The organism is Caballeronia choica (assembly GCF_001544535.1).
Lineage (GTDB): Bacteria > Pseudomonadota > Gammaproteobacteria > Burkholderiales > Burkholderiaceae > Caballeronia > Caballeronia choica.
Genome location: NZ_FCON02000056.1, coordinates 1 through 49,458, shown reverse-complemented (window position 1 = coordinate 49,458; position 49,458 = coordinate 1). Strand labels below are relative to the sequence as shown.

The following is a 49,458-nucleotide window of genomic DNA, read 5'->3' as shown; positions in this document are numbered from 1 at the left end:
GAGCCGATATCACGCGGCGGCGCTTGCCGCCCGCTTCAGCATGTCGACCTGAGCGCGCCAGCGCGTCATCACGGTCTCACTGTCCTCCAGCTCGAATCCAATCCCGCCCGTCAGTCGCGCGTAGCCGACGCGCTGAAACTCGCCCGTTTCGATCGTCGCGACGAAACACGCGAGCGGCGCATCGTCGAGCGCTACCCGACGCGCTTCCAGTTGCACCTGAAAGAACGCTTCGTCGAAGACGAACGTGAGCGTGGCGCGCCCCGTCGACGCGGCCGCTAGTGCCGTGCGCGACTTCGGCCACAGTGCGAAGCAGAGCGTGCGCATATCCGGGGCGAACAGCTCGCCGAGGCTCAACAGCGAAGTCCGCACGCGCCCGGCCTCATCGACGGCAAGCAGCGACGCCGTAAAGCCGCCCTTCGTCTCGATCATCGAGCCGTCGAAGAGCGAACGGACTTCCGGCGGCCACTCATCGAAAGCGATCTGCTCGAGTGGGCGCGCGCCCGAGGAGGAAGATTCGGTCATGTCCGTTCTCGTCGGATGGTTGAGAAGCGAAAGGCCCAAGGCCCGCACCAGCGGGCCTCGGGCCTTTCGCACTGACGTCAGCCGTAGAAGCCTAGCGGAAGAACACGTGCTGCGCGATCTTCGCGAGCGGATAATGCACGCCCGGATGGATACGCGCAGGCAAATCGAGCGGCTTGAGCAGCATCTTCACGCACATGTCGGCGGACAAATTGCGCCGAACCAGCTTGTTCACACGCGCTGAAAGTTCGCGGTTATACGCGGAATCGCGCACCCGCTCCGGGTAGCGGATGGCGAATACATGTCGCAGCGCGATCTCGGAGTCTTCGTTCCTCAACTCCAGCACGCGACGCAACAGCGCGCCCAGCACGGCGATGCGCCCATTCCCTTCGATCTTGTTGTACTTCTTGAAGAAGCGGAAGAAGTGCTTGTAGTGGCGCACTTCGTCGGTACGGATATTGTCGGTGATCTGCTTGAGAACCGGTTCATCGGAACAATCGTTGATCGCGCGATACAGCGTGGCCGTCCCGGTCTCGACGACACAGCGCGCGACCATCTCCAGCGCCCGCTTCTTCTCGAAGTCCTCCATCGAACACGTCAGCGAATACTCGGCGAAGAAGTTCTTGAACGCCGTGTCCCAGTCGAACTCGGGCCACACGTGGTGAATGTAGGTCTTCAACGCCCGGCCGTGCTGCATTTCCTCCGGCTCCCACTCGTTGTTGAGCCACGCGGAAATTTCCGGGTCGTCGTTGAAATATCTGCTCAGGTTGCTCGTATAGAGGTCCGTGCCGCTCTCGATGAACGAGCAGGCGCACAACAACAGAAGAAGGTGCTCGTTCGATACCGCCTTGCGCCGGTCGATCCGGCTCAAGTCAATGTCCTCGATTCGCCAGGGCATCACATGGGTACTGTCAGGGTGCATTTATCGCGCTCCAAGCTGTACTGAACCCGTCGCCGGCCGACGGTGGCCGGGGTTCAGGTAAGCCGCCGACGGTTCAGTCGCAGCGTCGTCAAGGTGCTTCTGAAAAGGACTTGCCCAACGAAGTAACAACTTTACTTTTCCATCTTAGCCGTCCCGCCTTGAGTTTGCAGATTCCTCACAGACTCGCCAAATGCGGGCATAGTTCCTACGGTTGGCGCCTTATTGAGCAAAATTCGTTCCGCGTCCCCTCTTCCGACATCAACTTGGCACGATCAGATTAAGCCTATCGGAAATAAAAAAAGCGGTCCGAAGACCGCCCCTTTCGGGCGTTGCGCCCTGTTGATTTGCCGCGTTCCGCCGATCAGACGATTCGGCTCGCGTGCCGCATCCGCACCGCGACGACTACCAGCGATGCCCCCGAAAGCAGCGCCGCCAGCAGCACGTAGTAGCTCGGCGCGAGCTTGTCGCCCGTCAGATGGATGAAAGCTTCGACAATCGTCGGCGCGAAACCGCCGAAGATCGTCACGCCGAGCGCATAGCCGATGGAAAGTCCGGTCGAACGCACCCGCGTCGGGAAGATTTCGGACATCAGCGCGGGCATCGGTCCCGAGTACGCGGCCTTCAGAATGCCTGCGCCCGCTTGAAGCAGCATCAGGGAGGCAAGTGTCGGATGCGTTTGCAGCCAGGCGAACATCGGATAAATGGCGAGTCCCATGACGATCGAGGTCGTGAGCATGATGCGAATCCGGCCGATTCGATCGGAAAGCGCACCCATCACTGGCGACAGCAGGAACTGCAGCCCGCCGTTCAGCACGACAACGCCAAACGAACTGGCCGCCGACATGTGCAACTGCTTGACCGCGTACATCGGCATGTAGAGCTGGAGGACGTAGACGCCGACCGTCGACTGCGCCACGATGCCGACGGCGAGCAGCAGGTTCAGCCACTGGTTCGAGAACGAGGCATCGGCGTGCTGTGCGGTGCCGGAAGCCTTGTTCGCGCGCTGCGTGGCGAGGAATTCCGGCGTCTCGCCGAGATGCGAGCGGATGTAATAGCCGACCGGTCCGACGAGCAACCCGAACACGAATGGAATGCGCCAGCCCCAGCTATTGAGGTCCGCGGGCGGCATCCACGCCGTGAGCAGCGAGCCGAACGCTGCGGCGGTGATGGCGGCGAGACCCTGGCTCGCGAACTGCCAGCTCGCGTAGTAGCCGCGACGCGACGCGCTGTGTTCGACCATGAACGCGGTCGCGCTGCCGAACTCCCCGCCAACCGCGAAGCCCTGGATCAGGCGGGCGAGCAGCACCAGCAACGGCGCCAGGATGCCGATGTGGTCATACGAGGGCATGACGGCCATCGTCAGCGTGCCGACCATCATCAGCAAAATGGCGAGCGTGAGCGCGGCCTTGCGGCCCTTGCGGTCGCCGTAGATGCCGAGCACGACCGCGCCGAGCGGCCGCATCAGAAACGAGATGCCGAAGGTGCCGATGGCGAGCATCGTCGAGAGCCATTCGTCGTGCGTCGGGAAGAACTGTTTCGCGATGATCGTCGCGAAGTAGCCATAGACGAGGAAGTCGAACCACTCGAGCGCATTGCCCACCGACGAGGAAAACACGATGCGCCGCACGGTCGCCTTGGTGAGCGGCGCGGCCGGTGAAGATGCTTGGGCCGATGCGGCCTGGTTACTCATGGTTGCTCCATTCTTTGTCGTACCGGCATGCGAATTCCTTACCCGCTCGCGGATGAGCACGATCGCATCTTCATGTCGAGCCGCCCGGCGCAAGCGCGGGCGGCGAATCAGAACCCGGCGGCCAGCCCGTCGCGCCGGCTGTCGCTTGCCGCGACGTAGCCGCGCTCCGGATCGTTGCAGTCCAGCTTCCAGATGTACTGGCCGGAGCCGAAGTCCATGTAGGGATCCTCGATGGACTGGATCGTGTGGCCCATGGCTTCGAGCGCGCGCGCTGTGTCGGCGGAAAGCGTCGCTTCCACGTCGATGGTGAAATCGCGGTTCACCTTCCAGCGCGGTGCGTCGCAGGCGGCCTGCGGTTGCTGGCCGTAGTCGAGCATCCGCACAATCGACTGCAGATGGCCTTGCGGCTGCATGTCGCCGCCCATGACGCCGAAGCTCATCACCGCCTCGCGCTTGCCGTCGACTTCCTGCGTGAGAAACGCCGGAATGATCGTGTGAAACGGCCGCTTGCCGCCTTCGACGACGTTCGCCGACTTCGGGTCCATCGAAAAACCGCAGCCACGGTTTTGCAGCGAAATGCCGGTATCCGGCACGACCACGCCCGAACCGAATCCCATGTAATTCGACTGGATGAAGCTCACCATCATGCCGCGCTCGTCGGCGACCGACATATAGATGGTGCCGCCCGCCTTCGGCATGCCGAAATCGAACTGGGTGGCCTTCTTCGGGTCGATCAGTTTTGCGCGCTCGGTCAGGTAGGCGTCGTCGAGCATCTGCTCGGGCGTGACTTCCATCGAGCGCGGGTCCGCGACATAGCGGTAGACGTCGGCGAACGCGAGCTTCATCGCTTCGATTTGCAGATGCTGCGACTCGATGCGGTCGACGGTGAGCGCGTTCACGTCGAACTTGTCGAGGATGCCGAGCGCGATCAATGCAGCAATGCCCTGTCCGTTCGGCGGGATCTCGTGCACCGTGTAGCCGCGATAGTCCTTGCTGATCGGCTCGACCCAGTCCGCCTTGTAGTCGCGCAGGTCGGCGGCCGTCATAGCCGCGCCGCCCTCGCGCGCGAACGCGGCGATGCGCTCGGCGATCTCGCCTTCGTAGAACGCGCGCGGGCCTTGCTCAGCCAGCTTGCGCAAGGTTCTGGCGTGCCCCGGGAAGCGCACGAGCTCGCTAATCTCCGGCGCGCGGCCGCGCGGCATGAAGACATCGGCGAAACCGGGATAATCCTTCAGTTCGGGCACGGCCGCCGCCCACTTGTACGCGACGATGCTCGCCACCGCATGGCCGCGCTCGGCGATCTCGATCGCCGGCTCCATCAGGTCGCCGAACGGCAATGAACCGAACTTGCCGTGCAGCGCCTCCCAGCCGGCGATCACGCCCGGCACCGTCACCGCGTCCCAGCCGCGCTTCGGCTGGATCGCCAGGCCGTTCTCCTCGCCGTACTTGCGCCTGAAGTAGTCGACGTTCCACGCCGCCGGCGAAACACCCGACGCGTTCAGCCCGTGCAGTTTCGCCCCGTCCCAGACGAGCGCGAACGCATCGCCGCCGAGGCCGCACGACACGGGTTCGACGACGGTGATCGCCGCAGCGGCGGCAATCGCCGCGTCGACGGCGTTGCCGCCCTTCCACAGCATGCGCAGTCCCGCTTGCGCGGCGAGCGGGTGCGAAGTCGAGACGATGTTGCGCGCGAAAACGGGCAGGCGCGGCGTCGGATAAGGGTTTTGCCAGTTGAAGCGGGTCATTGGGTTCCAGTCCAGGTGCGGCCCCGCGCTGCCAGAACAACGGCGGCAGGCTCAAGCGGTTTCAGAAGCGGCTTCAGAAGCGATGAAAGCCGGACATTGCATCGCGAACGTCGGTAAAAAACAAATTCATTTATTGTATGAATTAATGATGTACTGACATCAATCGTTGCCGGCACTGTATCGCGGGTTGTCGTTCGTTCGAACATTTCCAACTTACAATACGGCTAACAAAACGATGCGCATTGCTCGCAAAAGAACATCGCCATGACACGAGACCCCCGCCTCACCTTGAACGCACGACAGCAGGAATTGCTCGACTGGGTGCAGCGCGACGGCTTCGTGACGGTCGACGATCTCGCTGCCCACTTCGACGTCACGCCCCAAACCATCCGGCGCGACGTGAACTGGCTCTCCGACATGAACCTGCTGCGCCGCTATCACGGCGGCGCGAGCCTGCCGACAAGTTCGGAGAACGTGTCGTACACCGCGCGCCAGCGCATGTTCCACGACGAAAAGCGGCGTATCGCGGCGCTCGTCGCCACGCATATTCCCGACCAGGCCTCGCTCTTCATCAACCTCGGCACGACGACCGAGGAGGTGGCGCGCGCCCTCAACCGGCATCGCGGGCTGAGCGTCATCACCAACAACCTGAATGTCGCCAGCATGATGGGCGGCTACCCGGACTGCGAGGTGCTGGTGACGGGCGGCATCGTGCGTCCGTGGGACAAAGGCATTGTCGGCGAACTGGCGATCGATTTCATCCGCCAGTTCAAGGTGGACTTCGCGATCATCGGCACGTCGAGCATCGAGGAAGACGGCACGCTGCGCGACTTCGACACGCGCGAAGTGCGTGTCGCCGAAGCGATCATCCAGCACGCGCGCACCGTATTCCTCGCCGCCGACCATTCCAAGTTCGGCCGCCCGGCGCTCGTGCGGCTCGGCCACCTGAACCAGATCCACGCGCTCTTCACGGACGCGCCGACCCCGCCCGAAATGGCCGACGCGCTCGCCGCCGCGAATACGCAGGTCTATATCGCGGATTGAGCAGCCGTCCCGGAGACCCGCTTCGTTGTGTGCACTGCGGCACGAAGCTCAAGTAAATTCTCCGAACCGGCGCGCCGACTGAACCGCTTTCGCATCTCAAAAATGTCAAACCGAATATTTTTCGCAACCGTTTGGCACTCGTCTGACACTTGCATACAATCCAGATTCCCGGCACCCGCAAGCAAAAGAACAAAGCGTCTGCCCGGCAAATGCAGTTCCCCCACGCAACGTTTCGAGCACTAAGCGCCGGTTCGCGCCGGTTACTTATGCCGTACAGTCGTCATGGAGAACACGAGATGCTGAGTCCGCACGAATTCGCCACGCTGCTACTGGTTCAGGAAGCCCCTAATCAAGTCGACATGGAGCGCGAAGAACTCGACGCGCTGCTCGAACGTCAACTCGTACAACTCGAAAATCTTGCTTCCGGACGCCAGCAATGGCGTCTCACCGCGTCGGGTGACTCCACGGTGAAGGCGTTCAAGCGTTTCTCGTAGCGCTCATGTGTGAAGGCCCGCACGCGGCCTGCCGGCCGCGCATGGCGGCCTTGCTCAACCCGCCCGCAACGTCGGATCGACGGCCGCACGCCAGCTGAGCGCTTGCGCGCGCTGATCGAGCAAAAAGTTCGCCCACGCGCTTTGCGTCTGCGGGCCGGGGTTGGTCGCGTACGCCGTATGGCGCTGCGCAATCGCCGCCTGGAACCCGCAGAAACGCTCCTTAGAAAGCCCGTTGCGCTTCAACGCGACATAGGCGTCGAAAAACGTCGAATAGACCGCCAGCGCGTCCGGGCCGTAATCGACGGGCGACCCGCACATTTCCTGTAACGCACCGAATGACGGCGCGCCCCTCGAGCCGTCCAGACTCGTTGGCGTTCCCACACACCCGGCCAGCATCAGCGCACCCGCCGCGCCGGCACATAACAGCTTTCGCATCGCGTTCACCCCTTCGTTTTCGATCCACGCCCAAAGTATCGGCTTGGGCGAGCGTTCGCGCCACTCGGCCGAATGGCATAGGCCAAAATCACTTCTATCCCGCTACGTCGGCGAAAACACCTATCCCATCCGGCCGACTTTACTTTTTCGTTTGTGTTCGTTAGATTTCGAATTCGAACATTAAAGTTTCGTCATATTTTCTTTTCGACGAGCGGGAGAGCGCAAAGTGACGCAGGGCGGACTGTACGACTTGCTCGTCGTGGGCGGCGGCATCAACGGAGCGGGCATTGCGCGCGATGCCGCCGGGCGCGGCCTGTCGGTGCTGCTGTGCGAAAAGGACGACCTCGCGTCGCATACCTCGTCGTCGAGTACGAAGCTGATCCACGGCGGCCTGCGCTATCTGGAATATGGCGAGTTCAAGCTGGTGCGCAAGGCGCTTCAGGAGCGCGAGGTGCTGCTGCACGCCGCGCCGCACATCATGTGGCCGCTGCGTTTCGTGATGCCGCACATGCCGAACCTGCGCCCGGCGTGGATGATTCGCGCCGGCCTGTTCCTTTACGACCACCTCGCGCGCCGCGAATTGCTGCCGGGCTCGCGAGGCATCGACATGCGCCGGCATCCGGCGGGGGCGCCGCTCGTCGATTCGATCAGGCGCGGCTTCGTGTATTCCGACGGCTGGGTCGACGACGCGCGCCTCGTCGCCCTGAACGCGCTCGATGCGCACGAACACGGCGCGACGATCATGACGCGCACACGGCTCGTCAGCGCCGAGCGCACCGGCGGCGAATGGCTCGCGACGCTTGCGCCGCCAGGTGGCGACGCCATCGAAGTGCGCGCAAGGTCGATCGCCAACGCGGCAGGCCCGTGGGTCGGCGAACTGCTGAAAGGCGCGCTCGGCAGCACGCGCACGCGTCACAGCGTGCGGCTCGTCAAGGGCAGCCATATCGTCACGAAACGCCTCTTTGAGCACGACCACGCGTATATCTTCCAGAATCCCGACAAGCGGATCATCTTCGCGATCCCGTACGAGGGCGACTACACGCTGATCGGCACGACCGATATCGAATATGGCGGCGACGCGTCGAAGGTCGAGATCAGCGCCGGCGAGATCCAGTATCTCTGCGATTCGATCAACCGCTATTTCAAGCAGCACATCGCGCCGCATGACGTCTGCTGGACCTATTCCGGCGTGCGGCCGCTGCTGGAGGACGAGACCGCCGAGAACGCGTCGGCGGTGACGCGCGACTATCTGCTCGAACTCGATGCGCCCGCCAACGCCGCAGCGCTTCTGTCGGTATTCGGCGGCAAGATCACGACGTTCCGGAAGCTCGCGGAAGAAGCCGTCGACAAGCTGGCCGAAGCGCTCGGCAGCCCCGCCCGGACCTGGACCGAAGGCGTGCCGCTGCCCGGTGGCGATTTCGCCGATGCGGATTTCGAGCGCTTTCTCGGCGAGTTCAGGCGGCAAGCCCCATGGCTTCCCGCGGATCTCGCGCATCGCTATGCGCGGGCCTACGGCACGCGTGCCGCGAGAGTGATCGGCGCGGCGCGGTCGGTAACGGAACTCGGCGCGGAATTCGCGCCGGGCCTCTACGAAGCCGAACTCCGGTATCTGCGCGACACCGAATGGGCGACCCGCGCCGAAGACGTGCTGTGGCGGCGCTCGAAGCTCGGCCTGCATATCGGAGGCGCTTCGCTCGACGATGTGAGCCGCCGCATCGACCGCTGGCTGGCGAGCGCGGCGTCGACCGTGCCTCCAACACGCGCCGCCGCGCGGCTACACTCGCCATAGCGCAATCTCGCAATCGCCGCAGCCCCAGGCGCGCAACAAGAAACCCGTGGAGAAGACCATGCAGGATCAGTACGTCCTCGCGCTCGACCAGGGCACGACCAGTTCCCGCGCCATGCTGTTCGATCACGATGGCAACGTCGTGTCGATGGCGCAGAAGGAATTCCAGCAGATCTATCCGCAGCCCGGCTGGGTCGAGCACGATCCGCAGGAAATCTGGTCGACGCAGGCGGGTGTCGCCGCCGAAGCCGTCACGCGTGCCGGGATGAACGGCACGTCGATTGCCGCGATCGGCATCACGAACCAGCGCGAAACCACCATCGTGTGGGATCGCGAGACGGGGCATCCGGTCTACAACGCGATCGTCTGGCAGGACCGGCGCACCGCCGAATTCTGCGATCAGCTGAAGGCTCAGGGACTCGAAGAAAAGGTCCGCGCGAAAACCGGCCTGCCGATCGATTCGTATTTCTCCGCGACCAAGATCCGCTGGATTCTCGATAACGTGGATGGCGCGCGCGAGAAGGCGAGGCAGGGACGGCTCGCGTTCGGCACGGTCGACAGCTGGCTGGTATGGAATTTCACGCGGCACGAGCTGCATATCACCGACGTGACCAACGCGTCGCGCACGATGCTCTTCAACATCCACACGCTGCAATGGGACGACGAATTGCTCGACGCGCTCGACATTTCGCGCAGCATGCTGCCGGAAGTGCGTCCGTCGTCGGAGGTCTACGGGCCGACGAAGACGACAGTCTTCGCCTCGAAGATTCCGCTTTCCGGCATCGCCGGCGACCAGCACGCTGCCCTCTTCGGCCAGATGTGCACGGAGGCCGGCATGGTGAAGAACACCTACGGCACCGGCTGCTTCCTCGTGATGAACACCGGCGACACGCCGATCGAATCGCGCAACAACCTCGTCACCACGATCGCCTGGCAGATCGGCAGCGAAATCAACTACGCGCTCGAAGGCAGCATCTTCATCGCGGGCGCGGTCGTCCAGTGGCTGCGCGACGGCCTCGGCATCATCCGGAGCGCGGCTGAAATCGAGTCGCTGGCGCGCGGCGTGCCGCATTCCGACGGCGTCTATCTCGTGCCCGCGTTCGCGGGGCTCGGCGCGCCACACTGGAACGCGCGGGCGCGCGGCACCTTGTTCGGCGTCACGCGCGGCACGAACTCGAGCCATATCGCGCGCGCCGCGCTCGATTCGATCGCGTACCAGTCGCTCGACGTGCTCAAGGCGATGGAGGCGGATTCGGGTATCAGGATCGCGGAGTTGCGCGTCGACGGCGGCGCGTGTGCGAACAACCTGCTGATGCAGTTCCAGGCCGACATTCTCGGCGTCGATGTCGTGCGTCCCCAGGTCGCGGAAACGACGGCGCTCGGCGCGGCTTATCTCGCGGGGCTGGCGGTCGGCTATTGGAAGGACGTCGGCGAATTGAAGCAGCAGTGGAAGCTCGAACGGCGCTTCACGCATGGGATGCGGCAGGAGGAGGTTGAGACGTGCATCGCCGGCTGGCAGCGCGCGATCAACGCGGCGAAGGCGTGGGCGAATGCGTGAAGGCAAGGCGGCAGCCTCGCCAACACCGGAACGCACGCCACAACACCCGCTTTGACCGCTTTACTCAGAAAATCCCGCGTCATAACAGTGTGACGATAACTTGGTTTGCGCCCTTCCGACCCGATGCTAGTCTCGCCTCCTGAAGTCCGGTGATCGTGCGCCGGACGTCGTCGGCAGCAACTTCGTTGCATGGGGCGAGAGTAAGCGCTAAACCGCCAACTCTGGCCGACCGCTGTGCATGGGACCAGAGTAAGGCGCTAAACCGCCAACTCTGGCCGACCGCTGTGCATGGGATCAGAGTAAGGCGCTAAAGCGCCAACTCTGGTTCGACCGCTGTGCATGGGACCAGAGTAAGGCGCTAAAGCGCCAACTCTGGTCGACCGCTGTGCATGGGACCAGAGTAAGGCGCTAAAGCGCCAACTCTGGTCGACCGCTGTGCATGGGACCAGAGTAAGGCGCTAAAGCGCCAACTCTGGTCGACCGCTGTGCATGGGACCAGAGTAAGGCGCTAAAGCGCCAACTCTGGTCGACCGCTGTGCATGGGACCAGAGTAAGGCGCTAAAGCGCCAACTCTGGTCGACACAGGAGGCAGATCATGAATTTACCGTCGCTTGAACTCGTGCGCGAATCGTTCGAAGCGCGTGCGCCCGACGGCCGCGCTGACGCCAATATCGCCGAGCCATCACCCCCGGCCGATTCCCTCGACGCGCTCGAACAACTCGTCGGCGTGAACCTCGCGCGGCTGCGCGCCGAGCGGCAACTCTCGCTCGACGCCCTCGCCCGCGCGTCGGGCGTTTCGCGCGCGATGCTCGCGCAGATCGAATCGGCGCGCAGCGTGCCCTCGATCAAGGTGCTGTGCAAAATCGCGAGCGCGCTGAAGGTGTCGGTCGCGGCGTTCCTGCGAAGCCACGCCACGAACGGCATCGAGCACCTTCCCGCCGAGCGCGCCGTGCGCGTCGTGAGTTCGAACGGCCGCTTTTCCGCGCGAGCGCTTTATCCGCAAGCACAGCCCGTCACCGCCGAATTCCACGAATTGCGCGTCGCGCCGCTGCACACCGAGCAAGGCGTCGCACGCCCGCCGGGTACGACGGTGAATCTCGTCGTGAGCGAAGGCGCGCTCGAAATCGGCGTAAACGAAATAAAGCAGTTGCTCGCGACCGGCGACGCCATCGTCTTCGATGCCGACCAGCCGCACACGCTGCGCAATCCCGGCAACACGGAAGCGCGCGCGTTCAGCGTCACCGTGAGCGCGGAAACGCCGCCGCGCTGGCAATTCCCGGCCGATACGCGACGCCACGACCTGCCGCGCTGAATGTCGTTTCCGGACAAATCCCCCCCGCCGCGGAGGGCTGCAATTTCTGCGCGGCTGTTGTATCCTGAAAATAATCCGCAAGTTGCTTAATTCGCGGTAATCAGTGCGTCTTCAGGGCGGGGCGAAATTCCCCACCGGCGGTATGTGCGGCGGCCGAAAGGTTGTCCACGAGCCCGCGAGCGCCCGTCGAGCAGGATCAAGGCAGGATCGACGGGGTCAGCAGATCTGGTGCGAAGCCAGAGCCGACGGTCATAGTCCGGATGGAAGAAGATGTGCAGATGGTCATGTCCGTTCCCGTCGGCGACGGTGCGCCTCCATGCGTGCCGGGCCAGGCGGCGTCGCTGAAAACGACGTTGCGCGGGTGTCGCTATGCCTTTCTGCAATGCCCTGAAACGTTTTTCGCCCATTCCTTAGCGAGAGCGTTTCACATGTCCGTATCTCTTCAAAACTTGTCATTTCCGGCACCTTCGGTCATCGCCGACGATGCGTTCGCCGATCTTTCCCAGCTCGATTCCGTCGAGGTTCCACCGCGCATCGCCGCTGCGCTCCAGGCGCTGCGCGAAGGCCGCGCCGTCGTGCTGCAGGACGACGACGATCGCGAGAACGAAGCCGACCTGATCGTTTCCGCCGAAAAACTCACCGACGCGACCATGGCGCTCCTGATCCGCGAATGCAGCGGCATCGTGTGCCTGTGCCTGCCTGATGAAAAAGTGCGCGCGCTGGAACTGCCGCCGATGGCCGCCGCCAACGGCAGCCGCTACGGCACGGCGTTCACGGTATCGATCGAAGCGCGCGACGGCGTGACGACGGGCGTCTCGGCGGCCGATCGCGTAACAACGATCCGCGCCGCGATCGCCGACGGCGCGAAGCCGGCGGACATCGTGCGTCCCGGCCATGTGTTCCCGTTGCGGGCGATGCCGGGCGGCGTGCTCGCGCGTCGCGGACACACGGAAGGCACCGTCGACCTGACGATTCTCGCGGGGTTGAAACCGGCCGGCGTGCTATGCGAACTGATGAACGCGGACGGCACGATGACGCGCGGCGCGGACGTCGAGCGTTTCGCGAAGCAACACGGCCTGCCGATGCTGACGATCGCCGAGTTGGCGGAATTCCGCGCGGCGTTGGCGGCGGCGCGGGAAATGGTGGAAGAAGCGGCCTGAGATCCTAAAACCGCACGTCGCCGAACTCACCCCGGATGCCCGCCTCGACGAGCGCGGGCAGATCGTCCATCGAATCGATGATGCGCGTGATGCCGTGCTCGCGGAGTACCTGCGCGTAACCCGCCGGAATATGGCTCGCGCCGACGAACGCGATCGTCATCATGCCGGCGGCGCGCGCCGCCGTCAGTCCGGCGACGCTGTCCTCGACCACGAGACACCGCTCGGGCGCCACGCCGAGCGTTTGCGCGGCAAAGAGGTAGACATCGGGATACGGCTTCGGCCGCACGACCTGCTCGGCGCTGAACACGCGCTCGCCGAAAATCGGGTCGAGTCCGGCGCGCCGCACCGACGAGCGCACGCGCTCCATCCTGCTATTCGATACCACCGCAACCGGCAGTCGCACGCGCTGCAATGCGCAGCGCACACCCGTGATCGGGCCGACCGACCTCGCCAGTGCCTCGCCGACGCGCACCTCGACCGTATCGACAAAGCCCGCGGGCAGCGAAATCCCGAACTTGGTTTCAAGGTTCGACAGGAAGCGCGAGGTCTGCTGGCCGAACGCCGTCTTCACGACCGGCTTGAAATCGATCCCTGGGAACGTTTCCGTCAGCGTTTCCAGCAGGACGCGATCGGCGATGATTTCACTGTCGACGAGCACACCGTCGCAGTCGCAGATGAGATGGTCGATCATGATGGCTCGGATTACGGTGAGCCAACATGATAAGCGTTCGTTAATCCGTCTTCATACGAAACGCCGGTCGCCCGGCGCCTGTCTTCATGCGTCGGCGGGCTTCGCGCTGGTGACCGTCGGCCGGGCGTCGAGGCGGCTCGCGTACCACGTTACCGCGAACGCCAGGATCGCCACTGCAGCCGCCACCCACGGCAGCGAGTCGAGCGCGTAGCCGTGTGTCAGCACCACGCCGCCGAGCCACGCGCCGCCCGCATTGCCGACGTTGAACGCGCCGATATTGAGCGTCGAGGCAAGATTCGGCGCGTGCTTCGCCTTCTCGACGACACGCGTTTGCAGCGGCGGCACGGTCGCGAAAGCGGCGATGCCCCAGACGAAGATCGTGACGATGGTGCCGGTCTGGCTGTGGCTCGTGGTCGCGAAGACGGCCATCACGATGGCGAGCGCGATCAGGATGCCCATCAGCGACGGCATCAGCGCGCGGTCCGCGAGCTTGCCGCCAATCGTGTTGCCGATCGTCAGGCCGACGCCGAACAGCACGAGCACGAGTGTCACGCCGTGCGGCGAGAAACCGCCAACCTGCTCCAGGATCGGCGCGATATAGGTGAACACGACGAACACGCCGCCGAACCCGAGCACCGTCATTGCGAGCGCGAGCCAGACTTGCGGCTCTTTGAGCACGCGCACTTCGCGCCCGAGGTTGCTCGGGCCGGCGTCGTGCCGGTTCGGGACGAGCGCGGTCACGCCGAGCGCCGACAACACGCCAAGCACCGCGACAATCCAGAACGTCGCGCGCCAGCCGAATTCCTGGCCGATGAACGTGCCGAACGGCACGCCGAGCACGTTGGCGAGCGTGAGCCCGGTGAACATCAGCGCGATCGCGCTTGCACGCTTCTCGGCCGGCACGAGCGACGCCGCGACCACCGCGCCGATGCCGAAGAACGAGCCGTGCGCGAACGACGTCACGACCCGCGCGAACATCAGCAAGCCGTAGTTCGGCGCGACGGCACACAGCACATTGCCGACGATGAACACGGCCATCAGCATTTGCAGCGCGAGCTTGCGCGGCATTTTGCTCGTCAGCACGGCGAGCAGCGGTGCACCGACGGCAACGCCGAGCGCGTAGCCGGTCACGAGCAGCCCCGCGGACGGAATCGACACCGCGAGATCGCGAGCGACGTTGGGCAGCAGGCCCATGATCACGAATTCGGTCGTGCCGATGGCGAAAGCGCTGATCGCCAGCGCGAGCAGTGGAATGGGCATGAAGATTCCCCGATGAAAGTGGCGAATGGAGCCGTAAGGTGAAACCCTGAGTCCGCATTCTGCGCGGCTTACCCCGTTTTGATAATTGGCGTAGCATTTGAATCATTGTCAAATCGAAATTGAGAATCGCGATGGATCGTCTCGGCGACATGCGACTGTTCGTGGAAGCGGCGGCGGCGGGTAGCCTGTCGGCGGCCGGGCGCAAGCTCGGGCTTTCGCCGGCGGCGGCGAGCGCGCGGCTCTTGAAGCTGGAGAAATCGCTGCACGCGCGGCTGTTCGAGCGCACGACGCGCCAGTTGCGCGTCACCGACGAAGGCCGTCTCTACCTGCAGCATTGCCGGATCGCGCTGCAGGCCATTGACGACGCGGAAGCCGCGCTGCAAGCCGGCCAGAACCTCGTGCGCGGCAAGGTGCGCATTTCCGCGACATCGGATTTCGGCCGCTATCTGCTGCGCGGCTGGCTCGACGAATTCCACGAGCGCTATCCCGACGTGAGCTTCGCGCTGACGCTGTCGGATTCGGTGTCGAATCTGTTGCTGGAGGAAATCGATCTTGCGATCCGCTTCGGCGCGCCGCCCGACAGCGGGCTCGCCGCGCGGCAACTCGCGCCGAACCGGCGCGTGCTGTGCGCCTCGCCGGACTATCTGGCGCGCAAAGGCACGCCGGCGACTCCCGCCGATCTCGACGGCCACGATTTCGTCGTGCTCGTGACGTCTGCCGGTCCCTTGAGCGAACTGGACTTCGTGCGCGGCGACGAGCGCGCGACCTTCACGATGCCGGTCGAGCAGTCGTGGGAATCGAACGACGGCGCGCTGACCCGCGCGTGGGCGCTGGCGGGCCACGGCATCGCGCACAAATCGATCTGGGACATCGCCGCCGACGTCCGCGCCGGCACGCTCAAAATGCTGTTGCCGGACTGGTGCACGCACGAGGCGGCGGTTCATGCGCTGTTTCACGCGAACCGCTACATGGCGCCGCGCGTGCGTGCGCTGCTCGATTTCCTGGTCGAGCGGTTCGCATCGGCAACCGACGAACTGCTCGGCGACCTCGCGTACCCGCCCGTCGCCGGCCGCCGGCGCCCGGCCAAAACGTAAGGAACGGGGACGGGCGCTATAATATTGGGCTGAATTACATCAACAAGAACGCAATAAAGCGTCTCCTTCAACCTCAAATACCGCGCCCCCAGGTTAACCACTGCGACCGGCGAAATTCATGACCAAGAAAGTTTATGTAAAGACCTTTGGCTGCCAGATGAACGAGTACGACTCCGACAAGATGGTCGACGTCCTCGGTGCAGCGGAAGGCCTCGTCAAGACGGACACGCCGGAAGACGCGGACGTCATTCTCTTCAATACCTGTTCGGTGCGCGAAAAAGCCCAGGAAAAGGTCTTCTCCGACCTCGGCCGCGTGCGCGAACTGAAGGAAGCGAACCCGAACCTGATCATCGGCGTTGGCGGGTGCGTCGCGAGCCAGGAAGGCGCGTCGATCATTTCGCGTGCGCCGTATGTCGATCTGGTGTTTGGCCCGCAGACCTTGCACCGCCTACCCGACATGATCGACAAGCGTCGTTCGAGCGGCCGCGCGCAGGTCGACATCTCGTTCCCCGAAATCGAGAAGTTCGACCATCTGCCGCCCGCGCGCGTCGAAGGCCCGAGCGCGTTCGTCTCGATCATGGAAGGCTGCAGCAAGTACTGCAGCTATTGCGTCGTGCCGTACACGCGCGGCGAGGAAGTGTCGCGCCCGCTCGACGACGTGCTGACCGAAATCGCCGGTCTCGCCGACCAGGGCGTGCGCGAAGTGACGCTGCTCGGCCAGAACGTAAACGCGTATCGCGGGCCGCTCACCCTCGGTTCGCCCGAAATCGCGGATTTCGCGACGCTGATCGAATACGTCGCCGAGGTGCCGGGCATCGAGCGGATTCGCTACACGACGTCGCATCCGAAGGAATTCACGCAGCGCCTGATCGACACCTACGCGAAAGTGCCGAAGCTCGTCTCCCATTTGCATCTGCCGGTGCAACACGGCTCCGACCGCATCCTGATGGCGATGAAGCGCGGCTACACCGTACTCGAATACAAGTCGGTAATCCGCAAGCTGCGCGCGATTCGCCCTGATTTGTCGCTATCGACGGACATGATCGTCGGCTTTCCGGGCGAAACCGAGGAAGATTTTGCGAAGATGATGAAGCTCATCGACGAAATGAGCTACGACACGAGCTTCTCGTTCATCTACAGCCCGCGCCCCGGCACGCCCGCCGCCAACCTGCACGACGACACGCCGCGCGAAGTCAAGCTCAAGCGCCTGCAACATTTGCAGGCGACCATCGAGGCGAACGTCACGAAAATCAGCAACTCGATGCTCGGCTCGGTGCAGCGTATTCTTGTGGAAGGCCTGTCGCGCAAGGACCCGAACGAACTCGCCGGCCGCACGCAGAACAACCGCGTGGTGAATTTCCCGGCGCCGGTCGAATCGCATGCGCGGCTGATCGGCCAGATGATCGACGTCGAGATCAACCACGCCTATCCGCACTCATTGCGCGGCGCGCTGATCCTGACGCCGGCCACGACACATTGAGCCCGCTCATTTGAGTAGCCCTTCGACTGGGAACACACTTTCGCCTTGAAGACCGCCAATCAGCAGCACCTGGAATTCACCGCTCCGCGCGACGACAACGCGCGGCTCGCCAACCTCTGCGGCCCGCTCGAAGAGAACCTGCGACAGATCGAGCAAGCGCTGGACGTCACGCTCTCGCGGCGCGGCCACAAGATCACGATTCGCGGACGCGGCGCCAAGGTGGCGCTCGCGGCGCTCGAAAACTTCTACAACCGGGCGCGCGACCCGATTTCCGTCGACGACATCCAGCTTGCGCTCGTCGAGGCGAGGCATGCGACGCACCGCAGCCGGGAGTCGAACGGCAACGGTCACGGCGAACCGCCGGTCGATCCACGTTTTCGCGGCGATCCGGACCATCCGTTCGACGAACCGAGCGCGACCATCGACCTCGACGACGCCGAGGACCACGGCCCGAAGCTCTACACCCGACGCGCCGACCTGCGCGGCCGCACGCCGGCGCAGCGGGAATATCTGCGCCAGATCATCGCGCACGATCTGACATTCGGCATCGGCCCGGCCGGCACCGGCAAGACCTATCTCGCGGTGGCGTGCGCGGTCGATGCGCTGGAGCGCGACCAGGTGAAGCGGATCGTGCTGACGCGCCCAGCCGTCGAAGCCGGCGAACGGCTCGGCTTCCTGCCGGGCGATCTTGCGCAAAAGGTCGATCCGTACCTTCGGCCGCTGTACGACGCGCTCTACGACCTGCTCGGCTTCGACAAGACGGCGAAGATGTTCGAGCGCCAGATGATCGAGATCGCGCCGCTCGCGTACATGCGCGGACGCACGCTGAACCACGCGTTCATCATCCTCGACGAAGCGCAGAACACGACGCCCGAGCAGATGAAGATGTTCCTCACGCGGATCGGCTTCGGCTCGAAGGCGGTCGTCACCGGCGACACGACGCAGGTCGACCTGCCGCGCGGCCACAAGAGCGGGCTGATCGAGGCGCAGCACGTGCTGTCGGAAGTGCGCGGCATCGCGCTCACGCATTTCACGTCTGCCGACGTGGTGCGGCATCCGCTGGTGGCGCGGATCGTCGAGGCTTACGACGCGCAGTCGCAGAAGGACGCGGCGCTCGCCGAAGCGGCGAAGGCCGCGCAACGGCCGGAATGAGCGCCTCGTTCCGACGATGACACGCGCGCACAAACTCACGCTGACGATGCAGTTCCCCGCCGCGAAGGCGTTCCCGGCGCACAAGGCGATCCTGCCGCGCGCGACGGTCGTGCGCTGGATCAAGGCCGCGCTGTTCGCGGACGCGGAACTGACCATCCGTTTCGTCGACGAGGACGAAGGTCGCGCGCTCAACCGCACGTATCGCCAGAAGGACTACGCGACGAACGTGCTGACGTTCGCCTACGCGGAATCTGAGGAAGATCCGGTGGCGGGCGACCTGATTCTCTGCTGCCCCGTCGTCGAAAAGGAAGCCGCCGAGCAGGGCAAGCCGCTCCCCGCGCACTATGCGCATCTGATCGTCCACGGCACGCTGCATGCTCAGGGGTACGATCACGCAGACGAGACCGAAGCCGAAGAAATGGAATCGATCGAGACCGAAGTCCTGCGCTCGCTCGGTTTTTCCGACCCCTACGTGCCGATTCCCTGAACCGCCGTGAAAGACGAGACGCCCGAATTTCAGCCGCTTGCGCCGTTATCGGCGCCCGTGTCGCCGGATTACCCGCCAAAACTCGTCGAATCGCCGCTTCTCACCGACGAGGAACTCGCGGCATCGCGTGAACGAACGCTCGTGAACTGGGACCGCCAGTCGGACTTGTGGCTCTTCGGCTACGGATCGCTGATCTGGAATCCTGGCCTGCCGACCGTCGAAGCCGTGCGCAGCAAGGTGCACGGCTATCATCGCGGACTTTACCTGTGGTCGCGCGTGAATCGCGGCACGCCCGAGCAGCCCGGCCTCGTGCTCGCGCTCGATCGCGGCGGCTCGTGCACCGGCATTGCGTTTCGCCTTGCCGCCGACGGTGCGCCGGAGCACCTCGAAGTGCTCTGGCGACGCGAAATGGCGATGGCGTCCTACCGGCCCGCGTGGCTGCCGTGCACGCTCGCCGACGGCCGGCGGGTCGTGGCGCTCGCGTTCGTCATGCGGCGCGAAGCGGCGTCCTACACCGGCAAGCTCGCCGATCCGGTCGTGCGCACCGTGCTCGGCTGCGCGAGCGGCCGCTACGGCACGACGCTCGACTACGTGAGCCGCACCGTCGAGGCGTTGCGGGAAAGCGGCATGCCGGATCGCGCGCTCGAGGCGCTCTTGACACGCTGCAAGGCGCAGGAATGACGCTATTGATATGACCTGAGCAAGGCCGCCTTGTCCGTTCGGCCAACGTGTTTTCCTCGACATACTTCTCGCATATTTATCAGTTAGCATGGTCGCAGATCCGATCCGTGCGCCTCGCCTTCCGGCCGGGCTTTTCCCTTCGTGTATGCTTAACTTTCCGCTATTTCGCGCCCCGAAGCTTTCGGGCGCCCCGCTATGAACGACGCCTATCCCAGTCGACGCCACACCGACAAACCGCAAGAAAAACGCTCCCTGCTCGAGCGTCTGACCGATTTCATCTCGCACGAGCCCGAGTCGCGCGACGAACTGCTCGAAGTGCTGCAGGACGCCCACGAACGCAACCTGCTCGACGCCGATTCGCTTTCGATGATCGAAGGCGTGTTCCAGGTCTCCGACCTCTGCGCCCGCGACATCATGGTGCCGCGTGCCCAGATGGACGCGATCAACATCGCCGAAACCCCCGCCGAATTCATCCCCTACGTGCTCGACAAGGCGCACTCGCGCTATCCGGTGTACGAGGGAAACCGCGACAACATCATCGGCGTGCTGCTCGCCAAGGACCTGCTGCGTTATTACGCGGAAGATGAATTCGATGTGCGCGGCATGCTGCGCCCCGCCGTGTTCATCCCGGAATCGAAGCGCCTGAACGTGCTGCTGCACGATTTCCGCGTGAACCGGAACCACATTGCGATCGTCGTCGACGAATACGGCGGCGTCGCGGGCCTGATCACCATCGAGGACGTGCTGGAGCAGATCGTCGGCGACATCGAGGACGAATACGACTTCGACGAGGAAGCCGGCAACATCATCTCGTCGCCGGACGGGAAGTATCGCGTGCGCGCGCTGACCGCCATCGAGCAGTTCAACGAGGAATTCGGCACCGATTATTCGGATGAGGAAGTCGACACGATCGGCGGGCTCGTCACGCACCGCTTCGGACGCGTGCCGCATCGCGGCGAGAAGGTGCGCATCGACGATTTCGTGTTCGAAATTCTGCGCGGCGACGCGCGGCAGATCCACGTTCTGCTCGTGCGGCGTGCGCCGAGCCTGAACCGCTTCGACCACCTTTCCCGCGACGGGGAAGAAGACGATCGCGGCTGATCGCGTCCTGGTCCGCGCGGCCACTTCTGTCCGAACGGCGCGGGCTTCCTCGCGCCACTTCCCCTTCCTGCCGACCCCGACCGTGTAATCAATGGCCGATTCTTCGTTTCGCATTCTGCGCCGGCGGCGCAGCAAGTCGTCCGCATCCAGCGACGCAAGCGCGCTCCCGTTCTGGCATTACCTCGCGGCCGCGGTCCTCGGCGCGCTCAACACGCTCTCGTTCGCACCGACGCCGCACGGCGGCTGGGTCGAACTCGTCGTCTTCACGCTGTTCTTCGCCTGGCTTTCGCGCACGAGCGGCTGGAAAAGCGCCGCGATGACCGGCTGGGCGTTCGGCTTCGGTAATTTCGTGACGGGCGTCTGGTGGCTCTACGTCAGCATGCATTTCTACGGCGGCATGGCCGCGCCGCTTGCGGCCGCGGCCGTCGCGCTGTTTTCGCTGTATCTCGCGATTTATCCGGCGGCGGCGGCGGTCGTGTGGTCGCTGGTGGCAGGCCGCGCGCGCTTCGACGACGAAAGCGGCACTGCCCTCGCCGATGCCTCCGCCGAACCGCGCTTCGTTCCGACCTGGCACGGCGCGTTCGCTTTCGCGAGCGCCTGGGCGCTCGGCGAATGGCTGCGCGGGCTCATCTTCACCGGCTTTCCGTGGCTCGCGAGCGGTTATGCGCAAGTCGACGGGCCGCTCGCGGGATATGGCGCGATCGCGGGCGTGTATGGCGTCGGCTGGGTGCTTGCGCTCGTGGCGGCGCTCGTCGTGCAGGCCATCTTCAACGCCCGAAGCACTCGCAACGCGCGAAGCTTCGCGCCTGCGGTGGTCGCGGTGGCGCTGATCGTCGGCGGCATGCTGCTGTCGCTCGTCCACTGGACGACGCCCGCCAATTCGCCGCTCTCCGTGCGCCTCCTGCAAGGCAACGTGAAGCAGGAAATGAAGTTCGAGCAGGAAGGCGTGAACGAGTCGCTCGCGCTGTATCGGCGGCTCATCACCGAGAAGCCCGCCGATCTCATCGTGACGCCCGAAACCGCGCTGCCAGTGCTCGCGGTTCAAGTGCCGCAAGACCTCGCGCTGGCCTTGCGCAATTTCGCCGACACGACGAAGTCGTCGATCCTGTTCGGCGCGATCGGCGTGACGATCACACCCGAAGGCCGCGCAACCGATTTCACGAATAGCCTGTTCGGCATCACGCCGGGCTCCTTCGACGTGTATCGCTACGACAAGCATCATCTCGTGCCGTTTGGCGAATTCGTGCCGCTCGGGTTCCACTGGTTCGTGAACCTGATGGGCATTCCGCTCGGCGATCTCGCGCGCGGCCCGTCGGTGCAGAGGGCGTTCTTCGTGCGCAATCAGCCGGTCGCCGTCGATGTCTGCTACGAGGACATTTTCGGCGAGGAGATCGCGAGAACCCTTCGCGAGCAGCCAGCACCGGCGGGCATTCTCGTCAATTCGACGAATCTCGCTTGGTTCGGCAATACCATCGCGCTCGACCAGCATCTGCAGATCGCACGGATGCGCTCGATCGAAACCGGCCGGCCGATGCTGCGCGCGACCAATACCGGCATGACCGCCGTGATCGCGGCGAACGGCGACGTCGTCGCGAAGCTGCCGCAGTACACCACCGGCAGCCTCGAAGCCACCGTGCAAGGAACGTCTGGAAGCACGCCCTACGTCACGAGCGGGAATCTGACCGTGATCGCCGTTTCCCTCCTGCTGCTCGCGTTTGGCTTTGCCTTTGCGCCTTCGCGAAGGAAGTGAGACCCGCGTGGCGGCGCTGTCCCGCCATCGCCGAAACGCTCGGAAAGTCGCACAAGACCCTCATACCCGCTAAAATTCAACGTTTTAGCACTTGGCCGGCCCGGGCGCTCGTCGTTGCGACGCGTGTCCCGGCCGGTCCGCCTCAAAGGCAATCATGCTCACTTTTCAGCAAATCATCCTGACGCTGCAATCCTATTGGGACAACAAGGGTTGCGCGCTTCTCCAGCCGATCGACATGGAAGTCGGCGCGGGCACGTCGCACGTTCACACGTTCCTGCGCGCGATCGGCCCGGAACCGTGGCGAGCCGCCTATGTGCAGCCGTCGCGCCGCCCGAAGGATGGCCGTTACGGCGACAACCCGAATCGTCTCCAGCACTATTACCAGTACCAGGTCGTGCTGAAGCCCGCGCCGGAAAACATCCTCGACCTGTATCTCGGGTCGCTCGAAGCGCTCGGCTTCGACCTGAAGCAGAACGACGTGCGCTTCGTCGAGGACGACTGGGAAAACCCGACGCTCGGCGCCTGGGGACTCGGCTGGGAAGTGTGGCTGAACGGCATGGAAGTGACGCAGTTCACGTACTTCCAGCAAGTCGGCGGGATCGATTGCAGGCCGGTGCTCGGCGAGATCACTTACGGGCTGGAACGGCTCGCGATGTATCTGCAAAAGGTCGAGAACGTCTACGACCTCGTCTGGACCGAATGGGAAGAAGACGGCCCGAACGGCAAGGAAACGCGGCGCCTCACCTATGGCGACGTGTATCACCAGAACGAGGTCGAGCAATCGACCTACAACTTCGAACACGCCAACGTCGACCTGCTCTTCACGTTCTTCAACAGCTACGAGGCTGAAGCGAAGAAGATGATCGACGCGAAGCTCGCGCTGCCCGCCTATGAACTCGTGCTGAAGGCCGGCCACACGTTCAACCTGCTCGACGCGCGCGGCGCGATCTCGGTCACGGAACGCGCGGCGTATATCGGCCGGATTCGCGCGCTGTCGCGGCTGGTTGCGCAGGCGTACTACGAGTCGCGCGAGGCGCTCGGCTTCCCGATGCTCGGCAATCCGGTCCATCCCGCAGCCGGCCTCACCACCGATGAACACGACGCCGCCATGCCCGCCTGGGCGCCGCCGTTGAAGGTCGAGCGCAACCTCGACCAGGTTTGACGAGACACGAAACAACAATGACGCAATCCAACCAAGCCTCCCTGCTCGTCGAACTGCTTACCGAAGAACTGCCGCCGAAAGCGCTCGCGCGCCTCGGGACCGCGTTTGCGGAAGGCATCGTGCAACGTCTCGCCGCACGCGATCTGATCGACGGCGAGCCTAGCTTCGAAAAATTCGCGACGCCGCGCCGCCTCGCCGTGCTCGTCAGGAACGTGCGCGAAGTCGCGCCGGAAAGACAGGTGCGCGAGAAGGTGCTGCCGGTTTCGGTCGCGCTCGACAAGGACGGCCAGCCCACCGCGCCGCTCGCCAAGAAACTCGCCGCGCTCGGCTTTCCCGACTTTCCCTTGAGCGACCTCGAACGCGCCCAGGACGGCAAGGCCGAAGCGTTCTTCCTGCGCTACGCGGCGCCGGGCGCGACGCTCGCCGACGGTTTGCAGTCGGCGCTCGATGAAACGCTCGCCAAGCTGCCGATTCCGAAGGTCATGACCTACCAGCGGCCCGACGGCACCAACGTGCAATTCGTGCGTCCGGTGCAGCGCCTCGTCGCCCTGCACGGCCGCGACGTCGTGCCCGCCACGGCGCTCGGCATCGATTCCGGCGATACGACCATCGGTCATCGCTTCATGTCGCATGGTTTCGTGCAGATCGCCCACGCCGACGACTACGCCGACACGCTGCGCTCGAAAGCGCATGTCGTCGCGAGCTTCGACGACCGCAAGGAATCGATCCGCACGCAATTGCAGGCGTTCGCCGGCAACGATCGCGTGGTGATGCCCGAAGCGCTGCTCGATGAAGTGAATGCGCTCGTCGAATGGCCGGTTGTGTATCAGTGTCACTTCGGCGAGGAATTCCTGCAGGTGCCGCAGGAGTGCCTGATCCTCACGATGCAGACCAACCAGAAATATTTCGCACTGACCGACGCGAACGGCCGCCTGCGCTCGCGCTTCCTGATCGTGTCGAATATCGACACGAAGACGCCCGCCGATATCGTCGAAGGCAACGAGCGGGTCGTGCGCCCGCGTCTCGCCGACGCGAAGTTCTTCTTCGAGCAGGACAAGAAGAAGCGCCTCGCCGATCGCGTGCCGTTGCTCGCGAACGTCGTCTATCACAACAAGCTCGGCTCGCAGTTGCAGCGCGTGCAGCGCGTCGAAGCGCTCGCGGGCGAGATCGCGCCGATGGTCGGCGTCGACGTCGCGTTGACGAAGCGCGCCGCGTTGCTCGCGAAGGCCGACTTGCTGACCGACATGGTCGGCGAGTTCCCCGAACTGCAGGGCACGATGGGCACCTACTACGCGCGCCACGACGGCGAGCCGGAAGAAGTCGCGCTCGCGTGCTCGGAGCATTACCAGCCGCGCTTCTCGGGCGACGAAACGCCGTCGACCGGCGTCGGCTGCGCGGTCGCGCTCGCCGACAAGCTGGAGACGATCGTCGGCATCTGGGGCATCGGCCTGCAACCGACGGGCGAAAAAGACCCGTTCGCGCTGCGTCGACATGCGCTCGGCGTGCTGCGCATCCTGCTTGAAAAGCGGCTCGCGATCGATCTGCTCGACCTGCTGCGCGCCGCGCAAAAGCAATTTGCGGATATGCCGCAAGTCGCCGAATCGACGGAAGCGATTCACGCGTTCTTTATCGACCGCCTGCGCGGCGTGCTGCGTGAACGCGGCTTCAACGCAAGCGAAATCGACGCGGTGCTGAGCCTGAACCCGACGCGTCTCGACGACATCGTCGCGCGCCTCGAAGCGGTGCGCGAATTCGCGACGCTGGCGGAAGCGTCGTCGCTCGCGGCGGCCAACAAGCGCATCTCGAACATCCTGAAGAAGTCGTCGGAGGACGTGCCGGCGAGCGTGAATCCCGAACTGCTCGTCGAAACCGCCGAGAAGGCGCTGTACGCGCAACTCGAGCAAGTCGCACCGCGCGTGCAGGCCCAGCTCGCCGAGCGCAACTACACGGAAGCGCTGTCCGCGCTCGCCGCGTTGCGCGATGCCGTCGACACCTTCTTCAACGACGTGATGGTGAACGCGGAAGACCCGGCGCTGCGAAGCAACCGGCTGGCACTGCTCGGCGCGCTGCATCAGCAGATGAACTGCGTCGCGGATATCTCCAAGCTCGCGGCCTAACGCAAACATCCAGCGCCCATGAATCCGAACAGAAAGCTGGTCATCCTCGATCGCGACGGCGTGATCAACGTCGATTCCGACGCCTTCATCAAGTCGCCCGACGAGTGGGTCGCGATTCCGGGCAGCCTCGATGCCATCGCGCGATTGAACCAGGCCGGCTGGCACGTCGCGATCGCGTCGAACCAGTCGGGCATCGGGCGCGGTCTCTTCGACATGGCGGCGCTGAACGCGATGCACCAGAAGATGAATCGCGCGGCGGCGGCGGTGGGCGGGCGAATCGACGCGGTCTTCTTCTGCCCGCACACGGCCGAGGATCAATGCGACTGCAGGAAGCCGAAGCCGGGCATGTTGCAGCAGATCATCGACCGCTTCGAGATCGACCCCGAAGACACGCCGGTGGTCGGCGATTCATTGCGCGATCTCGAAGCCGGCGCGCTGCTCGGCTTTCCGGTGCATCTGGTGCTGACCGGCAAGGGCGAGAAAACGCTGGCGGAGGGCAACCTGCCGCCGGGCACGAAGGTGCACAAGGACCTGCGCACCTTCGTCCTCGACTTCCTCGCCGAAGAACACGACTGACGCGCTGAGTCACTTCATTCGGCGCCCATTCAGCGGCGCACTATAAGAATCCACGCCAATGCGCTTCATCCGCTCGCTGCTGTTGATGGTCTACTTCATCGTGTACACGGTTCCGTACGCGATCGCCTGCTTCATTGCATTTCCGTTCCTGCGCGCCGACAAGCGCTACTGGATGGCGGCCGGCTGGTGCAAGTCGTCGATCGTCGTGCTGCGCTATCTGAACGGCATCCGCTACACGATCGAAGGCTACGAGAACCTGCCCGATGGTCCGGCCGTGCTGTTGTCGAAGCATCAGTCGGCGTGGGAGACGCTCGCGTTTCCCGCGCTGATGCCGCGTCCGCTGTGCTACGTGTTCAAGCGCGAACTGCTCTTCGTCCCGTTCTTCGGCTGGGCGCTCGGCATGCTGAAGATGGTTCACATCGACCGCAAGCAGGGCAAGGACGCATTCGTCTCCGTGACGCAGCAAGGCCGCGCTCGCATGGATGAAGGCGCGTGGGTCATCATGTTCCCCGAAGGCACGCGCACGCGCACCGGCAGCCAGGGCAAGTACAAGACGGGCGGCGCGCGCTTCGCGGTCGCGACGGGCGCGCCGGTCGTGCCGATCGCGCATAACGCCGGGCACGTCTGGCCGCGTCATTCCTTTCTCAAATATGCGGGTATAGTCACGGTGTCGATCGGCAAGCCGATCGACACGGCGGGTCTCACGCCGGAAGAAGTCAACCAGCGTGTGGAGGACTGGATCGAAACGGAAATGCGTCGTATCGATCCGGCCGCTTACAGTTCGACGGATGCAGGGTCGACGCCGGCGCAACATGCGTCCGCGGGCCGCTGAACCGACTGCACATAAGCCGAGCCGCGCATTGCCTTTTTCGTTCTTCTCGTCATTCCTGCGCCGCGAGCGCAAAGCTGAGCCGATGCAGAAGCCCCCATCGCGGCAGCGCCCCGCTGTCGCGCTAGACAACCTGCAACTCGATCTGCCGTTCGCAGACGCGCCTGCGAGCGCCGCACCTGCGTCGCTGGTCCCCGAGACACCCGCTCCCCTGCGCGGCGACCTTGCGCCGCCTCCGGGTGCACCCCAAGCGCCTCATCCGCCTCCTGCACCTCATGCGCCCGACGGCACGCGCCTGCGCCGGCTCGTCCTCGGCCCGCGAACGCTCGACTACCGTTTGAAGCGCTCGTCGCGCCGCACGATCGGCTTCACGATCGATGGCACCGGCCTCGCGATCACCGCACCGCGCTGGGTCACGCTCGCCGACATCGAGAGCGCGATCGTCGACAAGCAAAAGTGGATCTTCAAGAAGCTCGCCGAATGGCAGACGCGCGTCGAGCAGCGCGCGCTGCCACGCATCGACTGGAAAGACGGCGCGCAGTTTCCGTATCTCGGCAAGACGATCAGCGTGTCGCTCGGGTCGACGCGAAGCGCGCTGCATTTCGATCCCGCGAGCGGCGTGCTCTCGCTCGCCCTGCCCGCGCTCGCCGATCCGCAGCAGATCAAGGACCGCGTGCAAAGCTGGCTGCAGACCGAAGCCAGGCGGATTTTCGGCGAACGGCTGGTGGTGTATGCGCAAAAACTCGGTGTCGAATTTCGCGCGTATGCGTTGTCGTCGGCGGCGACGCGCTGGGGCAGTTGTTCCAGCGACGGCAAGATTCGCCTCAACTGGCGGCTGATTCACTTCCCGGTTTCGATCATCGATTACGTCGTCGCGCACGAACTCGCGCATCTTCGCGAGATGAACCACAGCCCGCGTTTCTGGGAAACAGTCGAATCGATCTTCCCCGAGTTCCGCGAAGCGCGGCACACACTGAAGCACCATCCGCCGGAACTGTTGCCGGCGCTCTGAGCGCGCCCTGCACGCACGGGCAGCGAGCAGTACAATTTTTGCGGCAATCGCAGCGTGCGAAAGCGCGGTGCGCTCCTGCCCCGAATCCAACAACAGGAACCCCACCATGCGACTTCTACACACGATGCTGCGCGTCGGCGACTTGCAGCGCTCGATCGATTTCTACACGCGCATTCTCGGCATGAAAGTGCTGCGCCAGAGCGAGAACACCGAATACAAGTACACGCTGGCCTTCGTCGGCTATGGCGACGAGAGCGAGGCCAGCGTGCTCGAACTCACCTATAACTGGGGCGTCGACAAATACGATCTCGGCTCCGCTTACGGCCACATCGCGCTCGAAGTCGACAACGCGGCCGGCGCCTGCGACCGCATCCGCGAAGCGGGCGGCAAGGTGACGCGCGAGGCGGGTCCGGTGAAGGGCGGCACGACGGTGATCGCATTCGTCGAGGACCCCGACGGCTACAAGATCGAGCTCATCGAAAAGCATTCTTGAGTTGCAACTGAGCGGCGGTGGTGCAATCGGAGCCGCCGCTCGACCTGTCTCGCGCCGCATCAGCGCACGACCCCACGCGCGACCCAGCCTTTCGCGCAAGTCCCCGATCGGTGGCAAAATCGACGCTCCAAAACAGTGCATGCGCCGGGGCGTTCTCGAACACGCTCGCAGGCTCGAACCGCAAAAACCAAGCCGATGAGCACACCTGCCCTTTCCCTGCGTCGCGCGCCGGACGCGACCGCCGTCATCGTCATGGTGGCGTTATGCGCCGCGTGGGGCTTCCAGCAGGTCGCCATCAAGGAAGCGAACGCGTCGTTCCCGCCGATGCTGCAAGCCGGCGTGCGCTCGGCCATCGCGACGCTGCTCGTCTGGCTCTGGACGCGCTCGCGCGGCGACGCGCTGTTCAAGCGCGACAGCACGCTCGGCGCCGGCCTCCTCGCCGGCATCCTGTTCGGCGGCGAGTTCGTCTGCATCTTCTTCGGCCTGACACTGACGACAGCCTCGCGCATGGCCGTCTTCCTCTATACCGCGCCGTGCTTCACGGCGCTCGGGCTGCACTGGTTCGTCGCGGGCGAGAAGATGCGCCGCGTGCAGTGGCTCGGCATCGTCGTGGCGTTTTGCGGCATCGCGCTCGCCTTCGCCGATGGCCTCCTGCACGCCGATACGAACGGAGCGCCGGCCTTGCGCGGCATCGCGGGCGATGCGCTCGCCGTGCTCGGCGGCTTGTTCTGGGCCGCGACGACGGTCGTCGTGCGGGCGAGTTCGCTCGCGCATGCGAGCGCGAGCAAGACGCTCTTCTATCAGTTGGCGGTGTCGGCGGTGCTGTTGCTGGCACTCGCGCTCGGCCTCGGCCAGACGCATGTGGATGTGGCATCGGTGACGCCGCTCGCGCTCGCGAGCCTCGCGTATCAGGCGATTGTGGTCGCTTTCATCAGCTATCTGACGTGGTTCTGGCTGCTGACGCGCTACATGGCGTCGCGTCTCTCGGTGTTTTCGTTCCTGACGCCGATCTTTGGCGTGACGTTCGGCGTGGTGCTGCTCGGCGACCACTTCACGTTACGCTTCATGATCGCGGCGGCGATGGTCCTGACGGGCATCGCGCTGGTGAACAAGCCGGCACGCAGCCGGTAGGAGTTCAGCCCTGCGCGACCACCTGCGCCAGCTTCACATACTCGGCGACGGACACTTCCTCGGCGCGCCGCGAAAGGTCGAACCCGAGCGCATCGAAATCGACCGTGTCGCGATAAGCGGCAAGCGTGTTGCGCATCATCTTGCGCCGCTGCGAGAACGCCGCCTGCACGACCTCGCCGAGCACGCGCTCATCGACGGCCGGCAGTTCGTGCGGCGCAAACGGAATCATCCGCACGATCGCGGAGTTGACCTTGGGCGGCGGCTGGAACGACTCGGGCGGCACGTCGATCAGCTTGTCGATCACATAGCGGTACTGAAGCATCACGGTGAGCCGCCCGAAGTCCTTGCCGCCGGGCTCGGCGATCATCCGGTCGACGACTTCGTCCTGAAGCATGAAATGCTGGTCGATGACCCTGGACGCGAACGCCGTCAGATGAAACAGCAGCGGACTGGAAATGTTGTACGGCAAATTCCCGACGATGCGCAGCGATGGCTTGTCGCCTTCCAGCGCGAGCGAACCGAAGTCGAAGGCAAGCGCATCGCCCGAATGCAGCACGAGCAGACCGGCGAAGCGCTTTTCGAGCCGCGCGATCAGGTCGCGGTCGAGCTCGACGGCATGCAGCGGCGATTCGGGCGTCGCGAGCCGCTCGATCAGCGGCGCGGTCAGCGCCGCGAGACCCGGCCCGATCTCGACCATGCGTTCGCCGCGCCTGGGCGCGATCGTATCGACGATCGAATCGATCACGCCCTGATCGACGAGGAAGTTTTGCCCGAAGCGCTTGCGCGCGAAATGGCCCTGGTGCTTGGTCGACATCGAAAGAACCGCTTTGAGACTGCGTGGGTGAAATGACTCAGTGAAGTGAATCAGCCCGTGCGCCGATGGCGCGCCATCGAAACGGCGGTGTCGATCGCCGCGATCATGCTGCCGGCGTCGGCGCGGCCGGTGCCCGCGAGATCGAGCGCGGTGCCGTGATCGACCGACGTGCGGATGATCGGCAGGCCGAGCGTGACATTGATGCCTTCGCCGAACGTCGCGAACTTCAGCACCGGCAGGCCCTGGTCGTGGAACATCGCGAGCACGCAATCGGCGTCTTTCAGATAGCGCGGCTGAAAGAGCGTGTCAGCGGGAAAAGGCCCCGGCGCGTCGATGCCGAGTGAGCGGGCGCGTTCGAGCGCCGGCGCGATCACGTCGATTTCCTCGCGGCCCAGATAGCCGTTCTCGCCCGCATGCGGATTGAGCCCGGTCACGAGGATGCGCGGCGCGGACAAGCCGAAATGCGCACGCAGATCGTGATCGATGATGCGCAGCGTGTCGGCGATGCCGTCGATCGTCAGCGCCGCCGATACGTCCTTGAGCGGCAAATGCGTCGTCGCGAGCGCGACGCGCAGCGGCCGCTCGCCGGTGCCCGCCAGCATCATCACGACGCGCGGCGTGTTGGTGCGCTCGGCGAGATATTCGGTGTGGCCGGTGAACGGAACGCCGGCGTCGTTGATCGTGCTCTTTTGCAGCGGCGCGGTGACGATGGCGTCGAACCGGCCGGCGAGCGCGCCATCGATCGCCGCGTCGAGCAGGCCGAGCACGTAGCGCCCGTTGGCCGCGTCGAGCCTGCCCGCTTGCGAAGGCGCGGCCAGCGCGTGATGCTCGATCTCGACTTGCTCGCCCGACAGGCCCGGCGCCGAACCCGCGCGTTCCTGCAATAGCGTGCGGTCGCCGAGCACGGTGAAGCGCGCCGACGGCCAACGCGCCGCCGCCTGACCGAGCGCCGCTGCCGTCAATTCGGGACCGACGCCGGCGGGCTCGCCGGTGGTGATCGCGATCGAGAGCGGCCGGGCGTCGGAGGCGGCGTGCATGTTACTGGTCCTGCTGGGCGGCGATGCCCTTGTATTGCACGTACGCCGTGTCGCGCAGTTCGCGCAGCCAGTCGGAATATGCCTGCTCGGCCTTGCGCTGGCCGATCGCCTGACGCGCGATGTCGAGCTGTTGCGTGCCCGAGCCTTCGGCTTCGCGGCGTCCGAGCACCTGGATCAGGTGATAGCCGTACTCGCTGCGCACCGGGTCGCTGACGTCGCCGTCCTTCAGGTTGTTCATCGCGCGCTCGAACTCGGGCACCGTCTCGCCCGGGCTGATCCAGCCGAGATCGCCGCCCTGCGACGCCGAGCCGTCCTGCGAATACGTCCGCGCGAAGTTGGCGAAGTCGCCGCCGCCGAGCACGTCGCGCTTGATGTCGAGAAGCTTCTGCCGCGCCGCCGATTCCGACATGCCGTCCGACACGCGCAGCAGGATGTGGCGCACGTGGGTCTGCACGAGTTTTGGCGCATCGGCCGCGGTGCCCTGGCCGGTACGGCGCTCGACGAGCTTGATGATCTCGAAGCCGCCGTCGGTGCGAATCAGTTGCGGCACGACCTGCCCCGGCCGCAGCGTCGCCACCGATGTCACGATTCCGGCAGGCAGCGAACCTTGCGTGCGAAAGCCAAGGTCACCGCCCTTCGCGGCATCGGTGTCCTGCGAGTACTGCTTGGCGAGCTTCGAGAAGTCCTCGCTGCCCTGCGCTTGCTTGAGCACGGCTTCGGCCTTCGCCTGGATCGCGGCGATATCGGCCGGCGATGCGTTCGCGGGCACCTTGAACATGATGTGCTGCAGATGCAGGTCGTTCGACTGCTTGGCGTTCGGCCCACGCTGGCTCGCGATGTAGTTCGCGACTTCCGCGTCCGACACCGTGATCTTGCTGTCCACTTCCTTCTCGCGCAGCTTCGAGAGCGTGAGTTCCGTGCGCGCATCGCGGGTGAACGTCGACCAGGGCACGCCTTGCGCCTCGATGCGCGCGCGGTAGACGTCGAGCGTCATCTGGTTCTGCTGCGCGAGCCGCTCGAGCGTGCGGTTCACGGTGGCGTCGTCGACGGCGATGCCGTCTTCCTTCGCCTTTTGCAACTGGATGCGTTCGAGCACCATCTGGTCGAGGACCTGGCGCTGCAACTGCGCGGCGGGCGGCAGCGGCGCGTTTTGCTGTTGCAGGCGGCGCGTGATGAGCCCCGTGCGGTCTACGAGTTCGCGTTGCGTGATCACGTCGCTGTTGACGACCGCGACGACCGAATCGGCAACTTGCGCGTTGCCGCTGCCCTTCGACAAGGCCTGTGCACCGGCCGGTGAACTCAGAAAAAGCGCCGCGGCGAATGCGCCCGCTGCCAGCGTTGTCGATCGAAACATGTTCATATGTGCCACGGATACTCCATCAAATACGGGTCTTGCCCGCTCGTGTGCTGCTTGTCCTGCGGATATTCGCGCGCTGCGTCGCTTCTCGGTCGACGATATCCGTCACTCGTAGTTGGTGAAGCGTGCGAGCGGCGGTGGCGCAGGCGGCGGAGTCTGGTAGCCCTGCACGCTCGAGCGGAACGCGGTCACGAGACCGTTATCGACGTTCGACAGGCCCTTGAACGTGAGCTGCGCGAGCACGCGCGTGCCCGACGCCGACTGGCCCGTGGTCGTGACGCCGTTCGCGTAGCGTTGCATGCCGAAGCCGAATTGCCAGCAGTCGGCATCGTACTGGAAGCCGACCAGACCGTCGACGAGCCGATGGCTCGCGAGATCGTAGTTCACTCGCGCGACGCCATAGAGCCGCAGCGTGAGCGGCCACTGTGCCGAAAACAAGATCTGGTTGATCGGCTCGTTCACCAGCGTGGTCGCGTTCTGGCGCGTATAGCGATAACCGACGTTCACCACCTCCCGGACGGCCGGGCTGAACGAGAAGCCGATGCTCGAACGCACGAGCTGATTGTTGTCGGCATTATATTGGAACGCGGTTTCCGACGCGAAACCCGCGCCCAGCTTGACCGATGCACCCGCGATCAGGTCCGAGTGCTTGGCCTGGTCGAGCGACGTGCCCGGCGTGATCGTGACCCGCTGGCTCTGGAAATAGTACTGCTGCGCGATCACGAAGCGCGCGCGTTCGTCGCCCGTCGCCGGGTTGATGAAGCGCGTCGTGAGGCCGGCCGTCAGGCGGTTCGCATCGGCGATCCGGTCGTTGCCGACGAACGTGTTCGGCGTGTAGATTTCCGCGAGGCCGAAGTCGGCTTCGGCGGTGTCGAAGATCGGCGCGAAGTCCTGGTTGTGATACGGCGTGTAGACGTAGTAGAGCCGCGGTTCGAGCGTCTGGATGTAGTCCTGGCCAAACACCGTCACCGAGCGGTCGAAGATGAGACCGGTGTCGAACGAGAGCGTCGGGATCGATTCGGTGAAGTTCTTCGGCTCGTTCGGCGGCAGGAAACCTATGGTGCCCGGCTGCAAGCCCGTCTGGATGTTCGACAGGTCATACGACGCGAAGTGCCATTGCACCTTCGGCGTGACGAAGTAGCCCGGCGCGTTGACCGAATAGCTCAGGTACGGATTGAAGACGAACCGCTGGCCCTGGGTCGCCCCGTCTTGCGTGATCGTGAAGCGCGTGTAGTCCGCTTCCGCGCCGAAGTCGAAGCCGCCGACGTTGTACTTGTGGTACTGCACGTTCAACTGCGGCTCGCGCGCGTACGGCGGAACCGACGGCTGCAGCGTCTGCCAGCGCTGCTCCCGCGCGAGCACCGACCACGGGCCGTTGTTGTACGTCACCCCGGCTTCCTGCTGATACAGCAACTGCGTGCCGTTCAGGAACTGGTTGAACGCGTTCCCGAGGTCTTCCGGATATTGATTGTCGGAGACCTTGTTGTAGTTGACGTACCCGGCGAATCCACCGCCGAAGTTTTGCTGATGCTGGATGTAGAGCGCGTAGCGGTTCGTGTGCGTCTGACGATCGTCCGGCAGAAACTCACCCGTGATCGTGCCCGAGTAAGTGGGCGACAGGTAACGGTAGGTTGCCGCCGTCTGCACGCCGCGCCGCGTCATCAGGCGCGGCGTCACCGTCAGGTCGCGGTTCGGCGCGATGTTGAAGTAATACGGAATGATCGCTTCGAAACCGGTCGTCGAACTGAGCGAAAAGGTCGGCGGCAAGAGGCCGCTGCGCCGGTCGCCCGACAGCGGAAACGACAGCCACGGGCTCGCGACGATCGGCACGCCCTGGAAGAAGAGCACGCCGTTATGCGCGACGCCCTCGTCTGCGCCGGTATCGAAATCGAACGACGTGCCCTTGATGTACCACGCCGGATCGGACTCGCACGAGCACGCCGTGTAGGTGCCGTGATCGACGCGCGCCTGCTCGTTGTTGAGCAGGTCGACGCGCTCGGCGCTGCCCGATCCGCCCGACAGGTTGAACCGGTACTTCGGGTTCGTCATGTAGCCTTCGTTCGCTTCTACGCTCATGTGCGCTTCCGGACCGGCGAAGGTATTGCCGTTGCTGATGATCCTGACATTGCCGTATGCATCGGCCATGTCGGTGTCCTGGTCGTAATGCAGCGCATCCGACTTGATCACCGACACGTTCCTGCGCACTTCCGCCGAGCCTTTCGCGGACATGTCCTCGTCGGTGGTGCCGGTCGCCTTGTCACCGAGGAGGAAAGTGGCCGGCTGATCGCCGGGCGTGACCGGCCGCTCTTCGAGCTGCGGTGCGAGGCGCAGGCTGCCGGGGCCGTCGAGCGGCTGCGGCTCGGCCGCCGCGCCCGCGAGCTGTGCGTGCGCGAGCGCGGGCATGAGACCGGGAGCCGCCAGCAGCGCCGCGACGAGCCGCCGTCTGCGTGGCAGTGCATGACGCTTGGTAATCGATATTGGAAACTGTCGTGGCGGCATGTATGGGTGGCGGTTCGATCCCGTTATGCGTCCGCGAGCGCTGAATGCCTTGAACTCGCACCCGAGTACGCACTGAGCCGCGCAGTCGTATCCGGCAATCCGCTTGCAAACGCAGGCGGCTGCAAGGGGAATCGGTTGCGAACGAAAGATGGCACTCGATCGAATAGCGACGCTGCGGTGCTCGCGCCTGGGCGCCGGGCGAAAACGGATCGCTTAAAAAAGTCGTGGGGTATTATATGGCAAGATGTTTTGCCCCTCGAATTTATGACGCACATTCCCAACGACGCACGCCTTACACAGCTTTACGCCTGGCTCGATACGTTCGCCGAACGCCATCGACTGGATCTCCCGAGTCTCGCGCCCGCGTCGACCGATGCCAGTTTCCGGCGCTACTTCCGGCTCGGCAGCGGCGGGGAATCCGGCAAGACGCTGATCGCCGTCGATGCCCCGCCGCCCGAAAAGTGCCGCGAGTTCGTGCAGGTCGCGGGTCTCCTGGCCGAAGCCGGCGTGCATGTGCCGGCGGTTCTCGAAACCGATTTCGACGCCGGCTTCATGCTTGTCACCGATCTCGGCACAACGTCCTATCTTTCCGTCCTCGATGAAAAGAACGCGCGGCCGCTGATGCGCGCCGCGCTCGACGCGCTGATCCGCTTCCAGTCGACCTCGCGCGAAGGCGTGCTGCCGCCGTTCGACGAAGCGTTCCTGCGGCGCGAGATGGAATTGATGCCCGAATGGTTCGTCGGGCGGCATCTCGGGCACGTGCTTACCGAAAGCGAACGCAAGGTGCTCGACGATACCTTCGCCGCGCTCGTGCAAAGCGCGCTCGCCCAGCCGCAAGTCTTCATGCTGCGCGATTTCATGCCGCGCAATCTGATGGTGTGCGAGCCGAACCCCGGCGTGCTCGACTTTCAGGACGCGGTGTACGGCCCGATCACCTACGATTTGGCGTCGCTGCTGCGCGATGCGTTCATCAGCTGGGACGAGGAGTTCCAGCTCGACTGCATCGCGTATTACTGGGAACACGCGAAGAAGGCCGGTTTGCCGGTCGATGCGGACTTCGGCGAGTTCTACCGGCAGGTCGAATGGATCGGCCTGCAGCGCCACATCAAGGTGCTGGGACTTTTCAGCCGCATTTATCATCGCGATGGCAAGCCGCAATATCTCGCCGACTTGCCGCGTTTCATCGGGTATGCACGCAAGGCGGCCGAGCGCTACCGGCCGCTGCGTCCGTTCGCCCGGCTGCTCGATACGCTCGAAGGCCGTGCCGTCGATGTCGGCTACACGTTTTAAGCGCGCCGCATGACGTTTCCCCTCAAGAAGGCGATGATCTTCGCCGCCGGGCGCGGCGAGCGCATGCGTCCACTCACCGATACCTGTCCGAAGCCGCTGCTCCAGGCGGGCGGAAAACCGTTGATCGTCTGGCAGATCGAGCGACTCGCCGCGGCCGGCGTCGAAACGATCGTGATCAACCACGCGTGGCTCGGCGAACAGATCGAAGCGGCGCTCGGCGACGGCTCGCGCTGGGGCGTGCAATTGCGCTACTCGGCGGAAACGCAGGCGCTGGAAACGGCCGGCGGGATCGCGCAGGCGCTGCCGCTGATCGAAGAGCGCGGCGAGCCGGCGGTGTTCGTGGCCGTCAGCGGCGATGTGTTCTGCGATTTCGACTACGGCGTGCTCGCGGCGCATGCGGCCAGGCTCGCCGCGTCCGACCAACCCGGCATGCATCTCGTGATGGTGCCGAACCCGCGCTTTCACCCCGAGGGCGACTTCGCGCTGAACGACGGAAAGCTGTCGCTCGACGGCACGCCGCGCTATACGTTCGGCAACATCGGCGTGTACGACACCCGGATGTTTCGCGACCTCGCGCCCGGCACGCGGCGCGCACTGACGCCTTACTACCGCGAAACGATCGCGGCGCGACGGGCGAGCGGCGAACTGTATGAAGGCCGCTGGGAGAACGTCGGAACGCCGGAGCAGTTGAAGGCGCTCGATCTGGCATTGCGCGGCGATTAAGTCTGCCCGTTGCCCCTGACTTTGGGGGCACTCCCGCGCCCGGCCTGGTCGCCGCGTAGTTTTTGGCGAAATCCATGCACCCGTTCCGCGCCGCAGACTAGATTTGTCGGCGGCGCTTGATCCTCGCATCAAAACCGCCCGCCGCCGCGTCGGCCTTCGCTCCCGCGCCCGGTCTAGTCCTCGTCCGATGTTAAAATCCGTGGTTCTCCCGTCCCAAGCCGCGGCTGCCACCATGTCCGATACCCGTCCCGATACCCTCTTCGCGCTCACCGCGCTGTCGCCGCTCGACGGCCGTTACGCCGCCAAGACCGAAGCCCTGCGCGAATGGCTCTCCGAGGCCGCCTTCATGCGGCATCGCGTGATGGTCGAAATTCACTGGCTGATCGCGCTTTCGCGCGCCGGCTTCGCCGAAGTGCCGCGCTTCTCCGATGCATCCGAGCAATTCCTGCTGCAACTCGTCGAGCGTTTCACCGCGCACGACGCCGCGCGCATCAAGGACATCGAGCGCGTGACGAATCACGACGTGAAGGCCGTCGAATACTGGCTGAAGGAATCGGTCAAGGGCCAGCCGGAACTGGAACGCGCGAGCGAGTTCATCCACTTTGCGTGCACGTCCGAGGATATCAACAACACGTCGCACGGGCTGATGCTCGCCGGTGCCCGCGAACACGTGATCCTTCCCGCGCTGCGCTCGGTGCACGAACGCCTCGTCAAGCTCGCGCACGAACACGCCGCGCAGCCGATGCTCTCGCGCACGCACGGCCAGCCCGCCAGCCCGACGACGCTCGGCAAGGAAATCGCCAACGTCGCAGCGCGTCTTTCGCGCGCGATCGAGCGTATCGCCGCCGTGCCGCTGTTGGGCAAGATGAACGGTGCGGTCGGGAACTACAACGCGCATCTGTCGGCGTATCCGGAGTTCGACTGGGAAGCGTTTTCGAAGGAAGTGGTCGAGCAACGGCTGAAGCTCACCTTCAACCCGTACACGATCCAGATCGAGCCGCATGACTACATGGCCGAACTCTTCGATGCCATCTCGCGCGCCAACACGATCCTGCTCGACCTCGACCGCGACGTGTGGGGCTACATCTCGGTCGGCTATTTCAAGCAGCGGACCAAGGCCGGCGAAATCGGTTCGTCGACGATGCCGCACAAGGTCAATCCGATCGACTTCGAGAACTCGGAAGGCAACCTGGGGCTCGCGAACGCGACGCTGCGCCATCTCGCCGACAAGCTGCCGATTTCGCGCTGGCAGCGCGACCTGACCGATTCGACGGTGCTGCGCAATATCGGCGTGGCATTCGGGTATTCGCTGCTGTCATACGATTCGCTGATTCGCGGGCTGGACAAGCTCGAAGTGAACGCGGCGCGCCTGAACGAAGATCTCGACAACACGTGGGAAGTGCTCGCCGAGCCGGTGCAGACGGTGATGCGCCGGTATGGCATCGAGAATCCGTATGAGCAGTTGAAGGAACTGACGCGCGGCAAGGGCATCACGCGCGAGGGATTGCAGGCGTTCATCAGTGGCCTCGCGATTCCCGATGATGCGAAGAAGCTGCTGCTGGAGATGACGCCGGCTTCGTATGTCGGCAAGGCGGTGGAACTGGCGAAGCGGATCAAATAACGCACGCGGCTGATCGAAAAAGGGCGTCCCGAGGGACGCCCTTTTTGCTGCAACCGCGCTTCAGCGCTCTTTCACCTCTTTAAGCACCTTCTCGACGATCTGATCCGGCGTCATTGCGATATCCGCCTCGATCGCCTCGTCCGGGCCGGGCGGCTCGAGCGTGTCGAGCTGGCTTTGCAGCAGCGACGGATCGAAGAAGTGTCCCTTGCGCTCGCCCAGCCGCTCGCGCAGCAATTCCGCCGTGCCGTGCAGATACACGAACGTCACGTCGCGGTCGCCGGCGCGAAGGATGTCGCGATATGCGCGCTTGAGCGACGAACACGTAAACACAGCCGTCTCTCGTGTGCGCTGCTTTTCCTCAATCGCGGCGCGGATCGTCCGGAGCCAGGGCCAGCGGTCCTCGTCGGTCAGCGGGATGCCGTGATGCATCTTCTCCTTGTTGGACTCGCTGTGAAAGGTGTCGCCATCGGTGAAGGCGCAGTTCAGCCGCTCCGCCAGCATTTCGCCAATCAGCGACTTGCCGCAGCCCGAAACGCCCATTGCGATCAGTATCATTGAAGTCTCCTGTCGACCAGAGTTGGCGCTTTAGCGCTTACTCTGGTCCCATGCAAAGCTGTCGACCAGAGTTGGCGCTGTCGACCCGAGTTGGCGCTTTAGCGCCTTACTCGGGTCCCATGCGCTTACTCTGGTCCCATGCAAAGCTGTCGACCAGAGTTGGCGCTGTCATGCCTACACAACCGCCGCCAGACCGAAGGTCAGTCCCAAACCCAGCAGCGAAATAATCGTCTCGCACAGCGACCACGTCTTGAACGTCTGGCCGACCGTCATGCCGAAATACTCCTTGATCAGCCAGAAACCGCCATCGTTCACGTGCGAGAAAATCAGCGAGCCTGCGCCCGTCGCGAGCACCAGCAACTCCGGCTTGACGGTCCCGCCCGCCGCGGCCGCGATCGGTGCGACGATGCCGCAGGCGGTCGTCATCGCGACTGTCGCGGAACCCGTCGCCAGACGAATCAGCGCGGCGACGAACCAGCCGAGCAGCAACGGCGACAAGTTCGCCTGCGACGCCGAGGCGACGATCTGCTGCGAAATCCCGCTTTCCCGCAGGATGTTGCCGAAGCCGCCGCCCGCACCGACGATCAGCGTAATCCCCGCGATCGGCGCGAGACAGTCGCCGCAGAACTTCTGGATCTGCGCGCGATTGAAGCCGCGCGCCGCACCGAACGTGTAGAAGCTGACCAGCACGGCGATCAGGAGCGCGATATCCGATGAACCGATGAAGTGCAGCAGGTCGTTCGGCAGCGTCTTCGGCGTGAAGACGAGATCGGCCCAGCTTCCGACCAGCATCAGGATCACGGGCAGCAGGATCGTGAAGAGCGTGATGCCGAAGCCCGGCAGGTCGCGTTTCTGTCCTTCGGTATGCGTTTCGACGAATTGTTCGGCGAGCGGGTTGTTTTCCGGCAGCTTGATGTACTTGTGGATCATCAACGCGAAGAGCGGCCCCGCGACGATCGCTGTCGGGATGCCGACGATCAGACCATACGCAATCGTCTTGCCGATGTCGGCGTGATAAGCCTGCACGGCAAGGAGCGCGGCCGGGTGCGGCGGAATCAGGCCGTGCACGACCGACAGCCCCGCGACCATCGGCAGGCCGATCAGCAGCAGCGACTTGCCGGTCCGCTTCGCGACGTTGAAGGCGATCGGAATCAGCAGCACGAAACCGACTTCGAAGAACACCGGCAAGCCGACGATGATCGCAACAACCATCATCGCCCAGTGAATGTTCTTCTCGCCGAACAAGTGGATCAGCGTATTCGCGATCCGCTCCGCGCCGCCCGATTCGGCCATCATCTTGCCGAGCATCGTGCCGAGGCCCACCACCACCGCGATGTGGCCGAGCGTGTTGCCATTGCCGGTCTCGAACGCCTTGACGATCTTGTCCATCGGCATGCCGACGGCCAGGCCCAGCAGCAGCGATACGATCAGAAGTACGAGGAATGGATAGACCCTGTAGCGAGTGATCAGCAGGATCAGCAATGCGATCGCAATGACCGCGTAGACGAGCAGCATGCTGCCGTGGACAGCTTCCATGAAGCGCCTCCTTTTGGTTTTGTTGACGTTCTCGCTACGGGTGCGTTTGCCGCCGCCTGCTTGCTTCTTGTCGCGGCGTCCGGCAAGCGTACACGTGGCGCCGAGGAATCCGGATTTTACTTGTTACGTGCCGATTTGCCGCGTGTCCGCAGTGATCCGCTATCAATCGGCAAGCTCTCATCAATACAAAAAAAACCTCCGGGACGCGTGGTCGCAGAGGCTTTCGCGGGTGTGGAACGCTGGCGCGCCCGGGTCAGCCGATCAGGCCGGCGCGGCCAGCGCGCTCGCCGCGCGCGCGAGGCGCGTGACTTCCTCCCAGTTCTGCGCCGCGAGCGCCGACTTGGGCGTCAGCCACGATCCGCCTACGCAGACCACGTTCGGCTGCGCGAGGAAACTCGTCGCGGTTTCAGCGGTGATGCCGCCAGTCGGACAGAACTTGAGCGTCGGGAACGGGCCGTGGAACGCCTGCAGCATCGGAATGCCGCCGGCCTGCTGGGCCGGGAAGAACTTGACGATCTCGTAGCCGAGTTCGAGCGCCTGAATGATGTCGCTCGGCGTCATCACACCGGGCAGCAGCGGCAAGCCGGCGTCTTGCGCCGCCTTGTGCATGTCCCTCGTGAGTCCCGGCGACACGCCGAACTGCGCGCCCGCCTTCTTCGCCTGCGCGCAATGCTCGGGTTTCGTGATCGTGCCGACGCCGACGACGATGTCGTCCGAGAGCTGGCTCGCCCGTTCGATTGCGCCGATCCCCGCCGCCGTGCGCAGCGTGATCTCCAGCACCTTGACGCCGCCCGCATGCAACGCGCGCGACACGTTTTCACCCTGTTCGACCGAATCGAATGCGAGCACCGGAATCACCGGGCCCAGACGTACGATTTCGCTTACCGTTTTCATGTGATGCGACTCCTGTCAGGTGCGGCGCTTTGGTTTTTTTGTCCGCGAGTTTGTCTCTCAGGTCCTGCGCCGGCATGGCTGAGCGGCTCAGTGGCTCAATGCGTTGCGTGCGATACGTGCGTCGTGTGCGGATGATGCACAGCCTGCGGCGCGTGCGTTTCGCCGACCATCGCCCCGAACACCGATGCGCCCTGCTCCGCCGGCAATGCCGCGCTGCGGAATACGCCGAACAGCTCGCGGCCGAAACCCACTTCGTTCGCCGCCTGGTGGCGCGGCGTCTCGACGGCTCGCGCCGCCCATGTCTTCGAATCGATTTCGATGTCGAGCACGCCAGCCTGCGCGTCGATGACGATCGTGTCGCCGGTGCGCACCTTGCCGAGCGGCCCTTGCAACAACGCTTCCGGCGACACGTGGATCACCGCCGGCACTTTCCCCGATGCGCCCGACATCCGGCCATCGGTCACGAGCGCGACATGAAAGCCCTGATCCTGCAACACGCCGAGAAGCGGCGTCAATCGATGCAACTCCGGCATGCCGTTGGCACGCGCACCCTGGAACCGCACGACCGCGACGAAATCACGCTTGAGCTCGCCCTTGTCGAACGCTTCCTGCACTTCTTCCTGCGAATTGAACACGATGGCCGGCGCCTTCACCACGCGATGCTCCGGCGCCACCGCGGAAATCTTGATCACGCCGCGTCCGAGCTTGCCCTGCATCAGGCGCAGGCCGCCGTCTGGCGCGAACGGCTCCGTGATGCTGCGCAGCACCTTGGTGTCGTGGCTCTCTTCGGTGCCTGCCACCCATTCCAGCTTGCCGTCGATGAGCTTTGGTTCCCGAGTGTAATGCGCAAGTCCCGGACCCGCGACGGTTTTCACGTCTTCGTGCAGCAGGCCCGCTTCGAGCAGGTTGCGCACGAGGAACGCGACGCCGCCCGCCGCGTGGAAATGATTCACGTCGGCTTTGCCATTCGGGTAGATCTTGGCGAGAAGCGGCACGGACTGCGAGAGTTCGTCGAAGTCGTTCCAGTCGATCACGATGCCCGCCGCCCGCGCGATCGCCACCAGATGCAGCGTGTGGTTGGTCGAGCCGCCCGTCGCCAGCAACGCGACGATGCCGTTCAAGATCGCCTTTTCATCGACGATATGGCCGATCGGCGTGTAGTGGCCGCGCTCGGCGGTCAGTTCGAGCACGCGCTTCGCGGCTTGCGCGGTGAGCGCGTCGCGCAGCGGCGTGTGCGGGTGGACGAACGCCGAACTCGGCAAATGCAGGCCCATCACCTCCATCAGCATCTGGTTGCTGTTCGCCGTGCCGTAGAAGGTGCAGGTGCCGTGGCTGTGATACGCCGCCGATTCCGCTTCGAGCAACGCGCCGCGGTCGCACTGGCCGGTCGCGAACTGCTGGCGGACCTTGGCCTTGTCGTCGTTGGTGAGACCGCTCGTCATCGGGCCGGCCGGCACGAAAATGGTCGGCAGATGGCCGAACTGCAACGCGCCGATCAGCAGGCCGGGCACGATCTTGTCGCAGATGCCGAGGCAGAGCGCCGCGTCGAACATGTTGTGCGTGAGCGCGACCGCCGTGCTCATCGCGATCACTTCGCGCGAGAACAGCGACAGTTCCATGCCGGCGTTGCCCTGCGTGATGCCGTCGCACATCGCGGGCACGCCGCCCGCGAATTGCGCGACGCCGCCGCTTTCGCGCGCCGCCTGCTTGATGATGTCAGGGAAATTCTTGTACGGCGCGTGCGCCGAGAGCATCTCGTTATACGACGAGACGATGCCGATATTCGGCTCGCGCACCGACTTGATCGCAAACTTCTCCTGGCCTTCGAGGCCGGCGAAGCCGTGGGCGAGGTTCGCGCACGAAAGCGCGCCGCGTGCCGGGAACTGCCCGTGCGCGCTCGCGATGCGTGTCAGATAGGCTGCGCGCGTCGGCTTGCTGCGTTCGATCACGCGGTCGGTGACCTTCTTCAATTGCGGATGCAGGGAAACCATCGAAACTCCTTCGCCTCGCTCCGCGTGAATACGCCGTCGAGGTGCTTGGGTTGAATGTCGCGGGGATCGGCAACTGCTGTTCGATGTGTCTCTGTGCCGAGTGCCACGATGTTAGTAGAAAAACTACACGATTGCAACGAGCTTTTACGCCTCGCCGTTAAGCGTCCACTTAGACGCCATTAGCTTTACTGGTATGCCGATCAGGGAAATCCCTGATCTCCTGGCGATGCTTTTATGTAGTATTTGTACATGATCGATCATCGGCTATAGTCCAACGCAATTTCCAGCATAGGCGAGATTCCCGATGTTGCTGTCCCAAGTCGAAGCGATGCGCGAACAATTGCGTCCGTCCGAGCGCAAGCTCGCCGATTACGTCCTCGAAGCGCCGCGCGAAGTGCTCGATCTCGCGATGACCGACTTCGCGGCGCGCGTCGGCGTCAGTCAGCCGACGATCGCGCGTTTTTGCCGCGCGCTCGGCTTCTCGGGCTTTCGCGAATTCAAGATCCGCCTCGCGCAAAGCGTCGCAGGAGACATGCCCACGGTCTATCGCGACGTGCGCACGGACGAACCGGCCGCGGGCGTCGCGGCGAAGGTGCTTGACCGGACGATCGGCGCGCTGATCCAGGTGCGCAACAGCCTGTCGACGGACAGCGTCGCGGCGGCGATCGCGCTCCTCGCCGACGCACGGCGCATCGAGTTCTACGGCGCGGGCGGCTCGGGCATCGCCGCGCTCGATGTGCAGCACAAGTTTTTCCGGCTCGGCGTGCCGTCGGTGGCCTATTCCGATCCCCATACGTATACGACGTCGGCGGCGCTGCTCGGCGCGGGCGATGTCGTCGTCGCGATCTCGAACACCGGGCGCACGAAGGACATTCTCGACGCGTGCAAGTCGGCGCTCGACGGCGGCGCGCGGGTGATCGCGATCACGCACGGCAATTCGCCGCTCGCGCGCATGGCAAGCGTGGGGCTGTTCGCGAACGTCGACGAAGATACCGACATCTTTTCGCCGATGACCTCGCGAGTCTCGCATCTGGCAATCGGCGATATTCTGGCGGTGGGTGTTGCGCTGGCGCGCGGGCCGCAGTTGGCGGAGAAGCTGGCGCAGGCGAAAGATGTGCTTGAAAAGCGGCGGGTTGGCGCTTGAGGTTGACCGACCGTCAGCGCCTGGAACGTTGCGGATCGCGCTTCGCATGAGCCGGCGGCGCGCCCGGCGTGCATCGCGATTCGGCGTGCATCAATAAAAAAGCGGGCTCTTCCGAAGAAGAGCCCGCTTTTTGTTTGATGCGATGCAGAGGTTGCCGATCCGTCCGTCGCGGCCGACTCTCGCGAATCGACTGTTGGGCCGGACCGGCCGCCGGGGACAACGCATCGAAATGCGCCGCCCCGACGTCCGGCTAGCAGACTACCGGCTTACCACTGATACGAAGCGCCAGCGCCAACCGTCGTGCCGCTCGAGCTCCAACCCGCGCCCACGCGAACCTTGATGTTCTGCGTGATGCGAGCCGTGCCGCCGATGGCCGTTGCCGCATAACCGCGGTACGTGCCGCCGCCGACGCCGATCGACAGCGTCTTGTTCGCGTCGACGTCCGGGATCATCGTCAGCGCCGTAGCTGCCGCGATACCGCCGTACGACTTGCGAGCGACGTCGTTCAAGCCCGACTGCACTGCGCCCAACTGGTTCATGTTGACCGCGTCCGTGCCGTTGATGCCCGGCGCGACGTTGGTCAAACGACGCTCGTTGCCTTCCGAACCGATCGAGACCGTGTTCGGCTGATCGGCGACGGAGTTGGCACCCAGCGCGACGGCATTGTCTGCCGGAGCTTTAGCGTTGTGGCCGAGAGCCAGCGAGTCCTTGCCGCCCGACGAGGAGCCGGCGCCCACTGCAACGCCACCGTTGCCGGCAGCACCAGCACCGTTACCGAGGGCCAGCGAGCCATCGCCACCTGCGTTGGCGCCGTTGCCGACTGCGAGCGAACCCGAACCCGTTGCCGTCGGCGCCGGACCCGTGCTGCCGGAACCGATCGGACCCACAGCGACTACCGAGCTACCCGTCGTGCTGACGTTCTTGATCGCCGTGCCCAACTCGTCGACCTTGGCGTTCGTGGCGAACAACTGCTTGCCCGTCACTGCGTCCGTGCTGGTAGCCGACAGATTTGCGTCCGTCAGGTTCGTCAGCGACGTGCTCGTCGTGGCAGCCGTGCCGCCCAAGGTGACCTTGTCGTGCGCCGTCGAGTCGTACGACACCGAGTTTGCCGACGAACCGATGGTGGTCAGCGTTTGCTTGATGCCAGCGATGTCGGTCGTGTTCGACGTCACACGGCCGTCGATGTTCGACAGTGCGTCACCGACGTTATGCACCGACGTACCGCCAACGACGAACGTCGGCTGCGTGATCGAGCCATCCTTGTTCAGCGCTGCGCCGCCACCGATCGCCGTTGCCAGGCCTTGACCAGCGGAGAACAACTGCGAACCGTTGATCGCGTTCAGGCTGTCGGAGCTCACATCACCGGCTGCGACGTTGGTGATCTTGCGAGCAACACCATCCTTGTTGGCGATGTTGAGTTCCGTGCCGCCCGTCAAAGCGCCGACCGTGATGGCACTCGTCGGGGTGTCCTGCGTAACGAGGCTGGTACCGACCTTGCCGATCTGGGTCTTCACGTCGTTAAGACCGCTATCCAGCGCACCGAGTGCGGCACCGACGTTGTTCTGCGTACCGCCCTGGACGTTGTATGTCGGGCCTGTCACCTTGCCGTCCGCGCCAACTGCTGCGCCGCCGCCAAGTGCCGCGACCGCCGGCTTCAACTGACCAACCGTTGCTGCCGAGTTGTCGCCCGTGCCTGCTGCAACACCGGTCAGCTCACGCGGACCTGCGGTGCCTGCGAAGTTCACGTGCGTACCGGCCGTCGCTGCTGCAACCAGAACGTCCTGGTCAGCAGCAGACTGGGTCACGAGGCTCGTTCCGCCGCCCGTGCCAAGACCTGCAACCTTGTCGTTCAACTGCTTGACGTTCACTGCGTCAGTATCGCCCGTGCCCGTTGCCACGTTCACGATCTTGCGCTCGCTATCCTTCGCGCCAACCGAGACCACGTTGCTTTGCGAACCATCGCTGCCAGCACCGAGGATCACGCTGTTGACACCCGCGACCTTCGTGTTGCTGCCGAGAACGAAGGAGCTCGTACCCGTCACCGAGACGTTGTTACCCAAGACGACCGAGTTCGCACCCTTGACCAGATTCTTCGAACCGACTGCGATGGCGTTGTCCGTCGTCGCGTTGGCGGTGTCGCCGATGTTCGAGTTGTTACCGATCACGATGCTGTCGGTCGAACCCGATTGAGCATAGTTACCGATAGCCAGCGCACGTGCACCGTTCGTTGCTTCCGCGTTGACGCCGATTGCCGTCGAACCCACGCCGCTCGAAACTGCCGAGTTACCGATTGCAACCGAACCTTCGCGGCCAGCGCTCGTGTTCGTACCGATCGCGACCGACTGGTCACCGTTCGCGTGCGTGTTCAGGCCGATGGCGACCGAATCCGTACCGAGGGCTTCGATCTGTCCTTGCTTGTCCGTCGGACCTGCCTTGATCATGTCCGCCGGCGTGATCGTCGAAGCGGCGAGCTGGGTGACGCTCTGACTCATCATCGTCAGCGAGCGCGTGCTCTTCGCCTTCGAATCGGCGATCAACTGCGTCACCTGACCCAGGTTGACTGCATCGTTGTCATCCTGACCGTCGGCCACTTGCGTAAGCCTGCGCTGCACCGTCGCACTACCGAACGACACGACGTTCGCCTGGCTGGCTTGCGAACCGATACCGATCGCGACCGAGTTCCTGCCGCTTGCCACTGAGTCACGGCCGATTGCCAGCGCGCCAGCCGCGTTCGCGAAGGCGTTGCCGCCGATCGCGACCGAGTCGGTGCCCGAAGCCTGAGCCGTTGCTGCAACGCTCGCGCCGAAACGGACGTACTTCAGGCTGGTGTTGACCGACTTGAAGTCGGTCGCCAGGGTGTTCAATTGGCCGACCGTTGCTGCGTCGGTTGCATCGACGCCATCAGCGACGTTCGTCAACTTTACCGGTGCCGGGGCAGCCGTGCCGCCCAGCGTGATCTTGTCGTGCGACGGCGTGTCGTACTTCACTGAATCCGTGCCGGCGCCGTTCTTCGCCACTGCATCGAGGGCCTTGCCCACATCCGCGTAGTCCGTACCCGCGACGTTGTACGTCGGAGCCTTGATCGTGCCGTCCGGATTCAGCGCGGCACCACCGCCCAGCGCTGCAGCGGTCGTCGATCCGAGCTTGTACAACTGCGAACCGTTGATCGCGTCCTTGCTCGTCGAGCTGACATCACCCGCCGTCAGGTTCGTGATCTTCGTGCCCGACGTGCCTTCCAGCGTGACCTTGTCCTTCGTGCCCAGGTTGTCATACGCGACGAAGGCGTTCGTCGGGTTGCCGCTCGAATCGGTCTTTACGCCGATAGCATTCAACTGGTTGACGTTCACCGCGTCCGTACCGGCCTTGCCTGCTGCTACGTTGGCCAGCACCACCGGCGTCGTCGAACCCTTGCCACCGAACGTGACCTTGCCCTTCGTCGTGTCGTCATACGCGACGAACGAGTTCGTCACGTTGCCGCTCGAATCAACCGTTGCGCCCAGACCCTGCAACTGGCCCAGATTGACCGCGTCCTTGGCTGCCGTACCCGCTGCCACGTTGTGGATCTGCGTGCCGTTCGTGCCGCCCAGCGTGATTGCTGCCTTCGTTGCGTCGTCATACGCGACAAACGGGTTCGTCACGTTGCCGCTCGAATCGGTCTTTACACCGATGTCGTTCAACTGCTTGACGTTCACCGCGTCTGTGTCGGCCTTGCCTGCTGCTACGTTAGCCAGCGTCACCGGCGTCGTCGAACCCTTGCCGCCGAACGTGACCTTGCCCTTCGTCGTGTCGTCATACGCGACGAACGAGTTCGTCACGTTGCCGCTCGAATCGACCGTTGCGCCCAGACCCTGCAACTGGCCCAGATTGACCGCATCCTTCGCCGCCGTACCCGCTGCCACGTTGTGGATCTGCGTGCCGTTCGTGCCGCCCAGCGTGACTGCTGCCTTGCTTGCGTTGTCATATGCGACGAAGGCGTTCGTTGCATTGCCGAGCGAGTCGAGCTTGCCGCCAAGCGCTTCCAACTGGTTGACGTTCACCGCGTCCGTACCGGCCTTGCCTGCTGCGACATTAGCCAGCGTCACCGGCGTCGTCGAACCCTTGCCGCCGAACGTGACCTTGCCCTTCGTCGTGTCGTCATACGCCACGAACGAGTTCGTCACGTTGCCGCTCGAGTCGACCGTCGCGCCCAGACCCTGCAACTGGCCCAGATTGACCGCGTCCTTGGCTGCCGTACCCGCTGCCACGTTGTGGATCTGCGTGCCGTTCGTGCCGCCCAGCGTGATTGCTGCCTTCGTTGCGTCGTCATACGCGACAAA

The 49,458-nt window shown here is 64.3% G+C and carries 40 protein-coding genes and 1 riboswitch; of the genes, 24 read left to right on the top strand and 16 right to left on the bottom strand.

All coding sequences use genetic code 11. The features are described 5' to 3' along the window. Positions 1 to 9: 9 nt before the first annotated feature. The 4 genes from AWB68_RS23110 to ggt all read right to left on the bottom strand — a co-directional run bounded on the left by AWB68_RS23110 (position 10) and on the right by ggt (position 4,876). Positions 10 to 522 (bottom strand): hypothetical protein, encoded by a 513-nt coding sequence (locus AWB68_RS23110; RefSeq protein WP_087646671.1) that lies wholly within the window; start codon positions 520 to 522, stop codon positions 10 to 12. Positions 523 to 613: 91 nt separating this feature from the next. Next, positions 614 to 1,441, bottom strand: coding sequence for a ferritin-like domain-containing protein (locus tag AWB68_RS23105; RefSeq protein ID WP_087646670.1), 828 nt, complete (start codon positions 1,439 to 1,441; stop codon positions 614 to 616). Between the two features lie 361 nt (positions 1,442 to 1,802). Next, on the bottom strand, positions 1,803 to 3,131 hold the full coding sequence (locus tag AWB68_RS23100) for an MFS transporter (RefSeq protein ID WP_087646669.1): 1,329 nt from the start codon (positions 3,129 to 3,131) through the stop codon (positions 1,803 to 1,805). Positions 3,132 to 3,238: 107 nt separating this feature from the next. Then, complete coding sequence (gene ggt, locus AWB68_RS23095) at positions 3,239 to 4,876, bottom strand: gamma-glutamyltransferase (RefSeq protein WP_087646668.1); 1,638 nt, start codon at positions 4,874 to 4,876, stop codon at positions 3,239 to 3,241. Positions 4,877 to 5,140: 264 nt separating this feature from the next. Between ggt and AWB68_RS23090 the strand changes: the two genes are divergently transcribed. Together AWB68_RS23090 and AWB68_RS23085 are read left to right on the top strand one after the other, a co-directional pair. Then, complete coding sequence (locus AWB68_RS23090) at positions 5,141 to 5,920, top strand: DeoR/GlpR family DNA-binding transcription regulator (protein ID WP_087646667.1); 780 nt, start codon at positions 5,141 to 5,143, stop codon at positions 5,918 to 5,920. 296 nt (positions 5,921 to 6,216) lie between these two features. Beyond that, positions 6,217 to 6,414 (top strand): hypothetical protein, encoded by a 198-nt coding sequence (locus AWB68_RS23085; RefSeq protein WP_087646666.1) that lies wholly within the window; start codon positions 6,217 to 6,219, stop codon positions 6,412 to 6,414. A 54-nt stretch (positions 6,415 to 6,468) separates the two neighbouring features. Here AWB68_RS23085 and AWB68_RS23080 read toward each other — a convergent pair whose 3' ends face one another. Next, positions 6,469 to 6,849: a hypothetical protein gene (locus AWB68_RS23080; RefSeq protein WP_087646675.1), complete on the bottom strand. Its 381-nt coding sequence runs from the start codon at positions 6,847 to 6,849 to the stop codon at positions 6,469 to 6,471. Positions 6,850 to 7,075: 226 nt separating this feature from the next. On the opposite strand from AWB68_RS23080, the gene glpD reads away from it, so the two are divergent. The 4 genes from glpD (at position 7,076) to ribB (ending at position 12,665) form a co-directional block, all read left to right on the top strand. Further along, the gene (gene glpD, locus AWB68_RS23075) at positions 7,076 to 8,638 is read left to right on the top strand and encodes a glycerol-3-phosphate dehydrogenase (protein WP_087646665.1); all 1,563 of its coding nucleotides are present in this window, start codon (positions 7,076 to 7,078) and stop codon (positions 8,636 to 8,638) included. A gap of 58 nt (positions 8,639 to 8,696) precedes the next feature. Then, positions 8,697 to 10,193, top strand: coding sequence for a glycerol kinase GlpK (gene glpK / locus AWB68_RS23070; protein WP_087646664.1), 1,497 nt, complete (start codon positions 8,697 to 8,699; stop codon positions 10,191 to 10,193). A 595-nt stretch (positions 10,194 to 10,788) separates the two neighbouring features. Further along, the gene (locus AWB68_RS23065; RefSeq protein ID WP_087646663.1) at positions 10,789 to 11,505 is read left to right on the top strand and encodes a helix-turn-helix domain-containing protein; all 717 of its coding nucleotides are present in this window, start codon (positions 10,789 to 10,791) and stop codon (positions 11,503 to 11,505) included. A 103-nt stretch (positions 11,506 to 11,608) separates the two neighbouring features. Then, a riboswitch (FMN riboswitch) is annotated at positions 11,609 to 11,781 on the top strand. 152 nt (positions 11,782 to 11,933) lie between these two features. Further along, a complete protein-coding gene (gene ribB, locus AWB68_RS23060; protein WP_087646674.1) occupies positions 11,934 to 12,665 on the top strand; it encodes a 3,4-dihydroxy-2-butanone-4-phosphate synthase in 732 nt (243 codons plus the stop codon). A 4-nt stretch (positions 12,666 to 12,669) separates the two neighbouring features. Here ribB and AWB68_RS23055 read toward each other — a convergent pair whose 3' ends face one another. Then, positions 12,670 to 13,356 carry an HAD family hydrolase gene (locus tag AWB68_RS23055; protein WP_087646662.1) on the bottom strand — a complete coding sequence of 229 codons (687 nt, stop codon included), beginning with the start codon at positions 13,354 to 13,356 and terminating at the stop codon, positions 12,670 to 12,672. A gap of 84 nt (positions 13,357 to 13,440) precedes the next feature. Next, positions 13,441 to 14,616 carry an MFS transporter gene (locus tag AWB68_RS23050; protein ID WP_087646661.1) on the bottom strand — a complete coding sequence of 392 codons (1,176 nt, stop codon included), beginning with the start codon at positions 14,614 to 14,616 and terminating at the stop codon, positions 13,441 to 13,443. Positions 14,617 to 14,747: 131 nt separating this feature from the next. Between AWB68_RS23050 and AWB68_RS23045 the strand changes: the two genes are divergently transcribed. The 14 genes from AWB68_RS23045 to AWB68_RS22980 all read left to right on the top strand — a co-directional run bounded on the left by AWB68_RS23045 (position 14,748) and on the right by AWB68_RS22980 (position 29,681). Next, on the top strand, positions 14,748 to 15,710 hold the full coding sequence (locus AWB68_RS23045) for a LysR family transcriptional regulator (RefSeq protein WP_087646660.1): 963 nt from the start codon (positions 14,748 to 14,750) through the stop codon (positions 15,708 to 15,710). 118 nt (positions 15,711 to 15,828) lie between these two features. After that, positions 15,829 to 17,190, top strand: coding sequence for a tRNA (N6-isopentenyl adenosine(37)-C2)-methylthiotransferase MiaB (miaB, locus tag AWB68_RS23040; protein ID WP_087646659.1), 1,362 nt, complete (start codon positions 15,829 to 15,831; stop codon positions 17,188 to 17,190). Positions 17,191 to 17,235: 45 nt separating this feature from the next. Further along, positions 17,236 to 18,342 (top strand): PhoH family protein, encoded by a 1,107-nt coding sequence (locus AWB68_RS23035; protein WP_087646658.1) that lies wholly within the window; start codon positions 17,236 to 17,238, stop codon positions 18,340 to 18,342. 16 nt (positions 18,343 to 18,358) lie between these two features. Then, a complete protein-coding gene (gene ybeY / locus AWB68_RS23030) occupies positions 18,359 to 18,829 on the top strand; it encodes an rRNA maturation RNase YbeY (RefSeq protein WP_087646657.1) in 471 nt (156 codons plus the stop codon). Between the two features lie 6 nt (positions 18,830 to 18,835). Continuing rightward, on the top strand, positions 18,836 to 19,510 hold the full coding sequence (locus tag AWB68_RS23025) for a gamma-glutamylcyclotransferase (protein WP_087646656.1): 675 nt from the start codon (positions 18,836 to 18,838) through the stop codon (positions 19,508 to 19,510). 195 nt (positions 19,511 to 19,705) lie between these two features. Further along, on the top strand, positions 19,706 to 20,611 hold the full coding sequence (locus AWB68_RS23020) for a CorC family transporter (protein WP_087646655.1): 906 nt from the start codon (positions 19,706 to 19,708) through the stop codon (positions 20,609 to 20,611). Between the two features lie 91 nt (positions 20,612 to 20,702). Continuing rightward, positions 20,703 to 22,361 (top strand): apolipoprotein N-acyltransferase, encoded by a 1,659-nt coding sequence (gene lnt, locus AWB68_RS23015; RefSeq protein WP_087646654.1) that lies wholly within the window; start codon positions 20,703 to 20,705, stop codon positions 22,359 to 22,361. Positions 22,362 to 22,515: 154 nt separating this feature from the next. Next, complete coding sequence (glyQ, locus tag AWB68_RS23010; RefSeq protein WP_087646653.1) at positions 22,516 to 23,523, top strand: glycine--tRNA ligase subunit alpha; 1,008 nt, start codon at positions 22,516 to 22,518, stop codon at positions 23,521 to 23,523. Positions 23,524 to 23,540: 17 nt separating this feature from the next. Beyond that, positions 23,541 to 25,640: a glycine--tRNA ligase subunit beta gene (glyS, locus tag AWB68_RS23005; RefSeq protein ID WP_087646652.1), complete on the top strand. Its 2,100-nt coding sequence runs from the start codon at positions 23,541 to 23,543 to the stop codon at positions 25,638 to 25,640. Positions 25,641 to 25,658: 18 nt separating this feature from the next. Then, positions 25,659 to 26,216: a D-glycero-beta-D-manno-heptose 1,7-bisphosphate 7-phosphatase gene (gene gmhB, locus AWB68_RS23000; RefSeq protein ID WP_087646651.1), complete on the top strand. Its 558-nt coding sequence runs from the start codon at positions 25,659 to 25,661 to the stop codon at positions 26,214 to 26,216. 58 nt (positions 26,217 to 26,274) lie between these two features. Next, complete coding sequence (locus AWB68_RS22995; protein ID WP_087646650.1) at positions 26,275 to 27,048, top strand: lysophospholipid acyltransferase family protein; 774 nt, start codon at positions 26,275 to 26,277, stop codon at positions 27,046 to 27,048. A gap of 82 nt (positions 27,049 to 27,130) precedes the next feature. After that, positions 27,131 to 28,057 carry a M48 family metallopeptidase gene (locus AWB68_RS22990; RefSeq protein ID WP_087646673.1) on the top strand — a complete coding sequence of 309 codons (927 nt, stop codon included), beginning with the start codon at positions 27,131 to 27,133 and terminating at the stop codon, positions 28,055 to 28,057. A 106-nt stretch (positions 28,058 to 28,163) separates the two neighbouring features. Beyond that, complete coding sequence (gene gloA, locus AWB68_RS22985; RefSeq protein ID WP_125483007.1) at positions 28,164 to 28,550, top strand: lactoylglutathione lyase; 387 nt, start codon at positions 28,164 to 28,166, stop codon at positions 28,548 to 28,550. Positions 28,551 to 28,745: 195 nt separating this feature from the next. Then, positions 28,746 to 29,681: a DMT family transporter gene (locus tag AWB68_RS22980; RefSeq protein WP_087646648.1), complete on the top strand. Its 936-nt coding sequence runs from the start codon at positions 28,746 to 28,748 to the stop codon at positions 29,679 to 29,681. Between the two features lie 4 nt (positions 29,682 to 29,685). Here the strand turns inward: AWB68_RS22980 and rsmA are convergent, their stop codons facing one another. From rsmA to AWB68_RS22960, 4 genes are all read right to left on the bottom strand, one after another. Then, positions 29,686 to 30,495 carry a 16S rRNA (adenine(1518)-N(6)/adenine(1519)-N(6))-dimethyltransferase RsmA gene (gene rsmA / locus AWB68_RS22975; protein ID WP_087646647.1) on the bottom strand — a complete coding sequence of 270 codons (810 nt, stop codon included), beginning with the start codon at positions 30,493 to 30,495 and terminating at the stop codon, positions 29,686 to 29,688. Between the two features lie 50 nt (positions 30,496 to 30,545). Next, positions 30,546 to 31,532, bottom strand: coding sequence for a 4-hydroxythreonine-4-phosphate dehydrogenase PdxA (gene pdxA / locus AWB68_RS22970; RefSeq protein ID WP_087646646.1), 987 nt, complete (start codon positions 31,530 to 31,532; stop codon positions 30,546 to 30,548). Between the two features lies 1 nt (position 31,533). Continuing rightward, the gene (locus AWB68_RS22965) at positions 31,534 to 32,886 is read right to left on the bottom strand and encodes a peptidylprolyl isomerase (RefSeq protein ID WP_087646672.1); all 1,353 of its coding nucleotides are present in this window, start codon (positions 32,884 to 32,886) and stop codon (positions 31,534 to 31,536) included. Between the two features lie 108 nt (positions 32,887 to 32,994). After that, complete coding sequence (locus tag AWB68_RS22960; protein WP_087646645.1) at positions 32,995 to 35,388, bottom strand: LPS-assembly protein LptD; 2,394 nt, start codon at positions 35,386 to 35,388, stop codon at positions 32,995 to 32,997. 264 nt (positions 35,389 to 35,652) lie between these two features. Between AWB68_RS22960 and AWB68_RS22955 the strand changes: the two genes are divergently transcribed. The 3 genes from AWB68_RS22955 to purB all read left to right on the top strand — a co-directional run bounded on the left by AWB68_RS22955 (position 35,653) and on the right by purB (position 39,022). Next, positions 35,653 to 36,678: an aminoglycoside phosphotransferase family protein gene (locus tag AWB68_RS22955; protein WP_087646644.1), complete on the top strand. Its 1,026-nt coding sequence runs from the start codon at positions 35,653 to 35,655 to the stop codon at positions 36,676 to 36,678. 9 nt (positions 36,679 to 36,687) lie between these two features. Further along, the gene (murU, locus tag AWB68_RS22950) at positions 36,688 to 37,401 is read left to right on the top strand and encodes an N-acetylmuramate alpha-1-phosphate uridylyltransferase MurU (RefSeq protein ID WP_087646643.1); all 714 of its coding nucleotides are present in this window, start codon (positions 36,688 to 36,690) and stop codon (positions 37,399 to 37,401) included. A 232-nt stretch (positions 37,402 to 37,633) separates the two neighbouring features. After that, positions 37,634 to 39,022 carry an adenylosuccinate lyase gene (gene purB / locus AWB68_RS22945; RefSeq protein ID WP_200828769.1) on the top strand — a complete coding sequence of 463 codons (1,389 nt, stop codon included), beginning with the start codon at positions 37,634 to 37,636 and terminating at the stop codon, positions 39,020 to 39,022. 60 nt (positions 39,023 to 39,082) lie between these two features. On the opposite strand, the gene AWB68_RS22940 is transcribed toward purB, so the two are convergent. From AWB68_RS22940 to edd, 4 genes are all read right to left on the bottom strand, one after another. Continuing rightward, complete coding sequence (locus AWB68_RS22940) at positions 39,083 to 39,577, bottom strand: gluconokinase (protein WP_087646641.1); 495 nt, start codon at positions 39,575 to 39,577, stop codon at positions 39,083 to 39,085. Between the two features lie 174 nt (positions 39,578 to 39,751). Further along, positions 39,752 to 41,113: a GntT/GntP/DsdX family permease gene (locus AWB68_RS22935; protein WP_087646640.1), complete on the bottom strand. Its 1,362-nt coding sequence runs from the start codon at positions 41,111 to 41,113 to the stop codon at positions 39,752 to 39,754. A 261-nt stretch (positions 41,114 to 41,374) separates the two neighbouring features. Further along, entirely contained in the window at positions 41,375 to 42,007 is a 633-nt protein-coding gene (gene eda / locus AWB68_RS22930) for a bifunctional 4-hydroxy-2-oxoglutarate aldolase/2-dehydro-3-deoxy-phosphogluconate aldolase (protein ID WP_087646639.1), read from the bottom strand. Between the two features lie 95 nt (positions 42,008 to 42,102). Further along, positions 42,103 to 43,998, bottom strand: a complete 1,896-nt coding sequence (gene edd, locus AWB68_RS22925) for a phosphogluconate dehydratase (protein ID WP_087646638.1) — start codon at positions 43,996 to 43,998, stop codon at positions 42,103 to 42,105. Positions 43,999 to 44,302: 304 nt separating this feature from the next. Between edd and AWB68_RS22920 the strand changes: the two genes are divergently transcribed. Then, positions 44,303 to 45,142, top strand: a complete 840-nt coding sequence (locus AWB68_RS22920) for a MurR/RpiR family transcriptional regulator (protein ID WP_087646637.1) — start codon at positions 44,303 to 44,305, stop codon at positions 45,140 to 45,142. Between the two features lie 266 nt (positions 45,143 to 45,408). Here the strand turns inward: AWB68_RS22920 and AWB68_RS22915 are convergent. Then, the coding region (locus AWB68_RS22915) for a YadA family autotransporter adhesin (RefSeq protein ID WP_200828768.1) at positions 45,409 to 49,458 on the bottom strand (4,050 nt) is incomplete at its 5' end.

Bases quoted from the DNA above. Each gene is read 5' to 3' on its own strand.
- AWB68_RS22965 (WP_087646672.1), bottom strand. From the start codon at position 32,886: ATGTTTCGATCGACAACGCTGGCAGCGGGCGCATTCGCCGCGGCGCTT.
- edd (WP_087646638.1), bottom strand. From the start codon at position 43,998: ATGGTTTCCCTGCATCCGCAATTGAAGAAGGTCACCGACCGCGTGATC.
- AWB68_RS22990 (WP_087646673.1), top strand. From the start codon at position 27,131: ATGCAGAAGCCCCCATCGCGGCAGCGCCCCGCTGTCGCGCTAGACAAC.
- AWB68_RS23110 (WP_087646671.1), bottom strand. From the start codon at position 522: ATGACCGAATCTTCCTCCTCGGGCGCGCGCCCACTCGAGCAGATCGCT.
- AWB68_RS23100 (WP_087646669.1), bottom strand. From the start codon at position 3,131: ATGAGTAACCAGGCCGCATCGGCCCAAGCATCTTCACCGGCCGCGCCG.
- purB (WP_200828769.1), top strand. From the start codon at position 37,634: ATGTCCGATACCCGTCCCGATACCCTCTTCGCGCTCACCGCGCTGTCG.
- AWB68_RS23105 (WP_087646670.1), bottom strand. From the start codon at position 1,441: ATGCACCCTGACAGTACCCATGTGATGCCCTGGCGAATCGAGGACATT.
- miaB (WP_087646659.1), top strand. From the start codon at position 15,829: ATGACCAAGAAAGTTTATGTAAAGACCTTTGGCTGCCAGATGAACGAG.
- AWB68_RS22960 (WP_087646645.1), bottom strand. From the start codon at position 35,388: ATGCCGCCACGACAGTTTCCAATATCGATTACCAAGCGTCATGCACTG.
- gmhB (WP_087646651.1), top strand. From the start codon at position 25,659: ATGAATCCGAACAGAAAGCTGGTCATCCTCGATCGCGACGGCGTGATC.
- AWB68_RS22980 (WP_087646648.1), top strand. From the start codon at position 28,746: ATGAGCACACCTGCCCTTTCCCTGCGTCGCGCGCCGGACGCGACCGCC.
- AWB68_RS23050 (WP_087646661.1), bottom strand. From the start codon at position 14,616: ATGCCCATTCCACTGCTCGCGCTGGCGATCAGCGCTTTCGCCATCGGC.
- lnt (WP_087646654.1), top strand. From the start codon at position 20,703: ATGGCCGATTCTTCGTTTCGCATTCTGCGCCGGCGGCGCAGCAAGTCG.
- AWB68_RS22935 (WP_087646640.1), bottom strand. From the start codon at position 41,113: ATGGAAGCTGTCCACGGCAGCATGCTGCTCGTCTACGCGGTCATTGCG.
- glyQ (WP_087646653.1), top strand. From the start codon at position 22,516: ATGCTCACTTTTCAGCAAATCATCCTGACGCTGCAATCCTATTGGGAC.
- eda (WP_087646639.1), bottom strand. From the start codon at position 42,007: ATGAAAACGGTAAGCGAAATCGTACGTCTGGGCCCGGTGATTCCGGTG.
- pdxA (WP_087646646.1), bottom strand. From the start codon at position 31,532: ATGCACGCCGCCTCCGACGCCCGGCCGCTCTCGATCGCGATCACCACC.
- gloA (WP_125483007.1), top strand. From the start codon at position 28,164: ATGCGACTTCTACACACGATGCTGCGCGTCGGCGACTTGCAGCGCTCG.
- murU (WP_087646643.1), top strand. From the start codon at position 36,688: ATGACGTTTCCCCTCAAGAAGGCGATGATCTTCGCCGCCGGGCGCGGC.
- AWB68_RS22955 (WP_087646644.1), top strand. From the start codon at position 35,653: ATGACGCACATTCCCAACGACGCACGCCTTACACAGCTTTACGCCTGG.
- AWB68_RS22920 (WP_087646637.1), top strand. From the start codon at position 44,303: ATGTTGCTGTCCCAAGTCGAAGCGATGCGCGAACAATTGCGTCCGTCC.
- AWB68_RS23080 (WP_087646675.1), bottom strand. From the start codon at position 6,849: ATGCGAAAGCTGTTATGTGCCGGCGCGGCGGGTGCGCTGATGCTGGCC.
- AWB68_RS23055 (WP_087646662.1), bottom strand. From the start codon at position 13,356: ATGATCGACCATCTCATCTGCGACTGCGACGGTGTGCTCGTCGACAGT.
- AWB68_RS23085 (WP_087646666.1), top strand. From the start codon at position 6,217: ATGCTGAGTCCGCACGAATTCGCCACGCTGCTACTGGTTCAGGAAGCC.
- AWB68_RS22940 (WP_087646641.1), bottom strand. From the start codon at position 39,577: ATGATACTGATCGCAATGGGCGTTTCGGGCTGCGGCAAGTCGCTGATT.
- ybeY (WP_087646657.1), top strand. From the start codon at position 18,359: ATGACACGCGCGCACAAACTCACGCTGACGATGCAGTTCCCCGCCGCG.
- ggt (WP_087646668.1), bottom strand. From the start codon at position 4,876: ATGACCCGCTTCAACTGGCAAAACCCTTATCCGACGCCGCGCCTGCCC.
- glpK (WP_087646664.1), top strand. From the start codon at position 8,697: ATGCAGGATCAGTACGTCCTCGCGCTCGACCAGGGCACGACCAGTTCC.
- ribB (WP_087646674.1), top strand. From the start codon at position 11,934: ATGTCCGTATCTCTTCAAAACTTGTCATTTCCGGCACCTTCGGTCATC.
- AWB68_RS23090 (WP_087646667.1), top strand. From the start codon at position 5,141: ATGACACGAGACCCCCGCCTCACCTTGAACGCACGACAGCAGGAATTG.
- AWB68_RS23065 (WP_087646663.1), top strand. From the start codon at position 10,789: ATGAATTTACCGTCGCTTGAACTCGTGCGCGAATCGTTCGAAGCGCGT.
- AWB68_RS22995 (WP_087646650.1), top strand. From the start codon at position 26,275: ATGCGCTTCATCCGCTCGCTGCTGTTGATGGTCTACTTCATCGTGTAC.
- rsmA (WP_087646647.1), bottom strand. From the start codon at position 30,495: ATGTCGACCAAGCACCAGGGCCATTTCGCGCGCAAGCGCTTCGGGCAA.
- AWB68_RS23020 (WP_087646655.1), top strand. From the start codon at position 19,706: ATGAACGACGCCTATCCCAGTCGACGCCACACCGACAAACCGCAAGAA.
- AWB68_RS23045 (WP_087646660.1), top strand. From the start codon at position 14,748: ATGGATCGTCTCGGCGACATGCGACTGTTCGTGGAAGCGGCGGCGGCG.
- glyS (WP_087646652.1), top strand. From the start codon at position 23,541: ATGACGCAATCCAACCAAGCCTCCCTGCTCGTCGAACTGCTTACCGAA.